Origin of the sequence: Citrobacter sp. CK194 (genome assembly GCF_030333395.1) — a bacterium.
Lineage (GTDB): Bacteria > Pseudomonadota > Gammaproteobacteria > Enterobacterales > Enterobacteriaceae > Citrobacter_B > Citrobacter_B koseri.
Genome location: NZ_JAOWGA010000019.1, coordinates 403,299 through 460,969 on the forward strand (window position 1 = coordinate 403,299; position 57,671 = coordinate 460,969).

Annotated in this window: 52 protein-coding genes (2 of these 52 cut by a window edge); 30 read left to right on the forward strand and 22 right to left on the reverse strand. The window is 53.9% G+C overall.

The window, feature by feature from the left end:
• The 5 genes from OGX80_RS18015 to OGX80_RS18035 all read right to left on the reverse strand — a co-directional run.
• Window positions 1–385: the start of a cyclic di-GMP phosphodiesterase gene (locus tag OGX80_RS18015; RefSeq protein ID WP_012131580.1), read on the reverse strand. 1,172 nt of this gene lie to the left of the window's left edge; 385 of the gene's 1,557 nt are visible here — the first part of the coding sequence; its start codon is at window positions 383–385; the stop codon falls past the left edge of the window.
• A gap of 188 nt (window positions 386–573) precedes the next feature.
• Window positions 574–1,143 carry a bifunctional murein DD-endopeptidase/murein LD-carboxypeptidase gene (mepS, locus tag OGX80_RS18020; protein WP_012131581.1) on the reverse strand — a complete coding sequence of 190 codons (570 nt, stop codon included), beginning with the start codon at window positions 1,141–1,143 and terminating at the stop codon, window positions 574–576.
• A gap of 413 nt (window positions 1,144–1,556) precedes the next feature.
• A complete protein-coding gene (locus OGX80_RS18025; protein ID WP_047462461.1) occupies window positions 1,557–2,276 on the reverse strand; it encodes a phosphatase PAP2 family protein in 720 nt (239 codons plus the stop codon).
• Between the two features lie 28 nt (window positions 2,277–2,304).
• Window positions 2,305–3,291, reverse strand: coding sequence for a CobW family GTP-binding protein (locus OGX80_RS18030; protein WP_115181385.1), 987 nt, complete (start codon window positions 3,289–3,291; stop codon window positions 2,305–2,307).
• 119 nt (window positions 3,292–3,410) lie between these two features.
• Window positions 3,411–4,877, reverse strand: a complete 1,467-nt coding sequence (locus tag OGX80_RS18035; RefSeq protein WP_115181386.1) for a mannitol dehydrogenase family protein — start codon at window positions 4,875–4,877, stop codon at window positions 3,411–3,413.
• Window positions 4,878–5,081: 204 nt separating this feature from the next.
• Here OGX80_RS18035 and uxuA point away from each other — a divergent pair, with 204 nt between their 5' ends.
• A complete protein-coding gene (uxuA, locus tag OGX80_RS18040; protein ID WP_012131587.1) occupies window positions 5,082–6,272 on the forward strand; it encodes a mannonate dehydratase in 1,191 nt (396 codons plus the stop codon).
• Window positions 6,273–6,339: 67 nt separating this feature from the next.
• Here the strand turns inward: uxuA and yeiP are convergent, their stop codons facing one another.
• Complete coding sequence (yeiP, locus tag OGX80_RS18045; RefSeq protein WP_012131588.1) at window positions 6,340–6,912, reverse strand: elongation factor P-like protein YeiP; 573 nt, start codon at window positions 6,910–6,912, stop codon at window positions 6,340–6,342.
• A gap of 152 nt (window positions 6,913–7,064) precedes the next feature.
• On the opposite strand from yeiP, the gene OGX80_RS18050 reads away from it, so the two are divergent.
• Window positions 7,065–7,319 (forward strand): YkgJ family cysteine cluster protein, encoded by a 255-nt coding sequence (locus OGX80_RS18050; RefSeq protein ID WP_024130170.1) that lies wholly within the window; start codon window positions 7,065–7,067, stop codon window positions 7,317–7,319.
• On the opposite strand, the gene setB is transcribed toward OGX80_RS18050, so the two are convergent.
• Window positions 7,316–8,500, reverse strand: coding sequence for a sugar efflux transporter SetB (gene setB / locus OGX80_RS18055; protein WP_286471372.1), 1,185 nt, complete (start codon window positions 8,498–8,500; stop codon window positions 7,316–7,318). The two genes, OGX80_RS18050 and setB, sit on opposite strands and share 4 nt — an antisense overlap.
• Before the next feature lie 369 nt (window positions 8,501–8,869).
• Between setB and fruB the strand changes: the two genes are divergently transcribed.
• The 6 genes from fruB to OGX80_RS18085 all read left to right on the forward strand — a co-directional run bounded on the left by fruB (window position 8,870) and on the right by OGX80_RS18085 (window position 16,206).
• A complete protein-coding gene (fruB, locus tag OGX80_RS18060) occupies window positions 8,870–10,000 on the forward strand; it encodes a fused PTS fructose transporter subunit IIA/HPr protein (protein WP_110494021.1) in 1,131 nt (376 codons plus the stop codon).
• Window positions 10,000–10,938, forward strand: a complete 939-nt coding sequence (fruK, locus tag OGX80_RS18065; RefSeq protein WP_012131592.1) for a 1-phosphofructokinase — start codon at window positions 10,000–10,002, stop codon at window positions 10,936–10,938. Before fruB ends, fruK begins: the two co-directional genes overlap by 1 nt.
• A gap of 16 nt (window positions 10,939–10,954) precedes the next feature.
• Window positions 10,955–12,646: a PTS fructose transporter subunit IIBC gene (gene fruA, locus OGX80_RS18070; protein ID WP_012131593.1), complete on the forward strand. Its 1,692-nt coding sequence runs from the start codon at window positions 10,955–10,957 to the stop codon at window positions 12,644–12,646.
• A 358-nt stretch (window positions 12,647–13,004) separates the two neighbouring features.
• Complete coding sequence (locus OGX80_RS18075; RefSeq protein ID WP_115181387.1) at window positions 13,005–13,946, forward strand: pseudouridine kinase; 942 nt, start codon at window positions 13,005–13,007, stop codon at window positions 13,944–13,946.
• Entirely contained in the window at window positions 13,934–14,869 is a 936-nt protein-coding gene (locus OGX80_RS18080) for a pseudouridine-5'-phosphate glycosidase (protein ID WP_115181388.1), read from the forward strand. Before OGX80_RS18075 ends, OGX80_RS18080 begins: the two co-directional genes overlap by 13 nt.
• Window positions 14,870–14,955: 86 nt before the next feature.
• Window positions 14,956–16,206 (forward strand): NupC/NupG family nucleoside CNT transporter, encoded by a 1,251-nt coding sequence (locus OGX80_RS18085; protein WP_104868442.1) that lies wholly within the window; start codon window positions 14,956–14,958, stop codon window positions 16,204–16,206.
• Between the two features lie 373 nt (window positions 16,207–16,579).
• Here the strand turns inward: OGX80_RS18085 and OGX80_RS18090 are convergent, their stop codons facing one another.
• From OGX80_RS18090 to OGX80_RS18100, 3 genes are all read right to left on the reverse strand, one after another.
• The gene (locus tag OGX80_RS18090; protein WP_115182320.1) at window positions 16,580–17,674 is read right to left on the reverse strand and encodes a sugar kinase; all 1,095 of its coding nucleotides are present in this window, start codon (window positions 17,672–17,674) and stop codon (window positions 16,580–16,582) included.
• 2 nt (window positions 17,675–17,676) lie between these two features.
• Complete coding sequence (nfo, locus tag OGX80_RS18095; RefSeq protein ID WP_049009465.1) at window positions 17,677–18,534, reverse strand: deoxyribonuclease IV; 858 nt, start codon at window positions 18,532–18,534, stop codon at window positions 17,677–17,679.
• 115 nt (window positions 18,535–18,649) lie between these two features.
• The gene (locus OGX80_RS18100) at window positions 18,650–19,699 is read right to left on the reverse strand and encodes a YeiH family protein (RefSeq protein WP_012131604.1); all 1,050 of its coding nucleotides are present in this window, start codon (window positions 19,697–19,699) and stop codon (window positions 18,650–18,652) included.
• A gap of 119 nt (window positions 19,700–19,818) precedes the next feature.
• On the opposite strand from OGX80_RS18100, the gene yieE reads away from it, so the two are divergent.
• Together yieE and lysP are read left to right on the forward strand one after the other, a co-directional pair.
• Window positions 19,819–20,682: a DNA-binding transcriptional regulator YeiE gene (gene yieE, locus OGX80_RS18105; protein WP_115181389.1), complete on the forward strand. Its 864-nt coding sequence runs from the start codon at window positions 19,819–19,821 to the stop codon at window positions 20,680–20,682.
• Window positions 20,683–21,016: 334 nt separating this feature from the next.
• On the forward strand, window positions 21,017–22,486 hold the full coding sequence (lysP, locus tag OGX80_RS18110; protein WP_012131607.1) for a lysine-specific permease: 1,470 nt from the start codon (window positions 21,017–21,019) through the stop codon (window positions 22,484–22,486).
• A gap of 134 nt (window positions 22,487–22,620) precedes the next feature.
• Here the strand turns inward: lysP and OGX80_RS18115 are convergent, their stop codons facing one another.
• The 3 genes from OGX80_RS18115 to serB all read right to left on the reverse strand — a co-directional run bounded on the left by OGX80_RS18115 (window position 22,621) and on the right by serB (window position 27,160).
• On the reverse strand, window positions 22,621–24,606 hold the full coding sequence (locus OGX80_RS18115; RefSeq protein ID WP_024130173.1) for a ligand-gated channel protein: 1,986 nt from the start codon (window positions 24,604–24,606) through the stop codon (window positions 22,621–22,623).
• A gap of 311 nt (window positions 24,607–24,917) precedes the next feature.
• Window positions 24,918–26,240, reverse strand: a complete 1,323-nt coding sequence (locus OGX80_RS18120) for an MFS transporter (RefSeq protein ID WP_012131609.1) — start codon at window positions 26,238–26,240, stop codon at window positions 24,918–24,920.
• A gap of 32 nt (window positions 26,241–26,272) precedes the next feature.
• Window positions 26,273–27,160, reverse strand: a complete 888-nt coding sequence (gene serB, locus OGX80_RS18125; RefSeq protein WP_047462487.1) for a phosphoserine phosphatase SerB — start codon at window positions 27,158–27,160, stop codon at window positions 26,273–26,275.
• Between the two features lie 216 nt (window positions 27,161–27,376).
• Between serB and OGX80_RS18130 the strand changes: the two genes are divergently transcribed.
• Window positions 27,377–28,744 carry an L-serine ammonia-lyase gene (locus OGX80_RS18130; RefSeq protein WP_114848223.1) on the forward strand — a complete coding sequence of 456 codons (1,368 nt, stop codon included), beginning with the start codon at window positions 27,377–27,379 and terminating at the stop codon, window positions 28,742–28,744.
• A gap of 4 nt (window positions 28,745–28,748) precedes the next feature.
• A complete protein-coding gene (locus OGX80_RS18135; protein WP_024130176.1) occupies window positions 28,749–29,126 on the forward strand; it encodes a helix-turn-helix transcriptional regulator in 378 nt (125 codons plus the stop codon).
• On the opposite strand, the gene fghA is transcribed toward OGX80_RS18135, so the two are convergent.
• Window positions 29,127–29,963 carry an S-formylglutathione hydrolase gene (gene fghA, locus OGX80_RS18140; RefSeq protein WP_115181390.1) on the reverse strand — a complete coding sequence of 279 codons (837 nt, stop codon included), beginning with the start codon at window positions 29,961–29,963 and terminating at the stop codon, window positions 29,127–29,129.
• A gap of 337 nt (window positions 29,964–30,300) precedes the next feature.
• On the opposite strand from fghA, the gene folE reads away from it, so the two are divergent.
• The 6 genes from folE (at window position 30,301) to mglC (ending at window position 37,237) form a co-directional block, all read left to right on the forward strand.
• Window positions 30,301–30,969: a GTP cyclohydrolase I FolE gene (folE, locus tag OGX80_RS18145; RefSeq protein ID WP_012131616.1), complete on the forward strand. Its 669-nt coding sequence runs from the start codon at window positions 30,301–30,303 to the stop codon at window positions 30,967–30,969.
• 14 nt (window positions 30,970–30,983) lie between these two features.
• Window positions 30,984–32,141 (forward strand): DUF418 domain-containing protein YeiB, encoded by a 1,158-nt coding sequence (gene yeiB, locus OGX80_RS18150; RefSeq protein WP_012131617.1) that lies wholly within the window; start codon window positions 30,984–30,986, stop codon window positions 32,139–32,141.
• 152 nt (window positions 32,142–32,293) lie between these two features.
• Window positions 32,294–33,334 (forward strand): HTH-type transcriptional regulator GalS, encoded by a 1,041-nt coding sequence (galS, locus tag OGX80_RS18155; RefSeq protein ID WP_110494029.1) that lies wholly within the window; start codon window positions 32,294–32,296, stop codon window positions 33,332–33,334.
• Between the two features lie 279 nt (window positions 33,335–33,613).
• A complete protein-coding gene (mglB, locus tag OGX80_RS18160; protein ID WP_012131619.1) occupies window positions 33,614–34,612 on the forward strand; it encodes a galactose/glucose ABC transporter substrate-binding protein MglB in 999 nt (332 codons plus the stop codon).
• 78 nt (window positions 34,613–34,690) lie between these two features.
• Window positions 34,691–36,211, forward strand: coding sequence for a galactose/methyl galactoside ABC transporter ATP-binding protein MglA (mglA, locus tag OGX80_RS18165; protein WP_047462502.1), 1,521 nt, complete (start codon window positions 34,691–34,693; stop codon window positions 36,209–36,211).
• Window positions 36,212–36,226: 15 nt separating this feature from the next.
• A complete protein-coding gene (gene mglC, locus OGX80_RS18170; protein WP_012131621.1) occupies window positions 36,227–37,237 on the forward strand; it encodes a galactose/methyl galactoside ABC transporter permease MglC in 1,011 nt (336 codons plus the stop codon).
• Between the two features lie 59 nt (window positions 37,238–37,296).
• Here mglC and OGX80_RS18175 read toward each other — a convergent pair whose 3' ends face one another.
• From OGX80_RS18175 to OGX80_RS18200, 6 genes are all read right to left on the reverse strand, one after another.
• Window positions 37,297–37,536 carry a DUF2542 family protein gene (locus OGX80_RS18175; protein ID WP_012131622.1) on the reverse strand — a complete coding sequence of 80 codons (240 nt, stop codon included), beginning with the start codon at window positions 37,534–37,536 and terminating at the stop codon, window positions 37,297–37,299.
• A gap of 2 nt (window positions 37,537–37,538) precedes the next feature.
• Window positions 37,539–38,258, reverse strand: a complete 720-nt coding sequence (gene sanA / locus OGX80_RS18180) for an outer membrane permeability protein SanA (RefSeq protein WP_012131623.1) — start codon at window positions 38,256–38,258, stop codon at window positions 37,539–37,541.
• 166 nt (window positions 38,259–38,424) lie between these two features.
• Window positions 38,425–39,309 carry a cytidine deaminase gene (gene cdd, locus OGX80_RS18185; RefSeq protein WP_115181391.1) on the reverse strand — a complete coding sequence of 295 codons (885 nt, stop codon included), beginning with the start codon at window positions 39,307–39,309 and terminating at the stop codon, window positions 38,425–38,427.
• A gap of 129 nt (window positions 39,310–39,438) precedes the next feature.
• Window positions 39,439–40,134 carry a CidB/LrgB family autolysis modulator gene (locus OGX80_RS18190; protein WP_071258980.1) on the reverse strand — a complete coding sequence of 232 codons (696 nt, stop codon included), beginning with the start codon at window positions 40,132–40,134 and terminating at the stop codon, window positions 39,439–39,441.
• The gene (locus tag OGX80_RS18195) at window positions 40,131–40,529 is read right to left on the reverse strand and encodes a CidA/LrgA family protein (RefSeq protein WP_012131626.1); all 399 of its coding nucleotides are present in this window, start codon (window positions 40,527–40,529) and stop codon (window positions 40,131–40,133) included. Before OGX80_RS18195 ends, OGX80_RS18190 begins: the two co-directional genes overlap by 4 nt.
• Before the next feature lie 129 nt (window positions 40,530–40,658).
• On the reverse strand, window positions 40,659–41,567 hold the full coding sequence (locus tag OGX80_RS18200; RefSeq protein ID WP_024130178.1) for a LysR substrate-binding domain-containing protein: 909 nt from the start codon (window positions 41,565–41,567) through the stop codon (window positions 40,659–40,661).
• A gap of 126 nt (window positions 41,568–41,693) precedes the next feature.
• Between OGX80_RS18200 and mhbT the strand changes: the two genes are divergently transcribed.
• The 7 genes from mhbT (at window position 41,694) to mdtQ (ending at window position 49,402) form a co-directional block, all read left to right on the forward strand.
• The gene (gene mhbT / locus OGX80_RS18205) at window positions 41,694–43,052 is read left to right on the forward strand and encodes a 3-hydroxybenzoate transporter MhbT (protein ID WP_115181392.1); all 1,359 of its coding nucleotides are present in this window, start codon (window positions 41,694–41,696) and stop codon (window positions 43,050–43,052) included.
• A gap of 11 nt (window positions 43,053–43,063) precedes the next feature.
• Window positions 43,064–44,101 (forward strand): gentisate 1,2-dioxygenase, encoded by a 1,038-nt coding sequence (gtdA, locus tag OGX80_RS18210; RefSeq protein ID WP_115181393.1) that lies wholly within the window; start codon window positions 43,064–43,066, stop codon window positions 44,099–44,101.
• Between the two features lie 15 nt (window positions 44,102–44,116).
• Window positions 44,117–44,818 carry a fumarylacetoacetate hydrolase family protein gene (locus tag OGX80_RS18215; protein WP_115181394.1) on the forward strand — a complete coding sequence of 234 codons (702 nt, stop codon included), beginning with the start codon at window positions 44,117–44,119 and terminating at the stop codon, window positions 44,816–44,818.
• Window positions 44,819–44,826: 8 nt separating this feature from the next.
• Complete coding sequence (maiA, locus tag OGX80_RS18220) at window positions 44,827–45,471, forward strand: maleylacetoacetate isomerase (RefSeq protein WP_071258973.1); 645 nt, start codon at window positions 44,827–44,829, stop codon at window positions 45,469–45,471.
• Window positions 45,472–45,485: 14 nt separating this feature from the next.
• The gene (locus OGX80_RS18225; protein WP_233644095.1) at window positions 45,486–46,679 is read left to right on the forward strand and encodes a 3-hydroxybenzoate 6-monooxygenase; all 1,194 of its coding nucleotides are present in this window, start codon (window positions 45,486–45,488) and stop codon (window positions 46,677–46,679) included.
• 66 nt (window positions 46,680–46,745) lie between these two features.
• Window positions 46,746–47,684 carry a tRNA dihydrouridine(16) synthase DusC gene (gene dusC / locus OGX80_RS18230; RefSeq protein WP_012131633.1) on the forward strand — a complete coding sequence of 313 codons (939 nt, stop codon included), beginning with the start codon at window positions 46,746–46,748 and terminating at the stop codon, window positions 47,682–47,684.
• Window positions 47,685–47,965: 281 nt separating this feature from the next.
• Entirely contained in the window at window positions 47,966–49,402 is a 1,437-nt protein-coding gene (mdtQ, locus tag OGX80_RS18235; RefSeq protein ID WP_110494035.1) for a multidrug resistance outer membrane protein MdtQ, read from the forward strand.
• Window positions 49,403–49,450: 48 nt separating this feature from the next.
• On the opposite strand, the gene OGX80_RS18240 is transcribed toward mdtQ, so the two are convergent.
• On the reverse strand, window positions 49,451–50,020 hold the full coding sequence (locus OGX80_RS18240) for a DedA family protein (protein ID WP_115181396.1): 570 nt from the start codon (window positions 50,018–50,020) through the stop codon (window positions 49,451–49,453).
• A gap of 163 nt (window positions 50,021–50,183) precedes the next feature.
• Between OGX80_RS18240 and OGX80_RS18245 the strand changes: the two genes are divergently transcribed.
• On the forward strand, window positions 50,184–50,771 hold the full coding sequence (locus OGX80_RS18245; RefSeq protein ID WP_012131637.1) for a Yip1 family protein: 588 nt from the start codon (window positions 50,184–50,186) through the stop codon (window positions 50,769–50,771).
• Window positions 50,772–51,001: 230 nt separating this feature from the next.
• On the forward strand, window positions 51,002–51,937 hold the full coding sequence (gene pbpG, locus OGX80_RS18250; protein WP_115181397.1) for a D-alanyl-D-alanine endopeptidase: 936 nt from the start codon (window positions 51,002–51,004) through the stop codon (window positions 51,935–51,937).
• A gap of 111 nt (window positions 51,938–52,048) precedes the next feature.
• On the opposite strand, the gene dld is transcribed toward pbpG, so the two are convergent.
• Window positions 52,049–53,779 carry a D-lactate dehydrogenase gene (gene dld / locus OGX80_RS18255; protein ID WP_024130181.1) on the reverse strand — a complete coding sequence of 577 codons (1,731 nt, stop codon included), beginning with the start codon at window positions 53,777–53,779 and terminating at the stop codon, window positions 52,049–52,051.
• Window positions 53,780–54,030: 251 nt separating this feature from the next.
• Here dld and bglX point away from each other — a divergent pair, with 251 nt between their 5' ends.
• The 3 genes from bglX to OGX80_RS18270 all read left to right on the forward strand — a co-directional run.
• Window positions 54,031–56,328 carry a beta-glucosidase BglX gene (gene bglX, locus OGX80_RS18260; protein ID WP_115181398.1) on the forward strand — a complete coding sequence of 766 codons (2,298 nt, stop codon included), beginning with the start codon at window positions 54,031–54,033 and terminating at the stop codon, window positions 56,326–56,328.
• Between the two features lie 201 nt (window positions 56,329–56,529).
• Window positions 56,530–57,447 carry a glycine betaine ABC transporter substrate-binding protein OsmF gene (gene osmF, locus OGX80_RS18265; protein ID WP_115181399.1) on the forward strand — a complete coding sequence of 306 codons (918 nt, stop codon included), beginning with the start codon at window positions 56,530–56,532 and terminating at the stop codon, window positions 57,445–57,447.
• A 24-nt stretch (window positions 57,448–57,471) separates the two neighbouring features.
• On the forward strand, window positions 57,472–57,671 hold the 5' portion of the coding sequence (locus OGX80_RS18270) for an ABC transporter permease (protein ID WP_048902379.1). It continues 958 nt past the right edge of the window; the window shows 200 of its 1,158 coding nt (coding positions 1–200); it begins with the start codon at window positions 57,472–57,474; the stop codon falls past the right edge of the window.

Consider the following 57,671-nt stretch of genomic DNA (forward strand, 5'->3'; position numbering starts at 1 on the left):
CTTTGCGGATGTCGATATTGGATACCAGGTCGGTAAGCGGCGTGTCCATCGGCCCGGTCGCCGACGAACAGAAGGCGATTTTGTCTTTGACGAGCAAAAAGGCGCGCACATTCAGGCTAAAAGCGGCGCGGGAGGTCAGCTCGGAAGAGACTTGCTGGCAGTCATTAAGCGTCAGGGGCTGTAACACATCCGTCGTGGCTTTAAGGTCGGCGAAGTAGCTCACCAGATAATGTTGTACGTCGGATATCAGCGTGTCGTATTTGACTTCACGTTTATGCCATGACATTAAAAATTGCAGGCTACTGATAAGTAACGCGACGATGACCCCTGTGAGAATGCAGGTGAGCAGGATTTTTCGCGAGGACGAGGAGGCGCGTGTGAACATAGTTACTGGTTCTACCTGAGGTAACCGAATGCGATTAAAATGCTTGATTTAAAAGACTATAACCTGGATTAAACCGCATCGTCATTCTTTTCTACAGGGATGCGATAGAACGCAAAAAAAGCACCGCCGAAGCAGTGCTTTTTATGTGTCTCGTCAGGATTGCCAAGGGATAGCGGTCAGACGAAAAATTAACTGCGGCTCAGAACCCGGCGCCCTTCGTTGTAACGTTTTTTCCAGTAAGGCTCGTTCATGCTGGAAATAATAACGCCGCTACTGGTAGACGCATGAACAAACTGGTTGTTGCCGATGTAGATGCCTACATGACGGCCCGTCGAACCGGCGCGGAACAGAACCAGATCGCCCGTGCGCAGGTTATTGCGCGAAACGGATTTGCCCATTTCCTGCTGCTCATAGGTTGAGCGAGGCAGTTCTAAACCAAATTGTTCACGGAATGTACGCTGTACAAAGCTGGAACAATCGACACCTTTTTTGGTGCTGCCGCCAAGGCGGTAACGCACGCCTTTCCAGTCAGCATACTGATCCATAATCCGCGATTTAACATCGAGGTTACGCACCATATTTTCAAATTCATCCTGAGAGGCTTGCAGTGAAGAGTTATCTCCATTGCCCACAGCATGCGTCTCAGAATGCACGTTCTTTGCGGTATTTGTAGTGCTACATGCAGAAAGCAGAACCGCCACTGCAATCGCGGGAATTCCCCGCAGGATATATCTCAAAATCGGTTGAGACCTGACCATGTTGTTTGTTTTCCCTTGAAGTCCTTAACGACAAATATCGTTATAAAAATGCCAAACGTGACGAGACTAATTACCTGCGCACAATGAGACAATTCTTTAAGGTCAAATCTGTGGCGGAACGCACAAATTTATTCGCAAAGAGAATAATTATCCAGCGAGGCAAAACGAGTTCAAGATTACCCGATCGTTGCTGCCATTGCGAGCAGTTTGGCGGGATTTTTTATAAGAAATTATGATACTGAAAGTGAATTAGTGGCATTGGCTAAATTAAACGCAAATGAGGCGAATAACAGGCAATGCGTTCATTTTCAACGGGAAGAAGATGACAGGAAGATGATGGCGGGGCGGGAAATAATCGACGATCGCCATCAGGAGTGAGAACGCTCTCTGATGACGATGTTAATTGATGTGATTTATTTGTTTAAATTTTGTTTGTTTTTACCGGGCAGATAATTATCGAAAAACCGTATCACGCGATCGCTGAACGACGTCATTAACAGCCAGGGCAATCCAATCAGCACCGTTGTCAGCGAACCGACCGCAATATCCGTGAACCAGTGGGCGCCGATCATTACGCGCGGAAAGGCAAAAACCACAAATATAATAAGGGCGATGAAACCTGCGACTTTTCCGAAATAACGCAGCATAAATGCGGAAAAAATAAGCAGCATCATTCCGTGATCGCCAGGGAAACTGTCTTTTGACGCATCCTTGGTGGGAATATGCAGGAGATCGCTGACGCGGTGAATATTTTCAAGCGTCAGCGTAGGGCTGGCGCGTTTGACCGGAATAAACGCCTGACCTAACTGATTCACCACAACCGCAGATAAAAGCATCACCAGGCCGATGATGATAATACGCCGACGGCCCGCCGGGGTCTCTTTTAACCAGAAACTCAGCATCAGGCAGCCCATCGCCAGCAGCGCGCAACCATCAAACGCCCGGTTATTGGTGATCGCCACCAGCCAGAGAAATGCGCGGCTTTCAACCAGCTTCTGGTTAAAGAAGTGGAAAATGTTTGCGTCGAGAGGAGACCAGAATCCGTGATTGACTGGAATATACCACGACAAAAACAACGCCAGACCCGCAGCGTTAATCAGCAGTATGAGGGGATACCGGGTTTTCATTATCATCTCGCCATTCAGTAAAACGGAGGCAACCTTACGCGTCCTCGGCTAAACGAAGCTTCAACAATGCGGTCTGTAATGTGTTCCAGTCTGTTTCACGGTCTGAGATGAGTTCGATGCGGCTGTCCGGCGGCGCGACGTTTTGGGTCTCAATATGAAGATCGTCGCCCTGACGATTAATACGCACCAGACCCTCCTTAATGCGCATAACGCCTTTCACTCGTCCAACCGGCGCGAGGCGCGCCCATTCGAGCAGGCCGATGGTGTCGAACACGGTATCTGCATCAAAAATCCAGCCGCAGGCCTGATGCCCCTGGCCGCTGTTCAGGCTGCGACGCCAGCGCTGTTGCGCCGGCAGGCTAAGCGCGGCGAGCCCTTTTCTTTCGGCATGCTGGTGCGCGTGGGCGGCGCTGGCGGGCAGTTCCGCCAGGTTCTGGCGCGGTAAATCCAGCAGCTGTCCGTTGATTTGCCCGTGGTCGGCATGAACCAGTTGACGATTGTCGCCGTACTGTTGCCACCAGGTTTGCAGGGCGCTTTTGCTTTCCGGCGTAGCGCGATCGGTTTTATTCGCGACGATGACATCGGCGGCGGCCAGCTGGTCGCGGAAGTTTTCGTTGGCGACGCTCTTTTCATCCAGCAGTAAACGCGGATCAAGGATGCACAGCGTGGCGCGCAGGTCGATCCACGGCTCGTAAACTGGCGCGGTTAACAAATCGAGGATCTGTTTCGGATGGCCAAGTCCTGTCGGTTCGATCAGCAAGCGATCCGGCTTGCCCTGGCGCAGCAGGGTATTCAGCCCCACCTGCATTGGTAGTCCGTTCACGCAACACATGCAACCACCGGGGATCTCTTTCAGCAATGCGCCGCTGTCCGCAAGCAGTGCGCCGTCAATGCCCACTTCGCCAAATTCGTTGACCAGCACGGCCCATTTTTCCGCAGGATCTTTGTTGGCTAACAGATGAAGAATAGAGGTTGTTTTTCCACTGCCGAGAAAGCCGGTAATGAGGTTGGTTTTGGTCACGTCTGCTCCAGAATAATGATATGCCGTAACGGCTCGTGCTAATCCTGGCGAAAAAAAACGAAAAAGAGAAGGGCAGAGCGGACGAAGAATTTTTTCGTCCGCTGGAAAGACAGAAATTGTTAATTTTTTAACGTATCAATGACCGCCTGATGCGCGCCATGTTGCGCAATGCGCCGCCAGGCTTGCTCAATGGCCTGCACAAACAGGGGATTTTTCACGAGATCCGTGCCGAAAACCTCCTGCAACGACAGCAGCGCGCTAACCCGCTCCGCGTCACTGCTGCTTTCAACAAGCAGGCGAATTTTTTCACTGAGCGGGTCCCGAATATCAATCGTTGCACCTGTGTCGTCCACGCCGCTGACGTAGCGCATCCAGCCTGCGACGCCCAGCGCCAGCAGCGGCCAGTCACTCCCACGCGCCAGATGTTCGCGAATGCCTTCCAGCATCCGCTGCGGTAATTTCTGGCTGCCGTCCATCGCGATTTGCCAGGTCCGGTGCTTCAGCGCCGGATTGGCGAAGCGTTCAATCAGGCTGGCGGCATAGCGGGATAAATCGACGTTGGTGATGCGCAATGTCGGCGCCTGTTCATTTATCATCAGGCGGTAAGCGGCCTCGCGAAACGCGCTGTCCTGCATACAATCGCTGATGTGCTGGAACCCGGCCAGATAGCCGAGATATGCAAGGAACGAATGGCTGCCGTTGAGCATGCGTAGTTTCATTTGCTCCCAGGGCAGCACGTCATCAACCATCTGCACGCCAGCGACTTCCCACTGCGGGCGGCCTGCCACAAAGTTATCTTCAATGACCCACTGTATAAACGGTTCACAACTGATGGCGCAGGGATCGGCGACGCCCAGCTCGCGGGTAATTTCGTCCAGCGACTCCTCTGTGGCGGCAGGCACGATTCTGTCTACCATCGTTCCCGGGAAGCTGACGTGCTGCTGAATCCACGCCGCCAGCTCCGCCGCGCGTTTTTCCGCCATGCCCAGAACGGCGTTTTTAACCACATGGCCGTTATCCGGGATGTTATCGCAGGAGAGAACCGTGAAAGGCGACAACCCGCGCTCACGCCGACGATGCAGGGCCTCCACAAGAATCCCCGGTGCCGAGTGCGGCTCCGTGGGGTGTTGCATATCGTGAATAATGCGCGGGTTTGACACGTCGAGCGAACCGGTTGCCGGATCGATGCAATATCCTTTTTCGGTGATAGTGAGTGACACTATCGCCACCTGCGGCTCGCAGAACTTTTCGATAATAGCGGCAAGCGAATCCAGCTTTGCGTTCAGACACTCCTTGACCGCGCCGACGATAATCGCCTGATTGCCGTTCGCGCCTTTTTCCAGCACGGTGTACAAGTGATTCTGCTCGCGAAGCTGGCTCATCAGGCGATCGCCGCTGAACAGGCTGATCTCGCAGATCCCCCAGTCTCCGCCTTGCGCATTCAGCACTCTGTCGGTCAATAATGCCTGATGGGCGCGGTGAAACGCGCCAAAACCGAAGTGCACAATCCGGGTTTGTAGTTGTTGTCGATCGTAGCGGGGCGTCAGTACGCCTTCCGGGAGTGGGGCAGAGGCAATAGTCTTCATTAAGAACACACCTGATTAACCATTAATTAACAATGGTAGTGTAAAGTTATATGACACCAAATTGAATTGGTATGCCGCATTTATCCGGGGATTGTGAGCTGGATCAATCAATCATGCGCCCTACGTTGACCATTTACGCGATACCTGTATGGTAGTCATCACTCAGGTAAACTAATTTGGTATAACAACTTGTGAGGTGAAGCAATGGAACAAACCTGGCGTTGGTACGGGCCTAACGATCCGGTATCGCTTGATGATGTGCGTCAGGCTGGCGCAACGGGGGTTGTGACGGCATTGCACCACATTCCGAACGGTGATGTGTGGCCGGTTGAAGAGATTAAAAAGCGCCAGGCCATTCTGGCTGAAAAAGGGCTGACCTGGTCTGTTGTCGAAAGTATTCCGGTGCATGAAGAGATAAAAACACGCTCCGGGCAGTACCAGACCTGGATTGCAAATTATCAGCAAAGCATCCGTAATCTGGCCGCCTGCGGTATTGATACCGTGTGCTACAACTTTATGCCGATTCTCGACTGGACGCGTACCGACCTTGAATATCCGTTGCCCGATGGTTCCAGAGCGCTGCGTTTCGATCAGATTGCCTTTGCGGCTTTCGAACTGCACATCCTGAAGCGTGACGGCGCGCAAGCGGACTACAGCGAAGAAGAACAGCGCCAGGCGCTGGACTACTTCAACGCCATGAGCGCTGCGGATATCGAAAAACTGACCCGGAATATTATCGCCGGGCTGCCTGGCGCTGAAGAGGGTTATACGCTGGATCAGTTCCGTGCGCGTCTGGCGGAATATAACGGTATCAGCAAAGAGGATTTACGCGAAAATATGGCGGTATTCCTGCGTGCGATTGTGCCGGTGGCAGAAGAAGTCGGCGTGCGCCTGGCGGTGCATCCTGACGATCCGCCGCGCCCCATCCTCGGCCTGCCGCGCATCGTTTCTACCATTGAAGATATGCAGTGGCTGAAAGAAACCGTAGACAGCATTAACAACGGGTTCACCATGTGTACCGGTTCGTACGGCGTACGCGCGGATAACGACCTGGTGAAAATGATCGAGACGTTTGGCGACCGCATTCACTTTACCCATTTACGCTCAACCTGCCGTGAAGATAACCCGAAAACCTTCCACGAAGGCGCGCATTTGCAAGGGGATGTCGATATGGTCGCGGTGATTACCGCAATTCTTACGGAAGAACAGCGTCGTAAGCTGGCAGGCGATCTGCGTCCGATCCCAATGCGCCCGGATCACGGTCATCAGATGCTTGACGATCTGCATAAGAAAACCAACCCCGGCTACTCCGCTATTGGTCGTCTGAAAGGGCTGGCGGAAATTCGTGGCGTTGAACTGGCGCTGAAAAAGACCCAGTTCCGCGATTTGCTGTAACACCTGTTGGTCATAAAAAAGGACAGCCCTGGCTGTCCTTTTTTGTTGGTGCGTCGGCGACGGGCGCTTAGTCCGCGCGGCCCATGTAGCGGCGTTCTTCAATGTGAATACGGATTTTTTCACCGGCGCTCAGGTATTCCGGCACCTGAATCACCAGACCGGTGCTCAGCGTTGCGGGTTTGTTGCGGGCGCTGGCTGACGCGCCTTTAATGCCCGGTGCGGTTTCCACGATTTCCAGATCAACCGTCTGCGGCAGTTCGAGCGCCAGTAACTGACCGTCCCAGGTCAGCACCTGCATATCCGGCATTCCGCCTTCAGGAATAAACAGCAGCTCTTCTTCAATCTGATCTTTGGTGAAGGTATACGGGGTATAGTCTTCTTTATCCATGAACACATATTCGTTGCCGTCGATATAAGAGAAATCGACGCCACGGCGGCTCAGGGTGACGGTATCAACGATGTCGTCGCCTTTGAAACGCTCTTCGACTTTCAGACCCGTACGGACGTCGGAAAAACGCATTTTGTACAGCGTCGCGGCACCGCGGGCGGTCGGTGACTGAATATCAATATCTTTTACAATCAGCAGCTTGCCGTTGTAGTTCAGTACCATACCTTTTTTAATTTCGTTCGCTCTTGGCATCGAAAAAATCCTGTTGTAGAGAATGTCTAAAATATCGCGTCAAACTACTCGCGCCGGGCGATTCAGGCAAGTGGAATTCACATATCCCGGATGATTTTGTGTATACTGTTCGCCCACTTTCAGTCCGGTGGCTTACGAATAGAGAATACTGTATGGAATGCCGCCCGGATTGCGGAGCATGTTGCACCGCGCCTTCAATCTCCAGCCCCATTCCGGGTATGCCTGACGGTAAACCCGCAAACACGCCGTGTGTCCAGCTTGATGAACATCAACGCTGTAAGATCTTCGGTTCGCCGCTGCGTCCAAAGGTCTGCGCAGGCCTGCAACCCAGCGCCGATATGTGCGGTCAGACAAGGGCGCAGGCAATGATCTACCTCATTGAACTGGAAACGCTTACTGCGCCTTAAACGTCTTTAATGCGTGCCAGACAAACCATCGTCGCGAGGGCCATCACCAGCGCAAACCAGAATACGGCGTGGTAATTCCAGATTTCCGCCGCAATCCCCGCCAGCGATCCGGCGATAATCCAGCCTACGCGGATGGTATTGGTATACAGCGTGGTTGCTGAACCCGCCTGGCCGGGCATCAGATCCTGAAAATAGAGCATCCCGATGCCGCCGAGAATGCCGATGTAAATTGCGTTCAGCAACTGCAAGCCGAGCAGAACGACAGGCGAGTGCGCCAGCAGCATACCCGCGTAAAAGCAGAACCCCGCCACGATGGCGATCCGCATCAGCAGGCGTTTCCCCAGACGTTTAGCAAAATAGCCTGCAATCAACATGGTGGGAATTTCCAGCCCGGCGGCAGTCCCCATCATGACGCCGGCAAGTTTTTCCGGCAGATGCAGTTCGTTAATGATAAACAGCGGCATATTAATGATATAGAGACTGTTGGTTCCCCACATTAATGTGCAGATAACAAAGAGCAGCAGCGTATCGCGGCGATTACGGCGCGGCGCTTCAAGGGTTCCGGCAGCAAGCGGCGCATCTTTACGCATTGACGGTAAAAACAGCCAGACCATTACGCCACAGACGACAAACGCCGCCGCCGCCGCGCTCAGGTACATCACGGTAAAGCTGAACCCCATCGCCAGCGCATAGGCCAGCGGCGGCCCAATCACCCACGCCAGCGAAACCTGGGCGCGCAATATCGAGCTGAACATCACGGCTTCGCGACCGGTGCGATCGGCATGTTCGCGGGCAAGGGCGAACATTTGCGGGTTCGCGGTCGAACCAAAACTACTCAGGAAAACGCCGACGAACAGCAAAATAAAATAGTTGCGGTTCCAGGCAAACAGCACGCAGGCCAACATGCCCAGCACACAGCAAAAAACGATCAGGCTTTTGCGATCGCCTTTTTTGTCGGAGCGCCCGGCCAGAAACTGGCTCACCAGAATGCCGATAACGGCGCTGCCGGTAAAAAAGAAGCCAACCATCCCCGGACGAGCGTGTACTTCATCCGTCAGAAAAAGACTGAGCGTCGGCGTCTGTAACGCACCGGCGATACCCGTCAGAAACGCGACGAGCAGGAATGCCGAAGACGTCAAATCAAACGTTTTTGGTGTGGCGGCAACGGGGGTGTTATGCATGTTTCTGTATCAGTGGTGTGAAGAGACGCGGAGTTTACGCTGCTCGTCAGAAAATAAACAGGTGCCCAAATCAAAATCGCCACAAAAAATCAAAATAGCATTTCAGTCTATGAAGGGAAGATGCTGACGGTGCTGAAACAGATCGTTTTACGGGCAATTCATTTCAGCATTTATTACCTTCCTGAATGAAAAGTGTGCTTTATCTCTAAATTCTGTCATCAATTTTACAACTTTACTTGCGTGCTGAAGCAGAAAGCGCAAGACTTCTTGAAACGTTTCAGCGCTATTTTGTTTTTGGTTACAAGTCAGATTAGCGCCTTTTTTCTCATGTTAGCTGAATCGTTTCAAGTTCAGCAGGAGAGGAGAACTATGTTCCAGTTATCGGTTCAGGACATTCATCCGGGCGAACAGGCCGGAAACAAAGAAGAGGCCATTCGCCAGGTTGCCGCTGCGTTAGTGCAGGCGGGCAACGTCGCAGACGGCTACGTCGACGGCATGCTGGCGCGTGAGCAACAGACATCCACTTTCCTTGGCAACGGTATCGCCATTCCGCACGGAACGACCGACACGCGCGATCAGGTGCTGAAAACTGGCGTGCAGGTGTTCCAGTTTCCGCAGGGCGTAACCTGGGGCGAAGGGCAAGTGGCCTATGTGGCGATTGGTATTGCCGCCAGCTCCGATGAGCATCTCGGGTTGCTGCGTCAGCTGACGCACGTATTAAGCGATGACGCTGTGGCTGAACAGCTGAAATCCGCCACGACGGCAGAAGAACTGCGCGCGTTGCTGATGGGTGAAAAGCAGAGCGAACAGCTGAAGCTGGATAACGACACCCTGACGCTGGATGTGACGGCCAGCGACCTGGTGACGCTACAGGCGCTGAACGCCGCGCGCCTGAAAGAAGCAGGCGCTGTGGATGCCGCGTTTGTCGCCAGAACCATCAATGAACAGCCGATGAATCTCGGCCAGGGCATCTGGCTGAACGACAGCGCGGACGGCAACCTGCGCAGCGCTATCGCTGTGAGCCGTGCGGCTACGGCGTTTGACGTAGAGGGCGAAGCGGCTGCGCTGCTGGTGACCGTCGCGATGAATGACGATCAGCCCGTCGCCGTGCTGAAGCGCCTTGGCGATCTGCTGCTGAACAATAAAGCTGACCGTTTGCTGAAAGCGGATGCCGCCACCGTGCTGGCGCTGCTGACCAGTGATGAAGCATTGACTGACGACGTGCTGAGCGCTGAATTTGTCGTGCGCAATGAGCATGGCTTACACGCCCGTCCGGGCACCATGCTGGTGAATACCATTAAACAATTTAATAGCGAAATTACCGTGGCAAACCTTGATGGAACCGGAAAACCGGCAAATGGACGCAGTTTGATGAAAGTGGTGGCGTTGGGCGTGAAGAAAGGCCATCGTCTGCGCTTTACGGCGCAGGGCGAAGATGCTGAACAGGCGCTGAAAGCGATTGGCGACGCCATTGCCGCTGGTCTTGGGGAGGGCGCGTAATGAGCAGACGTGTTGCTACTATCACCCTTAATCCGGCATACGACCTGGTCGGTTTCTGCCCGGAGATTGAACGCGGCGAAGTGAACCTGGTGAAAACCACGGGTCTGCATGCGGCGGGTAAAGGCATCAACGTTGCCAGGGTTCTGAAAGATTTAGGTATTGATGTCACGGTTGGCGGTTTCCTGGGTAAAGACAACCAGGACGGTTTCCAGCAGTTGTTCAGCGAGCTGGGCATTGCCAACCGTTTTCAGGTGGTGCAGGGGCGCACCCGCATCAACGTTAAGCTGACGGAAAAAGACGGTGAAGTGACCGACTTTAACTTCTCCGGTTTTGACGTGACTCCGGCTGACTGGGAACGTTTTGTGAACGATTCGCTGAGCTGGCTGGGTCAGTTCGATATGGTCTGCGTCAGCGGCAGCTTGCCGACAGGCGTCAGCCCGGAAGCATTTACCGACTGGATGACGCGTCTGCGTAGCCAGTGCCCATGCATTATCTTTGATAGTAGTCGTGAAGCGTTGGTGGCGGGTCTGAAAGCGGCGCCGTGGCTGGTGAAACCGAACCGTCGTGAATTAGAAATCTGGGCAGGCCGTAAGCTGCCGGAAATGAAAGATGTGATCGACGCGGCGCACGCCCTGCGTGAGCAAGGTATTGCGCATGTGGTGATCTCTCTCGGTGCGGAAGGGGCGCTGTGGGTGAACGCATCCGGCGAATGGATCGCGAAGCCACCGTCCGTTGATGTGGTGAGTACCGTAGGTGCAGGGGATTCTATGGTTGGCGGTCTGATTTACGGCCTGCTGATGCGTGAATCCAGTGAACATACGTTGCGTCTGGCGACAGCCGTTGCCGCGCTTGCGGTAAGCCAGAGCAATGTGGGCATTACCGATCGTCCTCAGTTGGCCGCAATGATGGCGCGCGTCGACTTAAAACCGTTTAACTGACAGCAGGAGAGGCATAATGAAAACGCTGCTGATTATTGACGCCAATCTCGGCCAGGCTCGCGCTTACATGGCGAAGACCCTGCTCGGCGCGGCGGCACATAAAGCAAATCTGGAAATTATCGACAATCCGAATGACGCAGAGTTAGCCATTGTGTTGGCTGACGCTGTGCCGAACGACAGCGCGCTGAACGGTAAAAAAGTCTGGCTGGGCGATATTGCCCGTGCTGTGGCGCACCCGGAACTGTTCCTCAATGAAGCGAAAGGACACGCGACGCCATACAGCGCGCCGACAGCGGTTGCCGCCCCGGCAGCGGCCAGCGGCCCGAAACGCGTCGTGGCGGTGACGGCGTGTCCGACAGGCGTCGCGCATACCTTTATGGCGGCTGAAGCGATTGAAACCGAAGCGAAAAAACGTGGCTGGTGGGTGAAGGTCGAAACCCGTGGCTCCGTGGGCGCAGGCAATGCCATCACGCCGGAAGAGGTTGCGGAAGCGGATCTGGTGATCGTGGCGGCTGACATCGAAGTGGATCTGGCGAAGTTTGCCGGAAAACCGATGTACCGTACATCAACCGGCCTGGCGCTGAAGAAAACCGCGCAGGAACTGGACAAAGCCGTAGCGGAAGCGACGCCGTATGCGCCTACGGGCAAAGCGCAGGCCGCCGCGACAGAAGGGAAAAAAGAGAGCGCTGGCGCATATCGCCATCTGCTGACGGGCGTTTCCTACATGCTGCCAATGGTGGTTGCAGGTGGGTTGTGTATCGCGCTCTCCTTTGCGTTTGGTATTGAGGCGTTTAAAGAAGAAGGTACGCTGGCTGCGGCGCTGATGCAGATCGGCGGCGGTTCCGCCTTCGCGCTAATGGTGCCGGTACTGGCGGGATATATCGCGTTTTCCATTGCGGATCGTCCAGGCCTGACGCCGGGTCTTATCGGCGGTATGCTGGCGGTGAGCACCGGATCTGGCTTTATCGGCGGTATTATCGCGGGCTTCCTGGCCGGTTATGTCGCGAAACTTATCAGCACTAAACTAAAACTTCCGCAAAGTATGGAAGCGCTGAAACCGATCCTGATCATTCCACTGATTTCCAGTCTGATTGTCGGTCTGGCGATGATTTACCTTATCGGTAAACCGGTTGCCGGCATTCTGGAAGGGCTGACTCACTGGCTGCAAACGATGGGGACGGCGAATGCGGTACTGCTGGGCGCGATCCTCGGCGGTATGATGTGTACTGATATGGGCGGCCCGGTTAACAAAGCGGCGTATGCGTTCGGTGTTGGTCTGCTGAGTACCCAGACCTATGCGCCGATGGCGGCCATTATGGCGGCAGGCATGGTTCCTCCGCTGGCTCTTGGGCTGGCAACTCTGGTTGCGCGTCGTAAGTTCGACAAGGCGCAGCAGGAAGGGGGCAAAGCCGCGCTGGTGCTGGGGCTGTGCTTCATTACCGAAGGCGCGATCCCGTTTGCGGCGCGCGACCCGATGCGTGTCCTGCCATGCTGTATCGTCGGCGGCGCGCTGACAGGCGCAATCTCAATGTGGGTTGGCGCGAAACTGATGGCGCCGCACGGCGGTCTGTTTGTGCTGCTGATTCCTGGCGCGATTACACCGGTGCTGGGCTATCTGCTGGCGATTGTTGCGGGTACGCTGGTTGCCGGTCTGGCCTATGCGTTCCTGAAACGCCCGGAAGCTGAAGTTATCGCGAAAGCGGCATAATGTAAAACCTTGTGCCGGATGGCGGCGTGAGCGCCTTATCCGGCCTACGGATACCGATCCTGTAGGCCGGATAAAACGCATTAGCGTCGCCATCCGGCATTTTTCTGCCTTTTTTATCCCCCCCATTTTGTGTCCTGGCTCGCAACTTTTTCCTCCCTTGCAAACTGTATCTATAAAAAATTGTGACTCTGTTCATATCTATTCGCTTTAGGGCTTGCGGATGGATTTACTTTATCAAAAACACGCATATCATGAACACATGTTTTAATATGAACATGTGCTCTAATAATATCGATTGTGGCGGTGGTTATTCTTAACGAACTCATTGTTATGGCAGCTTAATGCCAGAGGACGTTCTATGCGTGAAACGGAATACATAGTGACGATTGGCTCAGCCAATATGGATGTTGCCGGGTATTCGCATGCTTCTTTAAATTATGCGGACTCCAATCCGGGAAAAATAAAATTTACCCCCGGCGGCGTGGGGCGCAATATTGCGCATAATCTGGCGCTGCTGGGAAAAAACTCATGGCTACTGACGGCCGTCGGGAGTGATTTCTATGGGCAGTCATTAATGGCGCAAACGAATCAATCCGGTGTGCACGTTGATAAATGTCTGATTGTGCCGGGAGAAAATACGTCAAGTTACTTATCCCTGCTCGACAATACCGGAGAAATGCTGGTCGCCATAAATGACATGAGCATTACCGACTTTATTTCGGCTGAATTTTTATCACAGCATGCTGATTTTATTCGTGGGGCAAAAGTGATTGTCGCCGATTGTAATATCAGCGAAGAGGCACTGAACTGGGTGCTGGAAAATGCAGGCGATGTGCCGGTATTTGTTGATCCGGTTTCTGCCTGGAAGTGTGTCAAAATTCGCGAGCGACTTGGCAAAATTCACACGCTGAAACCCAACCGGCTTGAAGCTGAAACCCTCAGCTGCATTCCCCTCTCCGGGCGGGAAGATGTCGGGAGCGTTGCTGCATGGTTTCATGAACATGGCCTGAACCGTCTGGTGCTCAGTATGGGTGGCGACGGCGTTTATTACAGCGATATCAACGGCGAAAACGGCTGGTCGCTTCCCATTAAAACCAACGTCGTCAATGTGACCGGCGCTGGCGACGCCATGATGGCGGGACTCGCCGCCTGCTGGATGGACGGCTTACCCTTTATAGATTCGGTTCGATTTGCACAGGGTTGTTCATCAATGGCGCTTGCCTGTGAATATACCAATAACCCTGATTTATCTGTCGCGAATGTTACATCGTTAGTGGAGAACACAGAATGTCTGAATTAACTCTTTCCTCTGAATTATTACAAATTTCGCCAGAAGTACAGGACGCATTAAAGAGTAAGAACCCCATTGTTGCGCTGGAATCAACCATTATTTCCCACGGCATGCCTTTTCCGCAAAATGCGCAAACGGCAATTGAAGTTGAAGAAACCATTCGTAAACATGGCGCCGTGCCCGCAACCATTGCCATTATTGGCGGTGTAATGAAAGTGGGCCTGAATAAAGAAGAAATTGAATTATTAGGTCGTGAAGGACATAACGTTACAAAAGTCAGTCGTCGTGACTTACCGTTTGTGGTTGCCGCTGGAAAAAATGGCGCAACGACGGTCGCATCCACCATGATTATTGCCGCGCTGGCCGGAATTAAAGTATTTGCAACCGGCGGTATCGGTGGCGTACATCGTGGCGCAGAACATACGTTTGATATTTCTGCTGACTTACAGGAGCTGGCGCATACCAATGTCACGGTAGTTTGTGCGGGGGCGAAATCAATTCTCGACCTGGGATTAACCACCGAATATTTAGAGACTTTTGGCGTGCCGTTAATTGGCTATCGGACCCAGGCATTACCGGCATTTTTCTGCCGTACCAGTCCGTTTGACGTCAGTATCCGCCTGGACAGCGCGCAAGACATCGCCCGCGCAATGGCGGTGAAATGGCAAACCGGCCTGAACGGTGGTCTGGTTGTGGCAAACCCGATCCCGGAACAGTTTGCGATGGCGGAAGAGAAAATCAACGCGGCGATCGATCAGGCCGTGAAAGAAGCGGAAGAGCAGGGCGTCGTGGGGAAAGAAAGCACGCCATTCTTGTTGGCGCGCGTGGCGGAACTGACCGGTGGCGATAGCCTGAAATCCAATATCCAACTGGTGTTCAACAACGCTGTACTGGCCTGTGAAATAGCGAAGGAATATCAACGCCTCGCCTGATAAAAACGCACGGGCAGAGAGCGGTCGCCCGCGATATCAAAACCTGGCTTTCACGCCGGGTTTCCTGGCATGAAGGGAAAATCATTATGGATATAATGAGAAGTGTTGTGGGTATGGTGGTACTACTGGCAATCGCATTTCTGCTGTCAGTGAATAAAAAACGTATCAGCCTGCGTACCGTTGGCGCAGCGCTGGTGCTGCAAATTGCCATCGGTGGGATCATGCTTTATTTCCCGCCGGGGAAATGGCTGGTGGAGCAGGCCGCGCTCGGTGTCCACAAGGTGATGTCCTACAGCGACGCGGGTAGCGCATTTATCTTTGGCTCATTAGTAGGGCCAAAAATGGATGTGCTGTTTGACGGCGCTGGGTTTATCTTTGCCTTTCGCGTGTTGCCGGCCATCATCTTTGTGACTGCGCTGATCAGCTTGCTTTACTACATTGGCGTGATGGGGCTGCTGATCCGTATCCTCGGCGGTATTTTCCAGAAAGCGCTGAACATCAGCAAGATCGAGTCGTTCGTTGCGGTCACTACCATTTTCCTCGGGCAAAACGAGATCCCGGCGATCGTAAAACCGTTTATCGACCGTCTAAATCGTAATGAACTGTTTACCGCCATTTGTAGCGGCATGGCCTCAATCGCCGGTTCGATGATGATTGGCTATGCCGGAATGGGGGTGCCGATTGATTATCTGCTGGCGGCGTCCTTAATGGCGATCCCTGGCGGCATTCTGTTTGCTCGTATGCTGAGCCCGGCAACGGAAGAGTCTAAAGTGACGTTTGAAAACCTGTCATTTACCGAAACGCCGCCAAAAAGCATCATTGAAGCGGCGGCCAGCGGCGCGATGACCGGGCTGAAAATCGCCGCCGGTGTGGCGACGGTGGTGATGGCGTTTGTGGCGATTATCGCGCTGATTAACGGCATCATCGGCGGCGTTGGCGGCTGGTTCGGCTTTGGTCACGCCACCCTTGAAGGGATCTTCGGCTGGGTTTTAGCGCCGCTGGCCTGGATTATGGGCGTGGACTGGAGCGATGCGACGCTTGCCGGTAGCCTGATTGGGCAAAAACTGGCGATTAACGAGTTTGTTGCTTATCTCAACTTCTCACCGTATCTGCAAGCTGCCGGTACGCTGGATGTGAAGACGATAGCGATCATCTCTTTCGCGTTGTGTGGCTTTGCCAACTTTGGTTCGATTGGCGTGGTGGTAGGCGCGTTTTCTGCGATTGCGCCGCAGCGTGCGCCGGAAATCGCCCAGCTTGGAATGCGTGCGCTGGCGGCGGCAACGCTCTCTAACCTGATGAGCGCCACTATCGCGGGGTTCTTTATCGGGCTGGCGTAGTTGTAGTAGACGATTTTGCCGGATGGCGGCTACGCCTTATCCGGCCTACAGTAACGCACTCCGTAGGCCTGATAAGTGCAGCGCCATCAGGCATATTCGACCCACAGTGGCGCACTCCGTAGGCCTGATAAGCGTAGCGCCATCAGGCATATTCGACCCACAGTAACGCACCCCGTAGGCCTGATAAGCGTAGCGCCATCAGGCATATCCGACCCACAGTAACGCACCTCGTAGGCCTGATAAGCGCAGCGCCATCAGGCATATCCGACCCACAGTAACGCACTCCGTAGGCCTGATAAGCGCAGCGCCATCAGGCATATTCGATCCACAGTAATGCACACCGTAGGCCTGATAAGCGCAGCGCCATCAGGCATTATGCCAGGGTTGTTTTCAGCAGATAAAGCGCGTTATCGGCGGAGAGGGTGGGGTTGTTAATACTGATGCTGGCGCGCGATAACGCCGCGCAGGCCATTGCGAAATTCGCGCTATCGCGAAAATCACTACCCTCCAGATAGCTGTAGAGCAACCCGGCCATGAAGCCATCATCCGCGCCGAAGCTGTCCACGCGGGTGTGAGACGGCGGGGTGAGTAAAAACTGCTCGCCGTTTTTCTCGCTACAAAAGACCGCTTCATCTTCCAGGCAAACGAAGATTCGCTGTACGCCTTGCTGATGCAGGTCATTGACGGCCTGTACACGGTCGGCGTCGGAACGCACCGCTTTTCCCCACAGAATCTCCAGCTCTTTTTGCGTGGGTTTTAGCGTATGAATGCGTGAATACCAGGTCCTGATTTTTTCCGCTTTGAACTCTGAAACGGTATCAATAAAGACCGGGATTTCATCCGCAATGGTAAAGACCCATTCGATGGCTTCTGGCGTCAGGTTGCAGTCCGCCAGCACCACGCCAGCGTGACGGATCAGATCCCGCGAGCTATTCAGCAACTGCGGCGTCAGCTGTTGCAGAATGTGGGTGTCGTTAATCGCCAGCACCGTCTCTTCCTGCTGGTTGGCGATGGACAGATAGGTTGAAGTGTTATGCCCATGCAGGCGGATACAGCTGGAGATGTTCACGCCAGCCTGACGAGTCTGCTCCAGCAGCGTTTCACCATAAAAATCGCTACCGACCGCAGAGAGCAAATGCACATCGCGACCCAGCAGCGCCAGATTATGCGCAATATTGCGCCCCACGCCGCCAGCAGAACAGTGAATGCTGCCAGGGTTGGAAGCCGCCTGCGGATAATGGATATCCGCCACGCCGCGAATATCCATATTGATCGCCCCGACCACCACGCAATAATCCTGCTCGGTGAGGATATAGCCTTTGCCTTTGATCATCCCTTTGCGCATCAGATCCATAATATGGGCCGCCACGCGTGAGCGACTGATCTGCAAAATATCAGCGATTTCATTTTGCTGAATGAGCGGATTGCGGCGCAGGATCTTGAGGATCTGCTTTTCCCTGTCGTTCATCATTACGCAACCACCTTTGCCGTTTGCTGCGCTTTCAGCCAGGCGATCTCTTCTGCCCAGATATCCGGGTTGATAGTTTCCAGAATCAGCGGAATACCGTCAAAACGATCGTCCTGCATAATCCAGCGAAATGCATCATGACCAATGTTGCCTTCGCCCAAACTGTGGTGACGGTCAACGCGGCTGCCAAAGGCGCTTTTCGCGTCGTTCAGGTGCATGCCGCGCAGGTATGTAAAACCCACAACACGCTCAAAGTCGGCGAATGTTTTTTCACATTCGTCGGTGGTACGCAGATCGTAACCGGCCGCAAACGCGTGACAGGTATCAATACAGACGCCCACGCGGGACTTATCTTCCACGCCGTCGATGATGGCGGCGAGATGCTCAAACCTGAATCCCAGATTGCTCCCCTGACCCGCAGTGTTTTCAATGACTGCCGTGACCCCTTGGGTTTTCTCAAGGGCAATGTTGATCGACTCTGCTATTCGCGCCAGACATTCCTCTTCCGGGATTTGCTGTAAATGGCTACCCGGGTGGAAATTGAGCAGCGATAGCCCCAGTTGCTCACAACGCTGCATTTCATCAATAAACGCATCGCGCGATTTTTCCAGCGCTTCGCTGACAGGGTGCCCGAGGTTGATCAGATAGCTGTCGTGGGGAAGGATCTGCGCAGGCGAATAGTGGTATTTCTCGCAGGCGGCCTTAAAGTCATCAATGATTTGGGCAGTGAGCGGCGCGGCGCGCCATTGACGCTGATTTTTCGTGAACAGCGCAAATGCGGTTGCGTCAATTTCTGCGGCGCGAATTGCAGCGTTGGCTAACCCGCCAGCGGCGCTGACATGCGCTCCGATATATTTCATGGAAGACTCCTGTTAAACCCGCTATACACATTATTCTTCAGGTTTGAATAATGTCGTGTATTCGAAAAAAATACTCTCCAATGATAGCGGGTTAACAGGGGCAAAATGTAGTGCTTTATGCGATAAGATGGTGAATCAGTACGTTAATCACGCCGCCGCCAACAATCAGCCAGACAAACAGCACCAGCGCCATCAGTAACGGTTTCGCCCCGGCTTTCTTCAGCGCGCTGACGTGCGTTGTAAGACCCAGCGCGGCCATCGCCATCGCCAGCAGAACCGTATCCAGCGTAATCAACATGTTTACCACCGCCTGCGGCAGCAGATGGAACGAGTTAACGATTGCCACTACGATGAACAGCACCGCAAACCACGGGATGGTGATTTTGCTTTTCTCCGCGCCCGTCGCCGGAGAAAGTTGTTTCACGCGGGCGGCCAGCAGAATCAGAAACGGCGCCAGCATCATTACGCGTAGCATTTTGGCAATCACCGCGGCGTTTTCCGCGTCCGGGTTAATGGCGTGTCCGGCGGCAACGACCTGGGCTACTTCATGCATGGTCGAACCAATATAGATGCCGTAGGTTTCCGGGCTGAACCAGTGCGCCAGTAGCGGATACATTGCCGGGTAGAGGAAGATTGCCAGCGTACCGAAAATCACCACCGTCGCGACGGCCACCGTAACTTTACTGGCCTCCGCTTTAACGACGGGCTCCGTTGCCAGCACTGCCGCCGCTCCGCAAATGCTGCTTCCGGCGCCAATCAGCCAACTGGTGTGCTTGTCCAGACCAAACACTTTCTGCCCGAGGAAACAGGCGAGTAAAAAAGTGCTGGAGAGCGTCAGTACATCAATCACAATCCCGCTGACGCCCACGTCTGCAATCTGTGAGAAGGTGAGGCGAAACCCGTAGAGAATGATCCCCAGGCGTAATAGATGTTGTTTAGCGAACAGCACGCCGCCGTCACAGCTTTTCCAGATTTGCGGATACACCGTATTGCCGATGACCATTCCCAGTAAGATGGCTAAGGTGAGGGCGCTGAACCCGGCTCCCGCGACGGCTGGAATAGATCCACCCCACAGGGCGGCCCCTGTGATAACTGCGCTCAGGGCAAGCCCCGGTATAAAATGCCACACTGTACGATGGTGATTCTGTAAGGTGAGTTCTGTCATAACCTTCTCCTCTATATGGGTAAAATGTTATGGCGAACTGGTTTAAAAATAAAATTGATTATATATTTATAATTAATCTTTATAAGTGGTAAGCGACGGCCTGCCAGTGGAAAACAACAATGCATATCACGCTACGACAACTAGAAGTTTTTACTGAGGTGCTAAAAAGCGGCTCGACGACCCAGGCATCAGTCATGCTGTCGCTGTCGCAGTCGGCCGTAAGCGCAGCATTGACCGATCTGGAAGGTCAGCTTGGCGTACAGCTATTTGACCGCGTTGGAAAACGGCTGGTGGTCAATGAACACGGGCGCTTGCTGTACCCGCGCGCGCTGGCGCTGCTGGAGCAGGCTGTCGAAATTGAGCAACTGTTTCGGGAAGACAACGGCGCAATCCGCGTTTATGCCAGTAGTACCATCGGCAATTACATCCTGCCTGCGGTAATTGCCCGTTACAGGAAAGACTTTCCCGATCTGCCGCTGGAACTTAGCGTGGGCAACAGCCAGGATGTCATTACGGCGGTGCTCGATTTTCGGGTGGATATCGGCCTGATTGAAGGCCCGTGCCACAATACTGAGATTATTTCTGAGCCGTGGCTGGACGATGAGCTGGTGGTGTTTGCCGCACCGTCCTCGCCGTTGGTGCAAGGGCCGGTAACGCTTGAACAACTTGCCGCCGCGCCCTGGATACTGCGCGAGCGCGGTTCCGGTACGCGTGAGATTGTTGACTACCTGTTGCTTTCGCACTTGCCAAAATTCGAAATGGCGATGGAGCTGGGTAACTCCGAAGCGATCAAACACGCCGTGCGTCATGGTCTGGGCATCAGTTGCCTGTCGCGGCGGGTTATTGAGGAACAGCTTCAGGCGGGAACGTTGAGTGAAATCGCGGTGCCTTTGCCGCGCCTGGTGCGAACCCTGTGGCGAATCCACCATCGCCAGAAACACCTTTCCAATGCCTTACAGCGTTTTTTGCGCTACTGCGAATAAGCGTCCTTTGCCGGATGGCGGCGTAAACGCCTTATCCGGCCTACAAACTCAACGCTTTTGCCGGATGGCGGCGTAAATGCCTTATCCGGCCTACAAATTCAACGTTTTTGCCGGATGGCGGCGTAAACGCTTTATCCGGCCTACAAATGTCGATCCTGTAGGCCTGATAAGCGCAGCGCCATCAGGCGAATGTCTTAACGTCTATCCGATCTACACTTTACTTATAATCCACGGCCAGTCATGAAGGTCTCTTATAACTGCGCATTTGTGCCGGAAGGATGGCGTTTCGTCTGCTACAATCGCGCCTCATTTTTTGGATGGATAGCATTTTCACATGGTTTCCGAAACTAAAACCACAGAAGCGCCCGCGTTACGTCGCGAATTAAAGGCGCGTCACCTGACAATGATCGCCATTGGCGGTTCCATCGGTACGGGTCTTTTCGTTGCATCTGGTGCAACCATTTCTGCGGCGGGTCCAGGCGGCGCGCTGTTTTCTTATATCCTGATCGGTCTGATGGTCTACTTCCTGATGACCAGTCTCGGCGAACTGGCGGCGTATATGCCGGTATCCGGTTCATTTGCGACTTACGGTCAGAACTATGTTGAAGAAGGCTTTGGCTTCGCGCTCGGCTGGAACTACTGGTACAACTGGGCGGTGACCATCGCCGTAGACCTCGTGGCCGCACAGCTGGTGATGAACTGGTGGTTCCCGGATACGCCGGGTTGGATCTGGAGTGCGCTGTTCCTCGGCGTGATCTTCCTGCTGAACTACATCTCGGTCAGAGGCTTTGGCGAAGCAGAATACTGGTTCTCGCTGATCAAAGTGGCGACCGTCATTATCTTTATCATCGTGGGCGTCATGATGATCGTCGGCATCTTCAAAGGGGCGCAGCCAGTGGGCTGGAGCAACTGGACGACCGGCGATGCGCCGTTTGCCGGGGGTTTTGCGGCGATGATTGGCGTGGCGATGATCGTCGGCTTCTCCTTCCAGGGGACGGAACTGATTGGTATTGCGGCGGGTGAGTCTGAAGATCCAGAGAAAAACATTCCGCGCGCGGTGCGTCAGGTATTCTGGCGTATCCTGCTGTTCTATGTGTTCGCGATCCTGATTATCAGCCTGATTATCCCGTATACCGACCCGAGCCTGCTGCGTAACGATGTGAAAGACATCAGCGTTAGCCCGTTCACTCTGGTGTTCCAGCATGCGGGTCTGCTTTCCGCTGCGGCGGTAATGAACGCGGTTATCCTGACGGCGGTGCTGTCGGCGGGTAACTCCGGGATGTACGCGTCTACCCGTATGCTCTACACCCTGGCCTGTGACGGTAAAGCGCCGCGTATTTTCGCGCAGCTGTCACGCGGCGGCGTTCCGCGTAACGCGCTGTATGCGACGACGGTAATTGCGGGGCTTTGCTTCCTGACGTCGATGTTTGGCAACCAGACGGTATACCTGTGGCTGCTGAATACCTCCGGGATGACGGGCTTTATCGCCTGGCTGGGGATTGCCATCAGCCATTATCGTTTCCGCCGTGGCTATGTGTTGCAGGGTAACGATGTGAAAGATCTGCCGTATCGTTCTGGATTCTTCCCGCTGGGGCCGATCTTTGCGTTTGTGCTGTGTCTGACCATCACGCTGGGTCAGAACTATGAAGCCTTCCTGAAAGACACCATTGACTGGGGCGGCGTAGCGGCAACCTATATCGGGATTCCGCTGTTCCTGGCTATCTGGTTTGGCTACAAGCTGACAAAGGGAACGCACTTTGTTCGCTACAGTGAAATGCACTTCCCGGAGCGTGTGAAGAAATAACCTGTAGGCCTGATGGCGCTGCGCTCTACAGGAACGACATTTGTAGGCCGGATAAGGCGTTTACGCCGCCATCCGGCAGGTAAAATAAAAAAGCCCCGACATTCATCATGCCGGGGCTTTTTGTTGTACTGAACTTAGAAGTTATAAGTCAGGCCAACCGTGTAACGACGACCGTCGAGAATGGTATCGTAAGTCTCGTAATCGATCTGTTTGTCCAGAACGTTATACACGCCCGCGGTTAACAGTAGATTTTTGTACGCGTAATAACGCACACCAACATCAACCTGCGTATAAGACGGCGTTCCCTGGGCCATTGAAGTACGGCTCAGGTATTCGGAGGTCTTGCCGCGGAAGTTCAGACGGCTCCAGAAGCCAACATCCTGCGTTGCCTGCCAGTCCAGCGTGGTGTTGAACATATGCTTCGGCATTTTATTCAACGGCTTGCCAGAGAATTGGCCGCTTTTCTGCTCAGATTCGGTATAGGTGTAGTTCGCCGTCCAGTTGAGATCGCGGGTGATCTTCCAGCCAAAGGTGGACTCCACGCCGCGCATATTGGCTTTATCAACGTTGACGCGATCGCTGACAAAGTCGTATTTCTCACCACCAATAGTACAGGCCGGATCTGAACTGCTGTTGCAGCGGCGCACTTCAGTTATCTTATCTTTGAAGTCGGTATTGAACAGCGTTACGCCAGCGTTAAGGTTATCTCCGTTATCCCACAGCAGGCCCAACTCTTCGCTCAGGCTTTTTTCTGGTTTCAGATCTGCGTTACCGACAATAATACCGTTCAGACGACCGCCGCCGGTAATCTGTCCCCAGGTCGGGGAGGACTGGCGCAGATCCGGTGCGCGGTAGCCCGCAGAGACGCCGCCTTTTAAGGTCCACTGATCGGTAAGATGCCATACGCCATAGCCACGCGGCGTCCAGTTGTCGCCATAGTTTTCATCTTTATCCATACGGATACCGCCGGTCAGCGTAAAGCTGTCGGTCATCGCCCACTCATCTTCAGCAAACAGCGCCCAGCTCCAGCGGGTCAGCTTGTTTACGTCTTCGTAGGCTTTTAACTGGTTGCCGTTATCGCTCAGTTTCTCGTAACGATACTGTCCACCTAATGTCAGGGTATGCGCGCCGAGGAAGATCTGGTTCTGGTTATTAAAGATGGTGTTGTAAGACTTCATCTGGCGACCGGGGTTGTTGGTCTCTTCCTGCTGAATGTAGCTGGTGGTGTTGAAGTCGTCGTAATAACCGCTGTGGGTTAAGGAATAGGTGGTGTGCTCATAGCGGTTTTCGCTTTTGCTGTTTGGCTTACAGCTACCGTTGCGGCAGCTTTCTTCTGCCATTGACTTGCCTGGCGTACTGTCGCGATCCTGCAATTCACGCGCGATGTCGAAGTCAAAATCGTTTTTATCATCCGGCGTAAAGTTTAGCGTTAAAGCCCCGTTGCGCAGGCGCTGCTCATTGTAGCCATTGACGATTTTGTCTTCCGCACGGCGAGAGAGCAGCCCGGTCACTTTCGCCCCCAGCAATCCGTCAATCAGCGGGCCGGACGCATAAGCGTTGGTCTGGTACAAATCACCGGAGTCCCTGTCTTCCTGGAAGGTGGCGTCGCCATGCAGGGAGCCGGTCCAGCCTTTCGTGTTGGACACTTTTTTGGTGATCACGTTAATGACGCCGCCCATCGCATCTGAACCGTAAAGCGATGACATTGGCCCGCGAATAACTTCAATACGCTCGATCGATTCCAGCGGCGGCAGCCAGCCTTGCTCGATCCCGGAGTTATCGCTGTTCGGACGCGTGCCGCGCGTGCTGATGCGCTTACCGTTGACCAGGAACAGCGTGTATTGCGAAGCCATCCCGCGGATGCTGATATCGCTACTGCTGCCGCCGCCGGTAACGACGACTCCGGGCACATCTTTCAGCGCATCGGTGACATCGCGATAGGCTTTGTCTTCGATCTGCTGTTTGGTGATAACGGAGATAGACGCGGGGGCGTTCTGGATTTTCTGCTCAAATCCCGTGGCGGTTACAACGACGGTGTCCTGATCGGCAGCATAGACGAGCGATGGGAGACACGCTGCGCATACTGCGGCAGCGATAGCCTTAACGTGAGGTATGGTCATTTTTGTCATTCCATTAAATGAGTAAAACTGCGAGCCATGAAAAAAGGCCATGACAACGGTATGTATTTGTCTTTTAAGTACTCTTTGCGGTGAATAAGCGGGACGAATTGTACAAAAGAATGAATAATTGTAAACACAAATGATAATTGAAATCATTTGTGTTTATTTGTTTTTCACGGAAAGGTATTTCAAATCAATAAGATGGCGGATCGTAAATGTGAGGAAATTTTGAAGAAAAAATGGAGAAATGAAGGATGAAAAGGAGGGCAGATACCCTCCGTTGTTACGTTATGGCAATAGATTATCGTTTTTTACAGACGATGGAGACGAGAAAGTAGCGCCAGGGAGAGCGTGGTTAATAAAATAGCGATGAAGGCGTAAATATAGACGCCGGACCATTCCCAGCTATTTTTCACCAGAATGACCGGTACGCCGGCCATTGCCGCGCCAACATAACTGAATAATCCCCGGAAACCGGTAATAGAACCCGCAGCATCTTTGTGAGTAACGTCCAGGCAGCCGACGGCAAAAAGCATATGCGGCCCGTACAGTGCAAATCCCATGATGGTGAAGAGTACGGCGGTGATGGTGTAAGAGGTATCCTGCACCAGTGGGATAAGCACGATGCATACGCAGAGCATTAAGGCGAAAATTAACCCCGTCATCCAGCGGTTGCTTTTAAACATAAAGTCTGACAAATATCCGGCCAGCAGTCCCCCTGCCAGCCCGCCAGCTTCGAACCACGAGATAATGGAGTTTGCTTTAATCAGGCTCCAGCCGTGTACCTGCGAGTAATAGATTTGCGGCCAGTCATTGAGAATAGTGCGCGCAATATACACGGACATATCGCCCACGATGATGATCCATACCAGCGGGTTGGTCAGAATGTATTTAACGAACACCTGCCAGAAGCTCAGATTGACCGGGCTGGCTTTTACCTGTGCAAGCTCGGTAGGATCGTTACGCCATTCGCCGACATTGGGTAGCCCGAGGGTGCCGGGACGATCCTGAATCGTAAACAGCGCGACGACCCCCATCAGAAGGGAAATGACTCCAGGGACATAGAAGCCCATTTTCCAGCTGCCGCTAAAGGCAATGGCGAAGCTGGTGAGCAGCGGGGCAAGGCTGCCGCCAATGTTATGCGCTGCTTCAACGATTGCCCACCAGCGCCCGCGTTCGTTTTTTGAGAACCAGGAAGCCATAATTTTCGCCATTGGCGGGAAGCTGGTGCCCTGGAGAATCGCATTGAGGCTGTACAATACGTAGAACGCCGCGACGCTATCGGAAAAGCCAAAGAGAATATTGACGATGCCGACGCCAATCAGCACCGGGCCGGTCATGGCTTTAGGGTTAATTTTATCAACCAGCATGCCGCCAACAAACTTCATGGAACCATAAAGAATGTAAAAAATGGAGGACATGATGGCGAAATCTTCTGCGGTTAGCGACGTATCCGCCAGCATGGCTGGCATCGCAGCAGAAAAGTTTTTACGGGTCAGATAGAATACGGCATAAGAGATAAATACCGAGGTGATGATCTCTGTGCGAAATTTTTTATAAGTATGATCAATCTCTTTTTTCGCGTTCATAACAGGCCGATCGGCCTGACTGAAAATAAATGCTTTTATGTTCATCGTGAGTTTCCCTTCCGGCGACGGAAATGCGGTTATAATTCATCTTCAATAAAGAACAGAAGTGATTCGAATCCATGAAAATTAATCTGATGATGGATTGTTTCTCTGACAACGGGTTTTGCCCGCCACGCGATACCGGTTCCTGCGTACGTTAGCATCGGCAGATCGTTTGCGCCGTCGCCGCAGGCAATAATGTTGTGTACAGCGAGGTTGAGTTGTGTTGCCAGCGCAGAGAGCGTTTGCCGCTTTTTCCCGGCATTCATGATCGGGAAGGTAATATTGTCCGTCAGGACGTTATCTTTTATTTCAACCGTGTTGGAAAAGGCGTAGTCGAGCTGATACTTTTCTTTCAGTCGTTGGGTAAAAATATCCAGACCGCCGGAAATAATGGCCGTTTTAAACCCTTTGTTTTTCAGTACCGGCAACATAGCGGCAAGGCCGGGGGAAATCGTCATTCGATCGCAAACGGCATTGAGGACATCACAGTGCGTGCCTTTTAACATGCGAATACGGCGGGTAAAACTGGTGTCGAAATCTACTTTCCCTTCCATCGCCTGTTGGGTCATCTCCGCGATTTGCGCAGAGATGCCAAGCGTGTGAGCGATTTCATCCACGCCTTCCTCTTCAATAAACGTTGAGTCCATATCAAATGCAATCAGTCCCTTTGTGGGGATGCTCTGAGGTTTGACAAAAAAATCAAACTGCAATTGCAGTGATGCAGCGCGTAATTTCTGATAAATAGCCTGCGTCAGCATTTCATCGGGTAGCGTAAGTTTTAAATAATCCTTATTGATTAATGCCAGATGCCGACGCTCTAATAAATAATGACATTGCATCGCGTGAGAACGAAGAAAATCATTATATAACCATGCCTGAAGTTGCTCTGTGTTTGTTGATGTGACGAAGTAAGTTATTGCCATCATGTTGCTCCTTTACATTGCGCTTTATTATAATGGGTGGCGTTTGTTTCTTGTGCGTCGTGCTATCACAGATATGAATGTTAAAGAAAAGATAAAATGGTATTGTTTTTAATGCCTGATAATGAATAAGCATGAAAAGTATCATTTTTAATATGTTGATTACGGTATATTATCGCCATCCCACCCTGCGCTTTTTTTAGGAATACATATATAAAAATGGAAAGTTGCGTTGATATATTCAAAATTGTGATAGGTCCATCCAGTTCAAGAACCGTGGGGCCAATGCGTGCGGCTTGCAATTTCATTTCGCAGCTAAAACGGCAGGATACGCTGCCGTTACTCAGGAATATTGAAATTGAATTGTTTGGCGCATTATCGTTAAGCCGTAAATGCCACAATGTTGATGCCGCGCTTTATCTGGGGTTGCTGGGAAATCAGCCGGAGAAGGTGGATTTACGTATGCAACTGACCGCCATCAGGCGTGCGGAAAATGACGGTATGCTTGACGTGCCAGCCCCGGCGAACAGTACGGTGACAGTGGCGGTGAAAATTATTGCGAATCACCATGCGCATCCCGGACATCCTTATGCGATGACCTTTCGCGCCAAAGATGATTACTTTACGTTATACGAGGAGACGTGGTTTTCGACCGGCGCCGGGCAGGTACGAAAATACGGTGAGTCTGCGCCCGTGGCGACAGATCAGACACGCGCCTCTCCCTTTGCCTTTCGCAACGCCGCGCAGTTGCAGACGCTGTGCCAACGCAACGGGCTTTCCGTTGCGGCGCTGATGATGAAAAATGAGCTGAACAGCCATTCTCAGCCCTCATTACAGCGCTATTTAACGCAGGTCTGGGAGATTATGAAGCAGGCCGTTCACCGTGGCCTGCATACCGAAGGGCTGCTTCCCGGCCCTTATCAGATCCCGCGTCGGGCCTGCGCATTGCATAAATCGTTGTGTATGAAGCCTTCGGCAGCGGATTTTCTGACGACCCTGAACTGGGTTAACGTGTTTGCTATTGCCGTGAGTGAAGAGAATGCGGCAGGCGGGCAGATTGTCACGGCGCCGACGAATGGCGCAAGCGGCATTATTCCGGCGGTACTGAGCTGGTACGATAAGTTTGTTTGTCCGCTGGACGCGGGCGCCATCACCCGTTTTTTTCTTACGGCAGGTGCCGTCGCGCTGTTGTTTAAACAGAATGCGTCGATTTTAGGATCGGAAGTGGGATGCCAGGGGGAGATCGGCGTCGCATGTTCGATGGCGGCGGCAGGGCTGGCGGAGCTGATGGGCGCATCCGTCGGGCAGGTATTAAGCGCTGCGGAAATTGCGATGGAGCACCATCTGGGGTTGACCTGCGATCCGGTTGGCGGGCAGGTGCAAATTCCCTGTATAGAAAGAAACGCCATCTCTGCCGTAAAAGCCATTAATGCGGCGACGATGGCGATGAGCCGCATCAGCGAGCCCTGTATTTCTCTGGATGAAATTATTGCCGCCATGTATGAAACCGGCAAAGACATGAGTGCAAAATATCGCGAGACTTATCACGGATGCCTCGGAAAAATTCAGCCAAGAAAAAGGTGCTAGTACATTGAAATACCAAACAATGAATAATGACGAGATCGTCTGGTCGCTCTGCGCGCGTATCAAGGAAACGCGGATTTCCCTGTCTATGACGCAACAGCAGCTTGCCGATCGCGCGCAGGTAGGCATCGCGACGATCAAGCGTATTGAGAAAGGCGCTGGCCTGAACCTCGATACGCTGATTTCTCTCCTGCGCGCGCTTGATAAACTGCACAATCTGGATGCGATTTTGTTTGAATCAGAAATGCGCAATTTTAGCGAGAGCGAGAGTGCCGGGCGACTTCAGATTCGCCAGCAGGTTGCTGATTTAAACCGGAAATCGTCTGCGCCGCAAGCCGATGACAATAACGATATTGCGGCGCTGGAAAAAGCCGTGTACTGGTGATCAGCTCAGCAGATGCTGTGCATGGAAGCGCAGATGATCCTCAATAAACGAGGCGATAAAGTAATAACTGTGGTCGTAGCCCGGTTGAATACGTAACGTCATCGGCCAGTCCTTCTGGCGCGCGGCTTCGGCCAGTACCGCCGGTTGTAACTGATCGGCGAGGAACTGATCGTTATCGCCTTGATCAATCAGCGTTGGAATGGCGTGTTCCGGCTGGCTGGCGAGCATCAGCGCGCAACTGTCCCACTCAACCCAGGCCGATCTCTCTTCCCTCAGATAGGCCGTAAACGCTTTTTCTCCCCACGGTACGCGGCACGGATTCACGATGGGCGCAAAGGCGGAAACGCTGGTGTATTTCCCCGGATTTTTCAGCGCCATGATCAATGCGCCGTGTCCGCCCATTGAATGTCCGCTGATCGCGCAACGTTCACCCACGTTAAACTGCGACTGGATCAGCGCCGGGAGTTCATCGCGCAGGTAGTCGTACATGCGGAAATGCGCGGCCCAGGGCTGCTGCGTCGCGTTGAGATAGAATCCCGCGCCTTTACCTAAATCATAACCTTCGTCATCGGCAACCTGTTCGCCGCGCGGACTGGTGTCCGGCATCACCAGCACAATGCCCAGTTCAGCGGCAATGCGTTGCGCACCGGCTTTGGTGGTGAAGTTCTCATCATTACAGGTTAACCCTGACAGCCAGTACAGCACCGGAGGCGGTGTTGTATTGCGGGGCGGCGGGAGAAAGATGCTGAATGTCATGGCGCAATTCAGCGTGGTGGAGTCGTGTCGCCAGCGTTGCTGCCAGCCTTCAAAACAACGGTGCTCTTCGAGCATATCCATGCGTGGCTCCTTTTGTGTTGAACCTGAATGAGTCGTGCAATTTCCCCATAATACAGATTATTCATTGCGCTGTGAGTAACTTTCACTTCCGCATTTATCTAACATGCTTCATCATCTACACAACTTTACATTAACACCTGGCGTCATGGCCCGTCAGATTTAGCGCGCGGAACCGCCGTGGGGAATCCGGGACATGAAAGGCAGCGGCGATTTCAATAATTATCGTTGTGAATACTGGATTATGTGCGCCGCCTCACGCACAATAAACGGGCTGCCAACAGCCTAAAAACTTTGCCCCACGCAGGGCAGAGGCGCCACACCTGCAGGAGAAGAATAAATGTCATCACTCAGTAAAGAAGCGGCCCTGGTTCATGAAGCGCTGGTTGCGCGTGGTCTGGAAACGCCGCTGCGCCCGCCCGTGCATGAGATGGATAACGAAACGCGCAAACGTCTTATTTCGGGGCATATGACCGAGATTATGCAGTTGCTGAATCTCGACTTGAGCGATGACAGTCTGATGGAAACGCCGCATCGCATCGCTAAAATGTATGTCGATGAGATTTTCTCCGGCCTTGATTACGCCAATTTCCCGAAGATCACCGTGATTGAAAACAAGATGAAAGTGGATGAAATGGTGACGGTGCGCGATATCACGCTTACCAGCACCTGCGAACACCATTTCGTCACGATCGACGGGAAAGCGACGGTGGCCTATATCCCGAAAGATTCGGTGATTGGCCTGTCGAAGATTAACCGTATTGTGCAGTTCTTTGCGCAGCGCCCGCAGGTTCAGGAGCGTCTGACCCAACAGATTCTGACCGCGCTGCAAACGCTGCTTGGCACCAATAACGTCGCAGTCTCAATCGACGCTGTGCATTACTGCGTGAAAGCGCGCGGCATTCGCGATGCGACCAGCGCCACCACCACGACTTCCCTCGGCGGATTGTTTAAATCCAGCCAGAACACGCGCCAGGAGTTCCTGCGCGCCGTGCGTCACCACAACTGATCAGGGCAGGGAGTATGGAGCGTAATGTCACGCTGGATTTTATTCGTGGCGTTGCCATCCTCGGTATCCTGCTTCTTAATATCAGCGCCTTTGGCTTGCCAAAGGCGGCTTACCTTAATCCCGCCTGGTATGGCAAGATCACCGCGTCTGACGCATGGACGTGGGCGATCCTCGACCTGTTCGCGCAGGTAAAATTCCTTACGCTTTTTGCGCTGTTATTCGGCGCGGGTCTGCAAATGCTGCTGCCGCGCGGCAAACGCTGGATTCAGTCGCGTCTGACGCTGCTCGTCCTGCTGGGCTTTATCCACGGTTTGCTGTTCTGGGATGGCGACATTCTGCTGGCGTATGGCCTTGTCGGCCTGATTTGCTGGCGGCTGGTGCGCGACGCGCCGTCGGTAAAAAGTTTATTTAATACCGGTATTTTGCTCTATCTGGCGGGGATTGGCGTGTTGCTGCTGTTAGGGTCCATCTCGGCGAGTGAAACCAGCCGCGCCTGGACGCCGGATGCCTCTGCCTTGTTGTATGAAAAATACTGGAAGATTAACGGCGGCATGGAGGCGGTCAGCAACCGGGTCGATCTGCTGTCGAACAGTCTGCTGGCGCTGGGGGCGCAGTATGGCTGGCAACTGGCGGGAATGATGCTGCTGGGCGCGGCGCTGATGCGCAGCGGCTGGCTGAAGGGCCAGTACAGTCTGCAACACTACCGGCGTACGGGCGTATTGCTTGTCGTCGTCGGCATGCTGATTAACCTTCCGGCCATTATTGTACAGTGGCGGCTGGACTGGGCGTATCGCTGGTGCGCTTTTCTGCTACAGGCGCCGCGCGAATTGAGCGCGCCGTTTCAGACTATAGGCTACACCGCGTTGATGCTGGGGTTCTGGCCGCAGCTCAGCCGTTTTAAACTGGTCATTGCCATTGCCTGCGTAGGGCGGATGGCGTTGAGCAACTATCTGTTGCAGACGCTGATCTGCACCACGCTGTTCTACCAGTTCGGTTTATTTATGAAATTCGACCGACTGACGCTGCTGATATTCGTCATTCCTGTCTGGCTGGCGAACCTGCTTTTCTCCTGGATTTGGCTGCGTTTCTATCGGCAAGGGCCGGTGGAATGGCTCTGGCGGCAATTAACCCTCCGTGCGTCCGGGACGTCATTATCGGGAACATCCAGATAACGATCTGGATCACATTCATTAACAAAACGCATGTAACCGTTTCCAGCCCTGTGACCTTACTCACGTAGTCCTGAACGAAGCGCTGACAAAATACCCACCTGCTAAACACAGGGTGTCTGTGAGCAACGGCAATCTCAAACAGGGTAGTGAATATGGTAACCATTCGTGATGTGGCACGTCAGGCTGGCGTTTCCGTAGCGACTGTTTCTCGCGTGCTGAATAACAGTGCGCTGGTCAGTCCCGATACGCGCGAAGCGGTAATGAAGGCGGTCACGCTGCTGGGTTACCGTCCTAATGCTAATGCGCAAGCGCTGGCGACGCAGATAAGCGACACCATCGGCGTGGTGGTGATGGACGTGTCAGATGCGTTTTTTGGCGCACTGGTCAAAGCGGTGGATGTGGTTGCCCAACAACACAACAAATATGTGCTGATTGGCAACAGTTATCATGAGGCTGAAAAAGAGCGTCATGCCATCGAGGTTCTGATTCGCCAGCGCTGTAACGCATTGATTGTTCACTCGAAAGCATTAAGTGACCAGGAGCTGGGAGCGTTTATGGACCAGATCCCAGGCATGGTGCTGATCAATCGTATTGTGCCGGGTTATGCCCACCGTTGCGTGTGCCTGGACAATATCAGCGGCGCAAAAATGGCGACCCGTATGCTGCTCAATAATGGTCATCAACGGATTGGTTATCTGGCTTCCAGCCACCGCATTGAAGATGACACGATGCGTAAAGAAGGGTGGCTGAACGCGTTGCAGGAGCAGGGGATTACGCCGCCAGAAAGCTGGATTGGCACGGGTTCCCCGGACATGCAGGGCGGTGAAGCGGCGATGGTGGAACTGCTGGGGCGAAACCTGCAACTGACCGCCGTATTCGCCTATAACGACAGCATGGCCGCTGGCGCGCTCACGGCGTTAAAAGACAATGGCATTGCCATCCCGTTACATCTTTCCATCATCGGTTTTGATGATATTCCTATTGCCCGTTACACCGACCCGCAGCTGACCACGGTGCGTTATCCCATTGCTTCTATGGCGAAAATGGCAACGGAACTGGCGTTGCAGGGCGCGGCCGGCACGCTGGATTCAACGGCGACGCACTGTTTTATGCCAACGCTGGTGCGTCGTCATTCGGTTGCGCTAAGACAGAATGCGGCCCCGATCACTAACCAGCAACGTCAGGGGATGTAACCGTTTTCAATATGTGAGTAAATTCACAGTATCTTAACAATACGATAGCTATGATGGCACCGTTTGAAGCACTGTAAATACTATGTAACGGTGAATAATCACTTTTAACGCATCGTCAGGGCATTAAACAGCAATTAAAGCATATTTTTGGAGCGTTACCGGGCACGGAAGAAAGATTTTTTAACAGTGAGCTTCGGCGTTCAGTAACACTTCATTAACGTTCTGCCCTGCCGAGCATTTTTCTCAAGCACTACCCTGCATAATAAAACCGGAGATACCATGAATAAGAAGGCGTTAACTCTGTCTGCTGTGATGGCAAGCATGTTATTTGGCGCGGCTGCGCACGCTGCTGATACTCGCATTGGTGTGACGATTTATAAATATGACGATAACTTTATGTCCGTCGTGCGTAAGGCTATCGAAAGAGACGCCCAGGCGGCGCCTGATGTGCAGTTGCTGATGAATGACTCGCAGAACGATCAGTCCAAGCAAAACGACCAGATCGACGTGCTGTTGGCAAAAGGGGTAAAAGCGCTGGCGATCAACCTGGTTGACCCGGCTGCGGCAGGTACGGTAATTGAGAAAGCGCGTGGTCAGAATGTCCCGATTGTGTTCTTCAACAAAGAACCTTCCCGCAAAGCGCTGGATAGCTATGACAAAGCCTATTACGTCGGCACTGACTCCAAAGAATCCGGTATCATCCAGGGCGATCTGATCGCTAAACACTGGCAGGCTAACCAGGGTTGGGATCTGAACAAAGATGGCCAAATCCAGTTCGTACTGCTGAAAGGCGAGCCGGGCCACCCGGATGCTGAAGCGCGTACCACCTATGTTATCAAAGAGCTGAACGACAAAGGCATCAAAACTGAGCAGCTGCAAATGGATACCGCGATGTGGGATACCGCAATGGCGAAAGACAAAATGGACGCATGGCTGTCCGGCCCGAACGCCAACAAAATTGAAGTGGTTATCGCGAATAACGACGCAATGGCGATGGGCGCGGTAGAAGCGCTGAAAGCGCACAATAAAACCAGCGTTCCGGTATTCGGCGTAGATGCGTTACCTGAAGCGCTGGCGCTGGTGAAATCCGGCGCGCTGGCAGGTACCGTGCTGAACGATGCCAACAACCAGGCGAAAGCCACCTTTGATCTGGCGAAAAACCTGGCCGATGGTAAAGGCGCGGCTGACGGCACCGACTGGAAAATCGAGAACAAAATTGTTCGCGTTCCGTACGTAGGTGTTGATAAAGACAATCTGGCTGAGTTTACCAACAAGTAATTCGTATATCGTTTTCTTTGGGCGCAATAACATTGCGCCCTTTATTAACGCACTCTGCGAGGCCAACAAGGTATAATTATGGTCAGCACTACTACTCCGTCGTCAGGCGAATACTTGTTGGAAATGAGCGGCATCAACAAGTCTTTTCCCGGCGTAAAGGCACTTGATAATGTTAATTTAAAAGTCCGCCCGCACTCGATTCACGCCTTAATGGGGGAGAATGGCGCAGGAAAATCAACATTATTAAAATGCCTTTTTGGGATCTATCAAAAAGATTCCGGTAGCATTTTATTTCAGGGGAAAGAGATCGATTTTCATTCTGCCAAAGAAGCTCTGGAGAATGGTATTTCGATGGTTCACCAGGAGCTAAACCTGGTGTTACAGCGCTCCGTCATGGATAACATGTGGTTAGGGCGTTACCCAACCAAAGGTATGTTTGTCGATCAGGATAAAATGTACCGGGATACCAAAGCGATATTTGATGAACTGGATATTGATATCGATCCGCGTGCGCGTGTCGGGACATTATCCGTTTCACAAATGCAGATGATCGAAATTGCGAAGGCGTTTTCCTACAATGCCAAAATTGTGATCATGGATGAGCCGACCTCTTCATTAACGGAAAAAGAGGTTAACCATCTGTTCACTATTATTCGCAAACTGAAAGAGCGCGGCTGCGGTATTGTGTATATCTCGCATAAAATGGAAGAGATTTTCCAGCTGTGCGATGAAGTCACCGTCTTGCGCGACGGCCAGTGGATTGCGACGCAGCCGCTGGAAGGGCTGGATATGGACAAGATCATCGCCATGATGGTGGGTCGTTCCCTGAACCAGCGTTTCCCGGACAAGCAAAACAAGCCGGGAGAGGTCATTCTGGAAGTGCGTAACCTGACGTCGCTGCGCCAGCCGTCGATCCGCGATGTCTCTTTTGATCTGCATAAAGGGGAAATTCTCGGGATTGCGGGTCTGGTAGGGGCAAAGCGTACCGATATTGTTGAAACGCTTTTTGGTATCCGGGAAAAATCATCGGGTACGATTACGCTGCACGGCAAAAAGATTAATAACCACAACGCGAATGAAGCCATTAATCACGGTTTCGCGCTGGTAACGGAAGAACGTCGTTCAACCGGGATCTACGCGTACCTGGATATTGGTTTTAACTCTTTAATTTCCAACATCCGCAATTACAGAAATAAAGTCGGTTTGCTGGATAACTCCCGCATGAAGAGCGATACACAGTGGGTTATTGACTCAATGCGCGTGAAAACGCCAGGTCATCGCACGCAAATTGGCTCTCTTTCGGGGGGCAACCAGCAGAAGGTCATTATCGGCCGGTGGCTGTTAACGCAGCCAGAAATATTAATGCTGGATGAGCCAACGCGCGGTATTGATGTCGGCGCAAAATTTGAAATCTATCAACTGATTGCGGAACTGGCGAAAAAAGAGAAGGGGATTATTATCATTTCTTCCGAAATGCCGGAATTGTTAGGGATTACAGATCGTATTCTGGTAATGAGCAATGGCCTTGTTGCCGGGATTGTTGACACAAAAACAACAACGCAAAACGAAATTCTGCGTCTTGCGTCTTTGCACCTTTAAGATCAGGGGCTCCTCATGAGTGCGTTAAATAAGAAAAGTTTTCTTACTTATCTGAAAGAAGGCGGAATTTACGTTGTTCTTTTAGTCTTGCTGGCCATTATTATTTTCCAGGACCCTACATTTTTAAGTCTGCTGAACTTAAGTAACATTCTGACGCAGTCCTCCGTGCGTATTATCATCGCGCTGGGTGTGGCAGGGTTGATTGTCACCCAGGGGACTGACCTGTCTGCGGGGCGTCAGGTTGGCCTGGCGGCCGTGGTCGCCGCAACGCTGTTGCAGTCCGTGGAAAACGCCAATAAGGTCTTCCCGGAAATGGCCACCATGCCGATTCCGCTGGTGATCCTGATTGTCTGCGCAATTGGGGCCGTCATTGGTCTGCTTAACGGCATTATCATTGCGTACCTTAATGTGACGCCGTTCATCACGACCCTGGGCACGATGATTATCGTTTATGGCATCAACTCCCTGTATTACGACTTCGTCGGGGCGTCGCCGATTTCGGGGTTTGATAGCGGGTTCTCGACGTTTGCGCAGGGCTTTATTGCGCTGGGCAGTTTCCGGCTCTCCTACATTACCTTCTATGCGCTGATTGCGGTGGCGTTCGTCTGGATCCTGTGGAATAAAACCCGTTTCGGTAAGAACATTTTCGCTATCGGCGGCAACCCGGAAGCTGCAAAAGTGTCCGGCGTTAACGTGGGGCTGAACCTGCTGATGATCTATGCGTTGTCCGGTGTGTTCTACGCATTCGGCGGTTTGCTGGAAGCGGGGCGTATCGGTTCTGCGACCAACAACCTCGGCTTTATGTATGAGCTGGATGCGATTGCGGCCTGCGTGGTCGGCGGCGTGTCGTTTAGCGGCGGCGTCGGGACGGTATTCGGCGTTGTGACCGGTGTGATTATCTTTACCGTCATCAACTACGGCCTGACCTATATCGGCGTGAACCCTTACTGGCAGTACATCATTAAAGGCGGCATCATTATCTTCGCGGTGGCGCTGGACTCGCTGAAATACGCCCGTAAGAAGTAATTACCGGCATGAAAAAGCCCGAAGCAGGCAACTGTTTCGGGCTTTTTTATTTCTGCGCGTTATCTAAAGAACAGAAAATAAATGCCTGCGGCGAGCGTACAAACCGACATGCACAGATATAACCCGATGTAGCTCCAGTAAAGGAGAGGAGTTTCTGCACGGTAGGCGTATACGGGTTCGCGGGCGTTCCTGACGATTTTATCCACGGCGCCAGAGCGCCAGCCTTTGTAGGCTTCCCGTAAGCTAAACAGCATCACCATCAGGACGGCGATGACCACAAAGATCGTTTTCCCTTCCACGCTTATTTTCCTTGTTTCTTTTGCAGTTCCAGCAATTGCTCAGGCGTTACTGCCGGGTAGCCCTGGGCGTCATCCGGCACCTGATGCATTGTTGGAATGGGAACTAACGGGCCTAAGAAGCGAGGTTCCCGTTTGAAAATATAGAGGTCTGCCAGCGCGCCGAATCGGGCGCCAAATTCACGTACGCGTACCGTTAACATATCTTTTGGCGACGGCACCGCATAGCACTGAGCCTGAATTCCCATATGCAGCGCAATAAACAGCGCGCGTTCACAGTGGAAACGCTGGGTAATGATGATGAAGTCGTTGGTATCAAACACTTTGCGCGTGCGCACAATGGAGTCCAGCGTGCGAAAACCGGCATAATCGAGCACGATGTCGGCAGGATCAACGCCCCCGGCGATCAGATCCTTACGCATCGTCATCGGTTCGTTATAGCTTTGCAGCGCGTTATCGCCGCTGAGCAGCAGATAATTGACCTTGCCACTGTTGTAGGCGTTTAACGCGCCCTGAATGCGATAGCGGTAATACTGATTAATGACGCCGGTGCGATAGTATTTTGCGGTGCCTAATACCACTCCCACCTGGCGGTAGGGGAGATCCTGTAATTCGTCGTAAATATAGGGCGCGGTTTTCCAGCTCATCCATCTGTCGAGACCAAGCACAGTCAACAGCAGCAAGCCGATCAGGACTAACAGGCTGTAAAACACGCGCTTTAACATGCAGAGAACTCGATAAAGGGATGAAATTTCAATCAGGCTACTGTACCCGCTGTCGAAGCGCAAGAAACAGCAGTCTGATTGGGGGGATTTTAGACATTCTTGCCATTTGCATGTTGCCCGATGGCGCTGTGCTTATCGGGCCTACGCACATTGCGTGTTCCAGGGCTTAACCCAGCAGTACGCGGTCGATATTATTGCAGCCTAATGCTTTCAGCGTGGCGGCGGTGGCGTCCCACTGGATTAACGGCGCGTCGGCTTTCTCCGCCAGAATTGCGCGCTGAATATCTGGATAGTCATACCCGTTCAGGTTCAGCAGATTCAGTGCGCCCTGCAAAGGCGGCAGCGTAGGGTTAAAGGCGGCGTTCTCGGCATAGCTGCCGGTGAAAATACGCCCGTCTTTGCATTCCAGCGCCACGCCGCTTGGGGAGTGGCTGTAAGGCATATGACATTTATTGGCGGCGGTAATCGCCGCCTGAGTCAGCGTGTCGCCCTCCAGCGCGAAACCGTGATCCTGCTCGTCCATCAGCAGCGTTTTGATCTCCAGGTCTTTCGGGCCGAAAGCGTCGGGCAGGTAGTCGCGTAAGGTATGCGGTACGCGCCCCGGCAGGTGGATACGCAGATCCAGGCCGCTGTTCAGTTCGTTCATAAACTGACGGCAATGACCGCAAGGGGTGTAGTTAACCGTGATGGCGGCGAGCCCTTTTTCACCGCGCAGCCAGGCATGGCCGATCGCGCTTTGCTCGGCATGAACGGTTTGCTGCATCGTCGCGCCCAGGAACTCCATATTCCCACCGAAATACCAGGTTCCACTGATGCCGCGCGCGATAGCGCCAACGTTGAAGTGGGAAAGGTCGGTGCGTGCGCAGGCGGCAGCCAGCGGCAGGAGCGCGAAAGCCAGCGCGTCTTCGTCCAGCCCCGATTCACGCTTAAGCGTCGAGACCTGCTCCGCAGTCAGCATGGCGGGAAAATGCTCATCTGCCAGAATCGGCGCCAGCGCTGATTGCAGATTATCCGCAAGTTGGCCAAAAGCAGTTTGAAAACGTGGATGCATGGCGTTGCCTCATAACAATGTAATGGAGTCGTAGTTTACGGAGCTGTTACAGCTTTATATGTGATCCAAATCTCATTGTGATTGCAACTTGTGAAACTTAAATTAAAAATGCGCGACGCATCGCAAATTTTAACCCGCTACCGCCAGAATAATCGGGAAGAGAAACGGCGCCAGCAGCGAGGTGATGATCCCGCAGATCACCAGCGCCAGCGAACTGAACGCCCCTTCCTGGTAATCCAGCTCGGCGCAGCGCGCAGTGCCCAGGGCGTGCGAGGCGGTTCCCATTGCCAGACCGCGTGCGGCTTTGGTACGGATACGCATGAGGTTGAGCAGGGTATGACCAAATACGGCGCCCAGTATCCCGACGAAAATAACGCAGACGGCGCTAATGGCGGGGATGCCGCCGATGCTGCCGCCCACCGCCATTGCGATTGGGGTTGTGACCGATTTCGGTAATACCGATGCGGCGATTTCCGGCGTGGCGCCCATCAGTAAGGCGACAGTGGTTCCGGTCACCATAGCGACCACGCTGCCGACGAAGCAGATCGTGATGATGGATTTCCAGCGGGCGCGGATTTGGTGCAGTTGTTCATATAAAGGGTACGCCAGCGCCACGACGGCGGGTTGCAGCAGGTCGTTGAGCACCTCGCTGCCTTTGAAATAGTGATCGTAAGGAATGCCGGTCAGTATCAGAAACGGGATGATGACCACCATGGCAACCAGCAACGGGTTAAGCAACGGCATCTTAAAGCGCGCAGCCAGTTTGCGGGCGGCGAAAAAGACCGCCAGCGTCAGGGGTAACGACCACCAGATATACGACATCATTTTTTCGATCCTTTCTGCCCTAACACTTTTCGTTCACCGTGTACGATATGCGAACTCCAGCTCACGACCAGGAAAACAACCAGCGTACTGATCGCACAGGAGACCACCACCGGGCCAAACTGCGCGCGCAGCAAATCGAAGTACTGCATGACGCCGACGCCAATCGGCACAAACAGCAGCGCCATGTAACGGATCAGGACATAGCATCCCGGGTTTACCCACTTCGCTGGCAGAATTTGTAGCGCCAGTAAAACAAACAGAATCAACATGCCGATGATGCTGCCGGGAATCGTGATAGGAAGCAGCGATGCAATGAAAATACCCGCATACAAACAGGCATATATCAGTACAAATGCGCGTAAATACTGCCAGATGATATTCAGTGATTTACTCATGGTAAAAGCCCTTGATGAAACAGATTCATCATACAATTAAACTTTAAAACGTGCTACCGATCACATCATGAATTCTGAGCATAGTGGAAATAGACAACGGGAACATCGGGCAACGCCCCGTTGCCCGCGCTAAACCTGCGCCAGAAAATGCAGAAAACGACTCAACGCAAGAGAAGGGGTCTCGTTCTTGCGCCAGAACATGCCCACGCTTCCTTTCTGTTCTATTTTCGGCAGGTTTAAGATAGCCAACTGGCCCTGGCTGGCATAGCGTTGCGCCAGGCGTAGAGAAAGAATAGAGATCATATCGCTGCTTTGCAGCAAATTGGTGCTGACGTTCATCGAGGCGGATTCGATGGTGTTTTCCGGCAGCATCACGCCGTTGTCCACCAGGGCGTTATCAATGCTGATGCGAATTGGCGTACCGGTCGGCCAGACAATCCAGCGCCAGTGGGCGAGGTCGTTCCAGGAAAGCGTGGCGTGTGAGGCCAGGGGATGATGGGGGCGGGCGACAAAGCAGACCGGTTCGGTGTAGAGCACCTGATAGTTTAACGGCAGCTGGAGCGCCCGACCGCCCACGCGACCTACCACCACGTCCAGCGACCCGGCGAGCAGATCGTGTAAAAGCGGGGTCATGACTTTCTCTTCAATGTTCAGGTGCAGCGTCGGCATCTCATTGAGCAGGCAGAGGATCGCCTGCGACACGCAATCTGTCGCGACCGGTGAACAGCCGATTTTCAGGCTTCCCACCAGCCCACCTTGCTTAAAGCGCGCGATCTCATACTGCGAACGTTCCATATCGTTGATGAGCCGCTGCGCATGCTGGAGCAACAGCTTGCCCCCTTCTGAAGGGCGTAACCCCTTGCTGTGGCGTTCAAAAAGCGTGATTCCGATCTCATCTTCAAGCTGTGACAGCCACTTCGACAGCGCGGGCTGGGTGATGTTCATCATTCGCGCAACGTGGGTCAGATTCCCTTGTTCCCCCAGCGCGACCAGCATTTGCAGGTGGTGCAGCTTCAATTTTTGCGCCCAATTCGCCATTTGATATAACCCCCAGGTTATGCCTCTGCCCGAAATGCCATTGTACATTTCATCGCCATGATTACAAACTTGCAACATACAAAAAACAAAAATGACATCTACCTTACCTGCACCGAGGCATTCACTATGACTCAACGACGTGATCTACAAGCACTGATTGACGCCGCCCCCGTCGGCAAAATGCAGTGGCGCGTTATCATCTGCTGCTTTCTGGTGGTAATGCTCGACGGTTTTGATACGGCCGCAATTGGCTTTATTGCGCCGGATATCCGTACGCACTGGCAATTGAGCGCCAGCGATCTGGCCCCGCTATTCGGCGCGGGTCTGCTGGGGCTGACGGCAGGGGCGCTATTGTGCGGCCCGCTGTCAGACCGTTTTGGCCGTAAACGGGTGATTGAACTGTGCGTGGCGCTGTTTGGCGCCTTGAGCCTGCTTTCCGCCTTCTCGCCGGATCTGCAAACGCTGGTGGTACTGCGCTTTTTAACCGGGCTAGGGCTGGGCGGCGCGATGCCGAATACCATCACGATGACGTCGGAATACCTTCCCGCCCGCCGTCGCGGCGCGCTGGTGACGCTGATGTTCTGCGGGTTTACCCTTGGTTCGGCGATGGGCGGCATCGTCAGCGCGCAACTGGTGCCGCTGATTGGCTGGCACGGCATTCTGGTGCTCGGCGGCGTATTACCCTTAATGCTGTTCTTCGCCTTGCTGTTTGTTCTGCCCGAGTCTCCACGCTGGCAGGTGCGTCGTCAGCGCCCGCAGGCGGCGATTGCCAGAACGGTTAGCGCCATCACCGGCGAACGCTACGACAATACGCATTTCTATCTTCATGAAGCCGCCGTCATTTCAAAAGGCAGTATCCGCCAGCTTTTTGTTGGGCGTCAGCTTCCCATTACCCTGATGTTATGGGTCGTGTTCTTCATGAGCCTGCTCATTATCTACCTGCTCTCCAGCTGGATGCCGACACTCCTGAATCACCGGGGAATCGATTTGCAGCATGCCTCCTGGGTCACTGCCGCATTCCAGGTCGGCGGTACGCTCGGCGCGCTGTTACTCGGCGTACTGATGGACAAACACAATCCGTTCCGGGTGCTGGCCGTGAGCTACGCGCTGGGCGCGGTCTGCATCGTGATGATTGGCCTGAGTGAAAACGGACTGTGGCTGATGGCGCTGGCGATTTTTGGTACGGGCATTGGCATCAGCGGATCGCAGGTGGGGCTGAATGCCTTAACTGCGACGCTGTACCCGACTCAAAGCCGTGCAACCGGCGTGAGCTGGTCCAATGCCGTCGGGCGCTGCGGCGCCATTGTCGGCTCGCTCTCCGGCGGCATGATGATGGCGATGAATTTCTCTTTCGATACGCTGTTTTTCGTCATCGCGATTCCGGCAGCCATTAGCGCGGTGATGCTCGCCATGTTGACGGCGGTTGTCCGCCACTCAGCCTCTGAACCTGACGTGCTGCCCCGGGCAGGCGTCGTGAACGAATAAGGAGAACCTCCATGTCTGAAGTGAATCAGGATGTTAAACACAACCGTCAGCAGTTTTATCAGCACATTTCCGGGCAAAACCTGACGCCGCTCTGGGAGTCGCTGCACCACCTGGTGCCGCAAACGCCGAACGCCAATTGCGCGCCTGCGTACTGGAACTATCAGGAGATCCGCCCGCTGTTGCTGGAAAGCGGCAACCTGATTGGCGCGAAAGAGGCTGTCCGCCGGGTGCTGGTGCTGGAAAACCCGGCGCTGCGCGGACAGTCGTCAATTACCGCGACGCTGTACGCAGGACTGCAATTGATTTTACCGGGCGAGGTGGCGCCGAGTCATCGCCACAACCAGTCAGCGCTGCGTTTTATTGTGGAAGGGCAAGGCGCGTTCACCGCCGTTGACGGCGAGCGGACGCAGATGCACCCGGGCGACTTTATTCTGACGCCGCAGTGGCGCTGGCACGATCACGGCAACCCTGGCGACGAGCCGGTGGTATGGCTGGACGGTCTGGATCTGCCGCTGGTGAATACGCTGGGCTGCGGGTTTGCAGAAGATTACCCGGAAGAACAGCAGCCGGTGACGCGCAAAGAAGGCGATTACCTGCCGCGCTACGCCGCCAACATGCTGCCGCTACGCCACCAGGTTGGCAATTCCTCGCCGATTTTCAACTACCGCTACGACCGTAGCCGTGAAGCGCTGCATGACCTGACCCGGATGGGGGAACCTGACGAGTGGGATGGCTACAAGATGCGCTACGTCAACCCGGTCACCGGGGGCTATCCGATGCCTTCGATGGGCGCGTTTTTGCAACTGTTGCCGAAAGGGTTTGCGTCGCGCGTGGCTCGCACGACCGACAGCACCATTTATCACGTTGTGGAAGGTTCCGGGCAGGTCACCATTGGCAATGAGACGTTCCACTTCATGGCGAAAGATATCTTTGTGGTGCCGACATGGCACGGCGTGTCGTTCCAGACCACGGAAGATACCGTTTTATTCAGTTTTTCGGACAAACCGGTTCAGGAAGCCCTCGGCTTGTTCCGCGAAGCGCGTGATTAAATTGGGAGAGAAAAGATGAGCAAATATGTATTCGAACCTCAGGCGCCAGTCGCGGTGCCGGTTGTTGGCAGCGATGAGCAATTCCCGGTTCGCCGCGTCTACTGCGTTGGCCGTAACTACGCCGCCCATGCCCGTGAGATGGGGTTCGATCCCGATCGTGAGCCGCCGTTCTTCTTCTGCAAACCGGCCGATGCGATCGTACCGGTTGCGGCTGGCGAAACGCTGGCGCTGGCCTATCCGTCGCAGACCGATAACTATCACTATGAAATTGAACTGGTGGTGGCGATAGGCAAGCAGGGCAGCGATATTCCGCTTGAGCAGGCGCATGAGTATGTCTGGGGCTATGCCACCGGGCTGGATATGACCCGCCGCGACCGCCAGATGGAAATGCGCCAGATGGGGCGCCCGTGGGAAATCGGCAAAGCGTTTGATTCGTCCGCGCCGATTGCGCCGCTGCATAAAGCGACCGATGTGGCAGACGTCAACAACGCGCCGATTTGGTTACAGGTAAACGGGGAAGATCATCAGCGCAGCGATATTCGCCATCTGATCTGGTCCGTCAATGAAACCATCAGCTACCTGTCCGGCTTTTTTGAACTGCAACCGGGCGACCTGATTTTCACCGGCACGCCGGAAGGGGTCGGGGCAGTGGTGAAAGGGGATGTGATTACCGGCAATGTGGAAGGGTTAACGCCGATCGCCGTGAAGATTGTCTGAGGTGAATGATGAAGCTGTACAGTTTTTTTAATAGCTCGGCGTCTTATCGCGTGCGTATCGCGCTGGCATTAAAAGGCATCGATTATGAGACGGTGGGCGTCAACATTCGTATCGGCCAGCAGAATGCGCTGAGCTATCGACGGATGAACCCGATCGGGCTGGTGCCGACGCTGGTGACTGATGACGGTGAATCTCTCGGGCAATCGCTGGCAATCATCGACTGGCTGGATCGCCACTTCCCGCAGACGCCGTTGCTGCCGCAGGTCGATCCGGCGCGCAGCCAGGCGCTGGAAATTGTCTATGCCATTGCCTGTGATATTCACCCGGTGAACAACCTGCGCGTACTGCGCTACCTGACTGACGAGCTGAAGATCGGCGAAGAAGACAAGAAACGCTGGTACGCCCACTGGGTGCAACAAGGGCTTAGCGCGGTGGAACAGCTGTTGCGGCAGGGGCAGTCCGGGCAGTTTTGCGTGGGGGATACGCCCACGCTGGCGGATTGCTGCCTGATTCCACAATGGGCCAATGCGCTGCGAATGGGATGCGACCTGAGCGGTTATCCGCGCTGCAAGGCGGTTTATGACGCCTGTACCCGGCTTCCGGCCTTTATCGCCGCCGCCCCCGAAAATCAACAAGACAAAATTTCAGCCTGATAAGGAGAACGACAATGGCTAAAGTGACAAGCGCAATTATCGTGGGTGGCGGTATTGGCGGCGCAGCGACCGCGCTGTCGCTGGCGCGCCAGGGCATTAAAGTGATGCTGCTGGAAAAGGCTCATGAAATTGGTGAGATTGGGGCGGGGATTCAGCTCGGGCCGAATGCGTTTTCCGTGCTGGACAGCCTCGGCGTTGGTGAAGTTGCTCGCCAGCGCGCGGTCTTTACCGATCATATTACGATGATGGACGCCGTGAATGCCGAAGAGGTCGTGCGCATTGAAACCGGCCAGGCCTTTCGCGACCATTTTGGCGGCCCGTATGCCGTGATTCACCGGGTGGATATTCATGCCACCGTCTGGGAAGCGGCGCTGACCCACCCGGGCGTGGAGTACCGGACTTCGACGAATATTGTCGATATCCGCCAGACGCCGGACGATGTAACGGTGTTTGACGAGCAGGGGAATAGCTGGACGGCAGATATTCTGCTGGGCTGCGATGGCGTGAAATCGGTCGTGCGCCAGAGTCTACTTGGCGATATTCCGCGCGTGACCGGGCATGTGGTGTACCGGGCCGTGGTGGAGTGCGACGACATGCCGGAAGATTTGCGCATCAACGCGCCGGTACTGTGGGCCGGGCCGCATTGCCATCTGGTGCATTATCCGTTGCGCGGCGGGAAACAGTACAATCTGGTGGTGACGTTCCATAGCCGTCAGCAGGAGGAGTGGGGCGTGAAAGACGGAAGCAAAGAAGAGGTGCTCTCTTATTTTGCCGGGATTCACCCGCGTCCGCGTCAAATGCTCGACAAACCCACCTCCTGGCGCCGTTGGGCGACCGCTGACCGGGAACCGGTAGAGAAATGGGGAACCGACCGCATCTCGCTGGTGGGCGACGCCGCGCACCCGGTTGCGCAATATATGGCGCAGGGCGCCTGCATGGCGCTGGAAGACGCCGTTACGCTGGGTAAAGCGCTGGAGCGTTGTCATGGCGATGCGCAGCAGGCCTTTGCGTTGTATGAGTCGGTGCGTATTCCCCGCACGGCGCGAATTGTCTGGTCAACCCGCGAGATGGGGCGCGTCTACCATGCCGCAGGCGTGGAGCGACAGGTGCGTAATCTGCTGTGGAAAGGCAAATCCCAGCAGGAGTTTTATCGCGGCATTGAGTGGCTGTATGGCTGGAAGGAAGATAACTGCCTTGAGCCACGCTGAGAGACTTTAAACCGCACCACAGAGGCGCTACCATAGCGCCTCTTTTTTTGCAGGTAACGAAATGCTATGCGTGTTTTACTGGCACCGATGGAAGGCGTGCTCGACTCTCTGGTGCGCGAGCTACTGACCGAGGTTAATGATTACGATCTGTGCATCACGGAGTTTTTACGCGTGGTGGATCAGCTTCTGCCGGTAAAAGTGTTTCATCGCATCTGCCCGGAACTGCACAATGCCAGCCGCACGGCGTCCGGCACAGTCGTGCGTATTCAACTGCTGGGGCAATACCCGCAGTGGCTGGCGGAAAACGCCGCCCGCGCGGTGGAGCTGGGCTCATACGGCGTGGATTTAAACTGCGGCTGTCCGTCGAAAATGGTGAACGGCAGCGGAGGCGGGGCGACGTTGCTCAAAGATCCTGAGCTTATCTATCAGGGGGCAAAAGCGATGCGCGAAGCCGTGCCTGCGCATTTACCAGTCACGGTGAAGGTGCGTCTGGGCTGGGACAGCGGCGAAAGAAAATTTGAAATTGCCGATGCCGTCCAGCAGGCAGGAGCGACAGAGCTTGTCGTGCATGGGCGCACCAAAGAGCAGGGTTATAAAGCCGAACATATTGACTGGCAGGCGATTGGCGAGATCCGCCAGCGACTCACTATTCCGGTTATCGCCAATGGTGAAATCTGGGACTGGCAGAGCGCGCAAGAGTGTATGGCGGTCAGCGGCTGCGACGCGGTGATGATGGGACGTGGAGCGTTAAACATCCCGAATCTCAGCCGCGTGGTGAAATATAACGAACCGCGTATGCCCTGGCCGGAAGTGGTTTTACTGCTACAAAAATACACCCGGCTGGAAAAGCAGGGGGATACCGGGCTGTATCATGTGGCGCGTATTAAGCAGTGGCTGGGGTATTTGCGTAAGGAATATACGGAAGCCACCGCGCTATTTCAGGAAATCCGTGCGCTTAATAATTCCCCCGATATTGCTCGCGCCATTCAGTCCATTGATATTTAAATCGCCTTATCAGGCCGCGTGCCTGATGGCGCTTCGCTTATCCGGCCTACACAGTCTGTAGGCCGGATAAGACGGTACGTCGCCATCCGGCAGCGGTTCGACAGGGAATTACGCAAAAGGTAAATATCATTCCATGAAATACTTTAATTATAATCATCTGTTTCAATTATAATTTTCTAATTATATTTTTCCTTTTCCAAAGATGTATTGCCACGCGTAACTAAAAAACAGGACGCAACACCACGTAATCTCTGCGCACCTTTTCTTACCAGAACGTCTCCATGAACCGCGATTCTCTCCTGGCCACAACGGTGTGCCTGTCTCTTTTTACGCTGCTGGCGGGTTGCGCGCCGATGCATGATACCCGCCAGTCGCTGACGCGACAAACGCCTGCTGCACAGGTTGATTCACCATTACCGACGGCAATAAAAAACGGTTGGCCGGACAGCCAGTGGTGGAAGGCGTACCACGATCCCCAGCTTGATGCCTTAATTGACAACGCATTACAGCATTCTCCTGATATGCAGGTGGCTGAACAGCGTATACAACTCGCCGAGGCGCAGGCGAAGGCGGTTGAAGCGCAGGATGGCCCCCGGCTGGATTTCTCTGCGGATGTTGAGCGCCAGAAAATGTCTGCGGAAGGGCTGATGGGGCCGTTTGCCATCACCGATCCGGCGGCGGGAACCACCGGGCCGTGGTACACCAACGGGACGTTCGGCTTAACCGCCGGTTGGGATCTGGATCTCTGGGGCAAGAACCGGGCTGAAGTCAGCGCGAGAATCGGCGTAGTGAAAGCGCGTGAAGCGGAACAGGCGCAAACCCGGCAACTGCTGGCAAGCGGTGTCGCGCGTTTATACTGGGAATGGCAGACGCAGGCGGCGCTTAAAGCGGTGCTGACGCAAATCGAACATGAACAGCAAAACGTCATTACGGTTGATCGCCAGCTGTATCAAAACGGTATTACCTCCTCGGTCGAAGGGGTGGAAACCGATATTGATGCCGGTAAAACGCAGCAGCAGCTAAATGATGTGGCCGGTAAAATGAAGATTATTGAGGCGCGTCTGAGTGCGCTGACCAATGCGCAATCGGCCTCGCTGACCCTGCATACGGTTGCTCTGCCAGTGACTGAAAGCCAGTTGCCCGCTCAGTTGAGCTATGAACTTCTGGCTCGCCGACCCGATTTACAGGCGGCGCACTGGTACATTGAGTCCTCTTTAGGCAGCGTTGACGCCGCAAAAGCAGCGTTTTATCCCGATATCAACCTGATGGCGTTTCTGCAACAGGACGCCCTGCACCTGAGCGATCTGTTTCGCCATTCCGCACAGCAGATGGGCGTCACCGCCGGGCTGACGCTGCCGATCTTTGACAGCGGCAGGCTGAACGCCAGTCTTGATATCGCGAAAGCGCAAAGTAATCTCTCTGTCGCGAATTACAACAAAGCGGTGGTGGATGCGGTGAATGATGTGGCGCGCGCCGCCAGTCAGGTTGAAACGATGGCTGAAAAAAATCAGCACCAACGGCAGATTGAGCATGACGCACAGCGGGTGGTTGGTCTGGCACAGGCGCGGTTTAATGCCGGAATTATTGCGGGCTCCCGCGTCAGCCAGGCGAAGATCCCGGCGCTGCGGGAACATTGCAACGGCCTGATTTTGCAAGGGCAATGGCTGGATGCGTCCATCCAGCTCACCAGCGCGCTGGGCGGCGGTTATCATCTTTGAGCGTCGTGCCGGATGGCGCTTTAATGCCGGCCAAATAAGCCTGAAGCGCTAAGGCGCATCAGGCTTATTGCGCCGTTTTAACCACCAGCGAGCGCCAAAAACCAGCCCAACCACCAGCGCCAGCCAAATCACATGCTTTATATGCTGGTCGAAACTGTGCAGCCACGGCGCGATCACCTCGCCGCCAATATAGCCCAGGGTGGTAAACAGCAAAGCCCAGATCATCGCCCCCAGAATATTCAGCGGCAGAAAGATTTTAGGCGGCAGGTGGCTGGCACCAATCAATAGCGGCCCAATGATGCGAAAGCCGTACATAAATCGGGAACCGATCACAAACAGGTACGGGCGACGCTGGATCATTTTCTGCGCCAGATGAATTTTGGCGCGATGTCGGGAAAAGCGCCGCAAAATTTTGCCGCCATAGCGACGACCCAACAAATAGAGCACCTGATCGCCAATCATGCCGCCGAGTGCGACAGAGAGCACCACCAGAGGGAATTTAAGCAATCCCTGATGGACTGCCACGCCGCCTAACAGGGTGATGGTCTCGCCTTCCGCCATACTGCCAATAATCAGCGCGGCGTAACCGTAATGCGTGATAAGACTGTTGATATCCATACGTGAAAACGACCTCCCGCCTTTAGCATACACCCTATCAATGTTTATGGCCGGAAAAGGCGCGACGTTAGCGCATCGGTTTTTATGCGCTGTACATAAAATAATCGAAAGCTGAATTATACTTGAAGTGTTGAGATCCAGAGCTGACAAGCAGGGGGGCGGTATGAACCATGTCTGGGGGCTATTTTCCCATCCCGATCGTGAAATGCGCGTGATCAAAAGCGAAAACGAAACGGTGTCGCATCACTATACCCACCATGTGCTGCTGATGGCGGCGATCCCGGTGATTTGCGCCTTTATTGGCACCACGCAAATTGGCTGGAATTTTGGTGATGGCAATGTGCTGCGCTTGTCTCTGTTTACAGGGCTGGCGTTCGCGGTTCTGTTTTACGGCATGATGCTGGCCGGGGTTGCCGTGATGGGGCGGGTCATCTGGTGGATGGCGCGCAACTACCCGCAACGGCCTTCCCTGGGACACTGTATGGTCTTTGCCGGGTATGTCGCAACGCCGCTGTTTTTAAGTGGTCTGGTGGCGCTTTATCCGCTGGTGTGGCTCTGTGCGTTAGTCGGTACTGTCGCACTGTTTTATACCGGTTACCTGCTGTATCTCGGCATCCCGACATTCCTGAACATCAGTAAAGAGGAAGGTCTGAGCTTTTCCAGTTCGACGCTGGCTATCGGCGTGCTGGTACTGGAAGTGCTGCTGGCGATGACGGTGATCCTGTGGGGATATGGATACCGGTTATTCTGAGGTATGAAAAGAATTCGGGTCGCAGGAGGGCGGTAAATGGACAACAGCAGCGCGCCTGCGCCCCGAAACAGGGAAGAGACGAGTGTAAAAGCCAGCATGCAGCATTTCGTGACGATTCTCTTATGGCGACAACGCTGTCGGGTCGCTATGATGCCGGAGCTAGCTTGAGTAAAATCCTGGCTCAGGCGGTGTACGTTCTACGTGCGTGAATCATTATCAGAAATCTCATCATGCTGAAATTCCGAGTTTCATTATTTAGCCTTGCCCTGATGCTGGCTGTCCCTTTTGCGCCACACGCTGTGGCGAAAACCGCGGCTGCCGCCGTAGCGTCTCAACCGGAAATTGCTTCTGGAAGCGCGATGATTGTTGATCTGAACACCAACAAAGTGATCTATTCGAACCACCCGGATCTTGTGCGTCCGATTGCGTCGATCACCAAATTAATGACGGCGATGGTGGTGCTTGATGCGCGACTGCCGCTGGATGAAAAACTGAAAGTCGATATCAGCCAGACGCCGGAAATGAAAGGCGTTTACTCACGCGTGCGTCTGAACAGTGAAATCAGCCGTAAAAATATGTTGCTGCTGGCGCTGATGTCTTCGGAAAACCGGGCGGCGGCAAGCCTGGCGCATCATTATCCGGGTGGCTATAACGCTTTTATTAAAGCGATGAATGCTAAAGCCAAAGTGTTGGGCATGACCCACACCCGTTTTGTGGAGCCGACGGGACTGTCGATTCATAACGTATCGACCGCCCGTGACCTGACGAAACTGTTGATTGCCAGCAAGCAGTACCCGCTGATTGGTCAGTTAAGCACCACGCGTGAGGATATGGCGACCTTTGCAAACCCGGCATACACCTTGCCGTTTCGCAATACGAATCACCTGGTGTACCGCGATAACTGGAATATTCAGTTGACCAAGACCGGGTTTACCAACGCTGCGGGTCATTGCCTGGTGATGCGCACGATGATCAACAACAAACCGGTGGCGTTAGTGGTGATGGATGCCTTTGGCAAATATACCCATTTTGCCGATGCCAGCCGTTTACGCACCTGGATTGAAACCGGCAAAGCGATGCCCGTTCCGGCCGCCGCGTTGAGTTATAAAAAGCAGAAAGCCGCGCAGATGGCCGCAGCAGGCGAGCAGACCGCACAAAACGATTGAATTTTTTGATATGTGCCTGAATCCGGCCTACAGTTTGTAGGCCGGATAAGGCGCTTACGCCGCCATCCGGCACGATATTTAAAACAGCTCCATCGCTGTAAATACGAGAAATCAATGCGTCTCGTCGGACGCCGCTTCTTTCCAGAATTTCAGCTTACTTGTTTTACCAATACCCGGATTCATGCTGTTGGTGGGGTCATTTTCACGATAAAAACGCGCCAGCGTCTCCGGCGCTTTGTACAAATGACCAACGTTATGCTCTGCCGGATATTGCGCGCCGCGCTGGCGCAGCAGTTCCAGCATTTGCTCTTTCAGCGCATGGGCATCGACGCCTTTCTTCACGATGTAATCCTGATGGAAGACATAGCACATGAAATGACCGTAATAGAGTTTATGCACCAGCTGGCTGTCAATTTCCGGCGGCAGATGCTCATACCATTCGGTGTCGTTACGTCGTAAGGCGATATCCAGTGCGAGAATATCCTCCACCTCATCGGCATGCACCGCCTGATAACGGATTGCCGCGCCTGCTGCGGCAAAACGGTGCAGGAACGCTTTGCTGCCTTCTTCCGGGGTACAGGCAAAGAAATCGCCCTCGGCGGTTTTGAAAAACTCGGTCAGCCAGCTTTGCGCTTCCGCCACTCCGTCTCCCGCCATTTTTAACAGCAGATGATGTTCATATTTGTCGCGCCAGCTTTTCATGCGCGGCGGCAGATGATTAGGGAATAAATGGCCGAACTTCTGCATCGCGCGGTCGGTGAAATGCGGGCGGAAGATTTTTACCTTTTCCAGCATCGCGTCGGTACGGCCTTTGAGCGTAAAGAAGAACGGCATTTTGTCGGTGCCGAGCTTGTCGATCATCAGGAACGTATCTTTGCCATATTTCTCCGCGATGTCGTAAATATCGCGGTGCATATATTCACCGGCAACCGGCAGGTTGTCGAACTTCGCCAGGATATGACGACGAATCTCGGTCAGCACGTCGGGCTGATTGGTGCCGATGTAAAAGACCTGCTGGTTTTTTTCCGCCTCGAAAGTGTCCAGCCGCACGGCGAACACCGCCAGCTTACCCGCGCAGCCGGAGGATTCGAACAGGCGATCCGGGTCAGCGTTATAGCGGGCAGGGGTATCGGCCTCAATGTCCCTGACGCGAGTCACGTAATCGTAATCGTGGGCGTGGCGGCCATCGTGGCGCACATCTTCATCTTTGATGCGTTCATCATCGAGTGTGCTGAGGATCTGTTCCGGGGTCTGGCCCAGTTCGATGCCCAGATGGTTCACCAGCTGTAATTTGCCCTGTTCATCAATGCGCGCGAACAGCGACATTTCGGTATACGCCGGGCCGCGTTGTACCAGCGACCCGCCGGAGTTATTGCAGATGCCGCCAATAACTGACGCGCCGATACAGGAGGAACCGATAACCGAGTGCGGTTCGCGACCAAAAGGTTTAAGCGCTTTTTCCAGTGAGTACAGCGTGGTGCCTGGGTATGCCAGCACCTGTTCGCCTTTACTGAGGACGTGCAGCTTGTCGAGGCGTAGCGTGCTGATGATGACAATTTCGCGATCGTAATCGTTGCCGTTCGGCGTGGAACCTTCAGTCAGGCCGGTATTGGCGGCCTGCATCAGGATGATTTTATCGGCGTTTACGCAGGCGTTCAGTACGCGCCACAATTCCAGCAGCGAGCCGGGGAAGACCACGGCCAGCGCTTCGCCCTGACCGGAACGGAACCCCTTGCGGTAGCGGGCGGTTTTTGCAGGATCGGTGAGCAGGTGCGAATGACCCACCAGACGGGTGAGCTCGTTAAGAAAGGCTTTATTATCTGTCGTTGTAATGGAAGACATTCTCCACTCCTTGTGGTGGGACAAACTATCGGAACTAAGCATAGCGCTTTGTATGACAATACGCTTTCTCATGCAACTTGTCTCGGTGCAGGCTTAGCGTATTCCTGATCCTCCTTCCTGCGCAGGGGACGTTAAAAAAATCAGAGAATAACCTTAGCTTTCTTCTCCTCTCCCGATTAGGCTTATGGCAAACTGCGGTTTTTGTTATATTTTTGCTGCCACGTCGGGCTAAAGAAAAAGAGAGAATCAAGATGAAATGGCTATGTTCTGTAGGTGTTGCGGTAAGCCTTGCGTTGCAGCCAGCGCTGGCGGAAGCGTTGTCTGGCAACCATCCGCTGACGCCTGAAGCTCGGGATGCGTTTGTCACTGAATTGCTCACGAAAATGACCGTCGATGAGAAAATCGGTCAGCTGCGTTTGATAAGCGTTGGGCCCGACAACCCGAAAGAAGCCATCCGGGAGATGATCAAATACGGGCAGGTCGGGGCGATTTTTAACACCGTCACCCGCCAGGATATCCGAAAAATGCAGGATCAGGTGATGGAACTGAGCCGCCTGAAAATCCCTCTCTTTTTCGCCTATGACGTGCTGCACGGGCAGCGTACCGTTTTCCCTATCAGCCTCGGCCTGGCCTCCTCGTTTAATCTGGAGGCGGTAAAAACCGTGGGTCGCGTCTCGGCGTATGAGGCGGCTGACGATGGCCTGAACATGACCTGGGCGCCAATGGTGGATGTGTCCCGCGATCCGCGCTGGGGACGCGCGTCGGAAGGCTTTGGTGAAGATACGTATCTGACGGCGATCATGGGCAAAACGATGGTCGAGGCGATGCAGGGTAAAAGCCCGGCGGATCGCTATTCGGTGATGACCAGCGTGAAACATTTCGCCGCCTATGGCGCGGTTGAGGGCGGGAAGGAATACAACACCGTCGATATGAGCCCGCAGCGCCTGTTCAACGACTATATGCCGCCGTATAAAGCCGGGCTGGACGCGGGCAGCGGCGCGGTGATGGTGGCGCTCAACTCACTGAACGGCACGCCTGCGACGTCAGATTCGTGGCTGTTGAAAGAGGTGCTGCGCGACGAGTGGGGCTTTAAAGGCATCACCGTTTCCGATCACGGCGCGATCAAAGAGCTGATTAAACACGGCACGGCATCCGACCCGGAAGACGCGGTGCGCGTGGCGCTCAAGTCCGGCATCAACATGAGTATGAGCGATGAGTATTACAGCAAATACCTGCCGGGGCTGGTCAAATCAGGCAAAGTAACGATGGCGGAACTGGACGATGCCGCGCGCCATGTGCTGAACGTGAAATATGACATGGGGTTGTTTAACGATCCGTACAGCCACCTGGGCGCAAAAGAGTCCGATCCGCAGGATACGAACGCCGAGAGCCGCCTGCATCGCAAAGACGCGCGCGACGTTGCGCGCGAAAGTCTGGTGCTGCTGAAGAACCGTCTGGAAACGCTGCCGTTGAATAAATCCGGCACCATTGCGGTGGTGGGGCCGCTGGCCGACAGTCAGCGTGATGTGATGGGAAGCTGGTCTGCCGCTGGCGTCGCCAGCCAGTCCGTTACGGTGCTGACGGGGATTAAAAACGCGCTGGGCGACAAAGGCAGAGTGATATACGCCAAAGGGGCGAATGTCACTAATGACAAAGGCATTGTTGATTTCCTCAATCAGTATGAGGAGGCGGTGAAAGTAGACCCTCGTTCGCCAGAAGCGATGATTGACGAGGCCGTTAATGCCGCGAAACAGTCCGATGTGGTTGTGGCCGTTGTCGGGGAAGCGCAGGGTATGGCGCATGAGGCTTCCAGCCGCACCGACATTCAGATCCCGCAAAGCCAGCGCGATCTGATCGCGGCGTTGAAGGCGACGGGTAAACCGTTGGTGCTGGTGCTGATGAACGGTCGTCCGCTGGCGCTGGTGAAAGAAGATCAGCAGGCTGACGCCATTCTGGAAACCTGGTTTGCCGGTACGGAAGGCGGTAACGCCATTGCTGACGTTCTGTTCGGCGACTATAACCCGTCGGGTAAACTGCCGATGTCCTTCCCGCGCTCTGTCGGGCAGATCCCGGTTTACTACAGCCATCTCAACACCGGTCGTCCGTATAACGCCGACAAGCCGAACAAGTACACCTCCCGCTACTTTGACGAGGCGAATGGCCCGCTGTATCCGTTTGGTTATGGTCTGAGCTACACCACGTTTACCGTTTCCGATGTGACGCTCTCTGCACCCACCATGAAGCGCGATGGCGCGGTAACGGCCAGCGTGCGGGTGACGAATACCGGCAAGCGCGAGGGGGCGACGGTAATCCAGATGTATTTGCAGGATGTCACGGCATCGATGAGTCGTCCGGTAAAACAGCTGAAAGGCTTTGAGAAGGTAACGCTGAAGCCGGGAGAAACGCAGACCGTTAGCTTCCCGATTGATATTGAGGCGCTGAAATTCTGGAACCAGCGTATGAAGTATGACGCGGAGCCCGGCAAGTTTAACGTCTTTATTGGCGTCGATTCCGCCCGTGTGAAGCAAGGCGAGTTTGAACTGCTGTAGCCACGCGCCATGCCTGTCAGCTCCGTAGGCCGGATAAGACGCGTTAGCGTCGCCATCCGGCACCGGTGCGCCTGATTGCCGGATGGCGCTTGCGCTTATCCGGCCTGCGAATTGCCCCTGCCTTTTGTCGCTCTGCTATTTTTCAACTATGCTTTTTCCTCAAGTCTCTGAAAAGGGATGTAAAAGAATGAGGAAAGCAGCATGACAATTTCAAAAACAGGGGCGGGGGCGCTGCTGCTGTTAGCGGCGGTCAGTCTGCCGTTGCAGGCCGCATCACCCGTAACGGTCGGATCAAAAATCGATACGGAAGGCGCCTTGCTTGGCAATCTGATTTTACAGGTGCTGGAAAGCCACGGCGTTAAAACGGTGAATAAAGTGCAACTGGGTACAACCCCGGTAGTACGCGGCGCGATTACCTCCGGCGAGCTGGATATTTACCCGGAATATACCGGAAACGGCGCATTCTTCTTTAAAGACGAAAACGATCCGGCATGGAAAAACGCACAGGAGGGGTTTGAAAAAGTCAAAAAACTGGATGCTGAGCAGAACAAGCTGGTCTGGTTAACGCCAGCGCCTGCAAACAATACCTGGACGATTGCGGTGCGCCAGGATGTTGCGGAAAAGAATAAACTGGTTTCGCTTGCGGATCTCGGACGCTATCTGAAAGAGGGCGGAACGTTCAAGCTGGCCGCCTCCGCCGAGTTTATTGAACGCGCCGATGCGCTGCCTGCCTTTGAAAAAGCCTACGATTTTAAACTGAATCAGAACCAGTTGCTGTCGCTGGCTGGCGGCGATACGGCGGTGACCATTAAAGCGGCCGCTCAGCAAACGTCCGGCGTAAACGCGGCAATGGCCTATGGCACCGACGGCCCGGTCGCGGCGCTGGGGCTGCAAACACTGAGCGATCCGCAAGGCGTCCAGCCTATCTATGCGCCTGCTCCGGTGGTTCGTGAGTCGGTGCTAAAAGAATATCCGCAGATGGCGGAATGGTTGCAGCCGATCTTTGCCAGCCTGGATGAAAAAACGTTGCAACAGTTGAATGCCAGTATCGCCGTTGAAGGGCTGGATGCGAAAAAAGTCGCGGCAGATTACCTGAAGCAAAAAGGCTGGGTGAAGTAACACATTTTGTATCAGGTCAGTAAGGTGTCAAAAGTCAGTCTTAACCGTGTGTTGCTGCTGTTGGTGATCCTGACGGGGGTTGCCGCCGCGCTGCCTTTCGTCAACTACGCCCCCAATCGCCTGGTGTCAGGGGAGGGGCGTCAGATCTGGGATATCTGGCCGGGTTCGGTTTCTCTGCTGGCGGGCGCCGGGTGCGCATTGCTGGTGTTGTGCTTTGTCCCTGG

Coding starts and splice junctions, on each gene's coding strand:
- OGX80_RS18075 (WP_115181387.1), top strand. CDS start 13,005: ATGCGTGAAACGGAATACATAGTGACGATTGGCTCAGCCAATATGGAT.
- folE (WP_012131616.1), top strand. CDS start 30,301: ATGTCATCACTCAGTAAAGAAGCGGCCCTGGTTCATGAAGCGCTGGTT.
- OGX80_RS18080 (WP_115181388.1), top strand. CDS start 13,934: ATGTCTGAATTAACTCTTTCCTCTGAATTATTACAAATTTCGCCAGAA.
- cdd (WP_115181391.1), bottom strand. CDS start 39,309: ATGCATCCACGTTTTCAAACTGCTTTTGGCCAACTTGCGGATAATCTG.
- yeiP (WP_012131588.1), bottom strand. CDS start 6,912: ATGCCAAGAGCGAACGAAATTAAAAAAGGTATGGTACTGAACTACAAC.
- OGX80_RS18100 (WP_012131604.1), bottom strand. CDS start 19,699: ATGACAGAACTCACCTTACAGAATCACCATCGTACAGTGTGGCATTTT.
- setB (WP_286471372.1), bottom strand. CDS start 8,500: ATGCATAACACCCCCGTTGCCGCCACACCAAAAACGTTTGATTTGACG.
- mepS (WP_012131581.1), bottom strand. CDS start 1,143: ATGGTCAGGTCTCAACCGATTTTGAGATATATCCTGCGGGGAATTCCC.
- OGX80_RS18050 (WP_024130170.1), top strand. CDS start 7,065: ATGGAATGCCGCCCGGATTGCGGAGCATGTTGCACCGCGCCTTCAATC.
- bglX (WP_115181398.1), top strand. CDS start 54,031: ATGAAATGGCTATGTTCTGTAGGTGTTGCGGTAAGCCTTGCGTTGCAG.
- OGX80_RS18085 (WP_104868442.1), top strand. CDS start 14,956: ATGGATATAATGAGAAGTGTTGTGGGTATGGTGGTACTACTGGCAATC.
- OGX80_RS18090 (WP_115182320.1), bottom strand. CDS start 17,674: ATGAACGACAGGGAAAAGCAGATCCTCAAGATCCTGCGCCGCAATCCG.
- mhbT (WP_115181392.1), top strand. CDS start 41,694: ATGACTCAACGACGTGATCTACAAGCACTGATTGACGCCGCCCCCGTC.
- fghA (WP_115181390.1), bottom strand. CDS start 29,963: ATGGATATGCTCGAAGAGCACCGTTGTTTTGAAGGCTGGCAGCAACGC.
- OGX80_RS18240 (WP_115181396.1), bottom strand. CDS start 50,020: ATGGATATCAACAGTCTTATCACGCATTACGGTTACGCCGCGCTGATT.
- fruK (WP_012131592.1), top strand. CDS start 10,000: ATGAGCAGACGTGTTGCTACTATCACCCTTAATCCGGCATACGACCTG.
- fruA (WP_012131593.1), top strand. CDS start 10,955: ATGAAAACGCTGCTGATTATTGACGCCAATCTCGGCCAGGCTCGCGCT.
- OGX80_RS18035 (WP_115181386.1), bottom strand. CDS start 4,877: ATGAAGACTATTGCCTCTGCCCCACTCCCGGAAGGCGTACTGACGCCC.
- OGX80_RS18245 (WP_012131637.1), top strand. CDS start 50,184: ATGAACCATGTCTGGGGGCTATTTTCCCATCCCGATCGTGAAATGCGC.
- serB (WP_047462487.1), bottom strand. CDS start 27,160: ATGGCAATAACTTACTTCGTCACATCAACAAACACAGAGCAACTTCAG.
- osmF (WP_115181399.1), top strand. CDS start 56,530: ATGACAATTTCAAAAACAGGGGCGGGGGCGCTGCTGCTGTTAGCGGCG.
- yieE (WP_115181389.1), top strand. CDS start 19,819: ATGCATATCACGCTACGACAACTAGAAGTTTTTACTGAGGTGCTAAAA.
- OGX80_RS18200 (WP_024130178.1), bottom strand. CDS start 41,567: ATGGCGAATTGGGCGCAAAAATTGAAGCTGCACCACCTGCAAATGCTG.
- OGX80_RS18120 (WP_012131609.1), bottom strand. CDS start 26,240: ATGAACATAAAAGCATTTATTTTCAGTCAGGCCGATCGGCCTGTTATG.
- uxuA (WP_012131587.1), top strand. CDS start 5,082: ATGGAACAAACCTGGCGTTGGTACGGGCCTAACGATCCGGTATCGCTT.
- OGX80_RS18225 (WP_233644095.1), top strand. CDS start 45,486: ATGGCTAAAGTGACAAGCGCAATTATCGTGGGTGGCGGTATTGGCGGC.
- gtdA (WP_115181393.1), top strand. CDS start 43,064: ATGTCTGAAGTGAATCAGGATGTTAAACACAACCGTCAGCAGTTTTAT.
- nfo (WP_049009465.1), bottom strand. CDS start 18,534: ATGAAATATATCGGAGCGCATGTCAGCGCCGCTGGCGGGTTAGCCAAC.
- OGX80_RS18130 (WP_114848223.1), top strand. CDS start 27,377: ATGGAAAGTTGCGTTGATATATTCAAAATTGTGATAGGTCCATCCAGT.
- OGX80_RS18195 (WP_012131626.1), bottom strand. CDS start 40,529: ATGAGTAAATCACTGAATATCATCTGGCAGTATTTACGCGCATTTGTA.
- maiA (WP_071258973.1), top strand. CDS start 44,827: ATGAAGCTGTACAGTTTTTTTAATAGCTCGGCGTCTTATCGCGTGCGT.
- mglA (WP_047462502.1), top strand. CDS start 34,691: ATGGTCAGCACTACTACTCCGTCGTCAGGCGAATACTTGTTGGAAATG.
- mglC (WP_012131621.1), top strand. CDS start 36,227: ATGAGTGCGTTAAATAAGAAAAGTTTTCTTACTTATCTGAAAGAAGGC.
- OGX80_RS18115 (WP_024130173.1), bottom strand. CDS start 24,606: ATGACCATACCTCACGTTAAGGCTATCGCTGCCGCAGTATGCGCAGCG.
- pbpG (WP_115181397.1), top strand. CDS start 51,002: ATGCTGAAATTCCGAGTTTCATTATTTAGCCTTGCCCTGATGCTGGCT.
- OGX80_RS18190 (WP_071258980.1), bottom strand. CDS start 40,134: ATGATGTCGTATATCTGGTGGTCGTTACCCCTGACGCTGGCGGTCTTT.
- sanA (WP_012131623.1), bottom strand. CDS start 38,258: ATGTTAAAGCGCGTGTTTTACAGCCTGTTAGTCCTGATCGGCTTGCTG.
- mdtQ (WP_110494035.1), top strand. CDS start 47,966: ATGAACCGCGATTCTCTCCTGGCCACAACGGTGTGCCTGTCTCTTTTT.
- lysP (WP_012131607.1), top strand. CDS start 21,017: ATGGTTTCCGAAACTAAAACCACAGAAGCGCCCGCGTTACGTCGCGAA.
- yeiB (WP_012131617.1), top strand. CDS start 30,984: ATGGAGCGTAATGTCACGCTGGATTTTATTCGTGGCGTTGCCATCCTC.
- fruB (WP_110494021.1), top strand. CDS start 8,870: ATGTTCCAGTTATCGGTTCAGGACATTCATCCGGGCGAACAGGCCGGA.
- OGX80_RS18215 (WP_115181394.1), top strand. CDS start 44,117: ATGAGCAAATATGTATTCGAACCTCAGGCGCCAGTCGCGGTGCCGGTT.
- dld (WP_024130181.1), bottom strand. CDS start 53,779: ATGTCTTCCATTACAACGACAGATAATAAAGCCTTTCTTAACGAGCTC.
- dusC (WP_012131633.1), top strand. CDS start 46,746: ATGCGTGTTTTACTGGCACCGATGGAAGGCGTGCTCGACTCTCTGGTG.
- galS (WP_110494029.1), top strand. CDS start 32,294: ATGGTAACCATTCGTGATGTGGCACGTCAGGCTGGCGTTTCCGTAGCG.
- mglB (WP_012131619.1), top strand. CDS start 33,614: ATGAATAAGAAGGCGTTAACTCTGTCTGCTGTGATGGCAAGCATGTTA.
- OGX80_RS18025 (WP_047462461.1), bottom strand. CDS start 2,276: ATGATAATGAAAACCCGGTATCCCCTCATACTGCTGATTAACGCTGCG.